A 57,451-nucleotide genomic window follows, 5' to 3' on the forward strand; every position below is an offset into this window, starting at 1 on the left:
ATCACGATCGGCAGGTTGATCAGGGTGTAGATCACGATCAGCGCCACGCGCGAATCAAGCAAGCCCAGGCTTTTGCAGATCAAATAAATCGGCATCAGGACGCCTACCGGCGGAAGCATCTTGGTCGACAGCATCCACAGCAATGTGCCCTTGGTGCGCTTGGTTTCGAAGAAGGCCATCGAGTACGCCGCAGGCACTGCAATCAGCATGCACAGTACGGTGGCGGTGAACGAGATCAGTACCGAGTTCCAGGCATAACTGAAGTAGTCGCTGCGATCATTGATGTGCAGGTAATTTTCCAGCGTTGGGGTAAAAATAAATTGTGGCGGCGTCGCAAACGCGGCGAGCTCAGTTTTAAAGCTGGTCAGCACCATCCAGAAAATGGGGAAGAAGATCAGTCCGGCAATCACCCAAGCGGCGCAGCCAACGACGAAGCTTTGCAGGCTACGTTTTTGTTTAAGAGTCAGCATGGTCAGGCCCTCACTGTTTGTCTGTGAGGCTTTTGCCGATCAGTCTGATCAGCACTAGCGCCGCAATGTTGGCAATCACAACCGCAATCAAACCGCCCGCCGACGCCATTCCGACATCAAATTGCAGCAGCGCTTGGTTGTAGATCAGGTAAGCCAGGTTGGTCGATTCGAAGCCCGGACCACCGCTGGTTGTGGTGAAGATTTCGGCGAAGATCGACAGCAGGAAGATGGTTTCAATCATCACCACCACGGCAATCGGACGCGCCAGGTGCGGCAGCGTCAGGTGCCAGAAAATCGCAATTGGCCCCGCGCCTTCGAGACGTGCGGCTTCTTTCTGTTCCTGGTCCAGCGACTGCATTGCGGTCATCAGCAGCAATATCGCGAACGGCAACCATTGCCACGAGACAATCATGATGATTGAGAACAGCGGGTGTTGCGCCAGCCAATCCACCGGCTGTGCACCGAAGAACTTCCACACTGCTGCAAGAATTCCCGAGACCGGATGAAAAATCAGATTTTTCCACAGCAGAGCGCTGACCGTTGGCATGATGAAGAACGGTGAAATCAACATGACCCGCACGATGCCGCGGCCCCAGAATTCACACGCCTCAAGCAATGCTGAAATCAATACGCCGAACACCACGCTAATCAGCAATACGCTGCCGACCAGCGTCAGGGTGTTCAAGGCCCCCGGCATGAAGCCTGGATCGGTCAGAAAGTATTCAAAGTTCTCCAGCCCAACAAAGCTTTCTTCGCCCGGATACAGCAGGTTGTAGCGGATGGTTGAAAAGTAGATGGTCATGGCCAGCGGCACGATCATCCAAAGCAGCAGCAACAGTACGGATGGGCTGACCAAGAACCAGCCCACTTTGAAGCCGCGTTTCTTGGCGTTCGATTCTGTAGGCTGCTGGGGCATGTCGAGAGCCGAAGTAGGCATGGCAACTCCAAAAGTGAGGAGGATGAACAAAGCCCTACCCGGCGCTGTTCAAGCGCCGAAGTAGGTACTGCCTAGGAGGGGGTTACTTCAGATAGCCCGCGCGTTTCATTTGCCGTTCAGTCGCGGTTTGCGCGGCTTGAAGTGCCTGCTCGACGCTCATGCCGCCAGTCAGTGCGGCGGCAAACTGTTTGCCGACCTGAGTGCCAATGGCCTGGAACTCAGGAATGGTCACCAGCTGCACGCCGACATAAGGCACCGGCTTAAGTGTTGGCTTGCTGGGGTCAATCGACTTCAACGACTCAAGCGTGACCTTGGCAAAGGGTGCTGCTGCCATGTACGCCTCTGAGTAAGTTGACGCACGCGTGCCTGGCGGTACGCTGGCAATACCGTCGGTTTTCGCAACCAGTTCGGAATAGGCCTTGGACGTCGCCCACATGCTGAAGGTTTTAGCTGCGTCTTTTTCTTTGGAGCTGGTCGGGATTGCCAGTGCCCAGGAGTACAACCAAGACGAACCTTTGCTGGTGGCTTCAATCGGCGCATAGGTGAAGCCGACATGATCGGCGACTTTGCTCTGGCTCTTGTCGGTGACAAACGAGCCCGCCACGCTAGCGTCTACCCACATCGCGCACTTGCCGCTGTTGAACAGCGCAAGGTTCTCGTTGAAACCATTGCTTGATGCGCCGGGAGGGCCGTATTTTTGCATGGTATCGACGTAGAAAGTCAGTGCGTTTTTCCACTCGCTGCCGGTGAATTCAGGCTTCCAATCTTGATCAAACCAGCGCGCGCCAAACGAGTTGGCCACGGTACTGATCAACGCCATATTCTCACCCCAACCAGCTTTACCGCGTAGGCAGATACCGTATTGATCTTTATCCGGGGCATGTAACTTGGCCGCAAAACCTGCCATTTGGCTCCACGTCGGGTGCTCAGGCATTTCCAGGCCTGCGTCTTTGAACAGGTCTGTGCGGTAATAGGTGATTGAGCTTTCAGCGTAAAACGGCAAGGCGTATAGCTGACCTTTGACGGACAGGCCTTCACGGACCGAAGGGAATACATCGTCAATGTCGTATTCGGCGCTGAGGTTGGTCATGGGTTCAAGCCAACCTTTGGCTCCCCACAATGAGGCCTCATACATACCGATGGTCAACACGTCGAACTGACCCCCCTGAGTGGCGATGTCAGTGGTCAGGCGTTGACGCAAAACGTTCTCTTCCAGCACCACCCACTTCAGCTTGATGTCGGGATGCTCAGCTTCGAAGGTCTTTGCCAGACGCTGCATGCGGATCATGTCGCTGTTGTTGACCGTGGCAATCGTCAGTGTTTCAGCCGCTTGGCTTAAACCAGACAGCGAGAAACAGGCGGTGGCAGCAAATGCCAGAGATAACTTATTCATTTATTGACTCCTCTTCTGCTCCCGTCCTGGCCACAGAAGATCGCTATTATTTTTGTCGTGCTCGTTCCGATTACACCGCTGCAAGGGCGGCATAACAAATCCTTGTCTGCACAATTACTGATACTTTTTTGCACTGGCCAAACAATTGAGTAACGAGGAGAACCCCGTGTAGGCCAGTAAATTAAGGGGGGTTAGCTGCTTTCGCAGTTTGTGTGGGGTATAAATCAGTACAGGTTTGCTTCTGAAAAGCGATGAACAACCAGCTTTCTGTAGTTCGAAGGCGTCATGCCCTTGAGCTGCTGGAAACGGCGGTTGAAGTTTGAGATGTTGTTAAAGCCAGACTCAAAACACACGTCGGTAATGGGTTTGTCGCTACGCGTCAGCAGTTCGCACGATTTACTGACCCGCAGACGATTAACAAACTCAACAAAGCCGCGCCCGGTTGCCTGCTTAAAAAAGCGCGAGAAGTAAGTCGGTGTCATACCCAGAACTTCCGCCACGCTGTCTTGGCTCAGCTCCTGTGCGTAATGGCTGAAGATGTAGTCCACCGCCAAGCTAATACGGTCGACATGACTTTCATCAGCCAGTTGCGAGGAGGTCACCCCGGATAACAACTGGTAATCCTCGGTTTCAGCCAACAGCTCAAGCAAGATCAAAAAGTGTCCGAGCCGTTTGATGCCTTGCGATTGGGCAATTGCGCTCATCAGTTGCTTGGCTTGAACAATCACCTGTGGATGATGAAATTCAATGCCAAATTGAGCTCGGGCTAATAATGGCGTCAGGGTTTTCAGCTCAGAAAAAACATTGGTTCCGCTGCCGAGCACTTCATGGGTGAAGTTCACCAGCATGTCGCGATCAGTTACCTGCTGGTCTGCTTCGTCGAGTTGGCTGATCCAGTTATGCGGCAGGTTGGGGCCGGTCAGAAATAAACTATTGGGTGCGAAGTTACCGATGTAGTCACCAATAAATACTTTGCCTGAACTGGCGGTAATCAGATGCAACTCGAACTCTTTATGGAAGTGCCAGCGCACCAAGGGGCTTGGAAAGCCATGCTGACGGTAAATCAGCGAGTGGCCTCCATGGTCGTCCATTAACTCATACGAGGGGTCTGTTACACGGGCAATTCGAGTCATAGGGGCTTGGCGATTTGCGAGTTATCCAACACTGTCCTGAGCAACTTCGCGAAGCAATAGCTAACGCACTCGTGTTTCAGGGGTATGGGTTTTGTAGCACAGTCTGGCGCTACAACCTATGACCGCGTCTATCGCTCGCAGTTGTCTACAACAGCGCCAATTGCCCACCGGGAGGGCAAAACTGTGAACAGTCCAGCTTAAAATCGTCTCGCTGGTTCAATCCAAAGCGCTTTATGGCCAGCGCAAAGCGCTTGGCTATTAACTCTGCAAATGCACCTTCGCCACGAAAGCGATGGCCAAAGCGGCTGTCGTACAATTGGCCGTCACGGCTTTGCCGAATCAAACTCAACACATGCTCGGCGCGTTGCGGGTAATGTGCGTGCAGCCACTCCTCAAACAGCGGCGCGACTTCGCGTGGTAAGCGTACAAACATGTAGGAAGCGCTTTGCGCGCCCGCCTGCTTGGCTTTATCGAGCAGGCTTTCCAGCTCCATGTCATTAATCATTGGAATCATCGGTGAGCACAACACACCGACCGCAATCCCCTGTTCACGCATGACGCTTATGGCCCTCAAGCGCGCCGCAGGTGAGGCTGCGCGGGGCTCGAGGATGCACTTCAATTGGTTGTCCAGCGTGGTCAAGCTGATCATCACTTTAACCAGGCGCCGTTTGGCCAGTTCCGTGAGGATGTCCAGGTCGCGCAGGATCATTGAGCCTTTGGTGATAATGGTCACCGGGTGACGATAGCGCAGCAGCACTTCGAGGATTTTGCGCGTCAGCATATGCTGGCGCTCAATCGGCTGATAAGGGTCGGTGTTGGCGCCCAGGTTGATCGGCGCGCAGCTATAACCCGGTTTGCTCAGTTGCTGTTCGAGCAGTGCAACGGCATTGGTTTTAGCGATTAATTTGGTTTCAAAATCGATGCCGGGTGACATATCCCAATACGCGTGGCTGGGTCTGGCGTAGCAATAAATACAGCCGTGCTCACAGCCGCGATAGGGATTTATCGAGCGGTCGAAGGGTAAGTCTGGCGACTGGTTGCGGGTAATAATGCTCTTGGCTGTTTCAAGGCGTACTTCGGTCGCAGCGGTTGGCGGTACTTCCTGGAACCAGCCGTCATCAGTGGCAATCACCTGCGTTGGTGCATAGCGGTTCAACGGATTACTGGCCGTACCACGACCGCGCGGAGGTAGAGAGACTGGCATCGCGAAGATCCATGCAAAGGAGAGACTGTATTAATTACTGTATGTTTATACAGTTAAAAGTACAATCAAGCCACGCCTCTTTATATTGCGCTGATCAGTGGTTCATATGGCTTTCCAGTCGCTGCGGCTCACCGTATCAACGGTTGCTCGCCCTCAAGGCTTTCCGTCACCTCAGGGCGCCGCGCATAGCGTTGCGCGAGAACGGCGCAAACCATGAGTTGAATCTGGTGAAAAATCATCAGCGGCAAAATCAACAAGCCAATCGTGCCGCCGGCAAACAACACCTGAGCCATCGGTACGCCGGTGGCTAAACTTTTCTTCGAGCCGCAGAAAATGATGGTGATGCGATCTTCCTGATTGAAGCCAAGCCATTTGCCCAGCAAGTGCGTACCGAGCAACGAGAATGTGAGTAATACGCAGCAGGCAAAAACCAGCCCGGCAAGTTCAACCAGCGGCACCTGGTGCCACAAGCCTTCGATTACCGCCTCGCCAAATGCGGTGTAAACCACCAGCAGAATCGAACCTTGATCGACGAATTTAAGCCAGTTTTTATTGCGTGCAACCCAATCACCTATCCAACGTCTGGCGATTTGACCGGCAACGAATGGCACCAGCAATTGCAGGGTAATCTTGCCGATTGCATCAACTGTTGAGCCACCATCACCTTGTACGTTCATCAGCAACGCGACCAGCAATGGGGTGAGGAAAATACCGAATAGGCTCGATGCTGCAGCGCTGCAAATAGCTGCGGGTATGTTGCCGCGTGCCAACGAGGTGAAAGCAATGGCTGACTGTACGGTGGCCGGTAATGCGCACAGATAGAGCATGCCCAAATACAGCTCGTTACCTACCAAAGGGGAGAGCACAGGCTTGAGCGCCAAGCCCAGCAGCGGGAACATGATGAAGGTGCAGGCGAACACCAGAAGGTGCAGGCGCCAGTGACCGGCGCCTGCAATGATTGCCTGACGTGACAACTTGGCGCCATGCAGGAAAAACAACAGGGCAATGGCCAGGTTGGTAATCCAGCCGAAGGCGACAGCCGTTTGACCGCTAGCGGGTAACAGGCTGGCGATGGCAACCACCGCAATCAGAGCGCAGGTGAAGTTATCGGGCATGAAGCGCTTGAGTGACATGTTCGAATCTCGTACTTGCAGGCAGGTTGAGGCAAACACTACTCTGTTGGTAACTTTCCGGCTAACGCCAAAGAGCCAGCGAATGTCGCCAAACAGACAAAAACCGATTGTCCATCGCATGCTACCCGAGCTGAAAGCCTTGCCCCGGCCGTTGTATGGCCGGGTTGAGTCGCTGCCGAATCGGGCGCTGACGTTTCGTCATAGCCACCCGTGGGTGCAGTTGTCATACGCCATTGCCGGGGTGCTTGAGGTGCAGACGGATAACGCCCGGTATGTCGCGCCACCTCAGCGCGCAGTTTGGCTGCCTGCGGGGTTGGAACATCAGGTTTCCAGTTCGTCGCACACGGAAATGCGCAGCCTGTATATCGACTGTTCAGCAGTTGCCTGGGCCCCTGAAACCTGTCGCGTGTTAGCGGTTAGCCCCTTGCTGCGCGAGTTGATCAACCGATTCAGTGATGTGCCGGTCGAGTATGACGAGGCGGGTGCTGATGGGCGCTTGGCGAATGTACTGCTCGATCAATTGCGCGTCGCAGCGGAGGTGGATCTGGTGCTGCCAATGCCACATGATCAGCGCTTGCAGACGTTATGCCTGAGCTTGCAGGAAAACCCTGAACAACATGCCACGCTGGCGCAGTGGAGCAAACATCTGCAGCTGTCAGAGCGCACCTTGAGTCGCTTGTTTTTACAGGATACTGGGTTGACCTTTCGCGCTTGGCGTCAACGTTTACGCCTGCTTGGCGCGTTGGCACCGTTGGAGCAGGGTGAGCGGGTGACTGATGTCGCGTTGGCCTGCGGCTATGATTCGATTTCAGCGTTTATTGCTGCCTTCAGGCAGCACTTTGGCGCCACGCCCGGCGAGTTCTTCCGTTAGCTGCGTTTAACAGTTTGCTCGTCATAAGCTGCCGTTAACGGAGCAGAGAAAACCAGTTCGCCGCTGGCGACTAATTCACGTGCGCACCACCAGAGAAAGAAGTCAGTGGCGAAAAAACCATTGCACTCAGCCATGACGCTGGCCATGACCCGGCCCAGTGGTTGCCACTGGTCTGTGCAGAAGTGCAGCAAGCGCTGGCGGATATGTTCATGGCTTTCACCGTGGAACGCACCGTCACGCCAGCGGCGAATGTCCACATTTTCAGCCACAGCTGCGCGCCATTGCGCGGCCAACTGCCGGCGTTGTGCGGTTCTGAGTAGTTTGGGTTGATGTAACGCTGCCAGTGCTTGTGGTGAATGCATGGCCACGGCTTTGCGGGTTTCTACACGGCTGTCGCCGCTACCGCAGGCTACGCGCCATAACTCGACACTGGAGCCTTGCAGTGCCGCCGCGACTCGAGCAAGCAGCAGTTGCTCCGATGCGCTGTCGCCATCCCATACGGTTACGGCGTGCGGTTGTTTGGCCAAGCCGTTGAGCCACAGAGCATCGGCGCTTAGAGACGGTCCGAAATCAGGTTGCGGCTGCACGGAAGCGGGCCATACCTGTTGCCAGAAGTCGCTGCGTGATTGACATGGTGGAGTGTCGACATCAAGCAGCGGGCCGACGGCCAAGTCATCACGCATGACTCGCAGAAACTGCTTGGCAGTCTCTGCGCCAATGATGTGAGTTACGCCTTCCACCGCGTTATCACCGCACACCAAGTGCCACATAAATGATTACTCGGGTTTTTTCAGCTTCGGATTAGGGAAAAACTGCACAGTTTGCACTTTTGCCTCAGCCGGTTTGACCGCGACTTTGTTGACTCGCGTGCCTAACTCACGGGGTACAGACTGACCCTGTGCGTTAAGCAAATCGGTAAAGCCGCAGGCCACGCACTCACGGTGCGGCACGCCATCTTCATCCCACATTTTTACCGTGTCTGTGGCGCTGCACGCCGGGCATACGGCACCGGCGATAAAGCGTTTTTTGCGGGTGTTGCTGTCAGTCATGCTGCCTCCTGACCCAGGCCAAGATGACGCAACAGCGCGTCAATACGTGGTTCACGGCCACGGAAATTAACAAACAGAACCATCGGTTCTTGTGAGCCTCCACGGGCTAGAATTGCCTCGCGGAAGGCACGGCCTGTTTCACTGTTGAACACGCCTTCTTCTTCGAATTTGGAGAAGGCATCGGCAGACAATACTTCCGCCCACTTGTAGCTGTAGTAACCGGCGGCATAACCGCCAGCGAAGATGTGCGCAAAGCCATTCGGGAAGCGGTTGTACTGCGGAGGACGCATCACCGAGACTTCGGCGCGGATGCTTTCAAGCACCTCCAGCACGCTGCGACCGTCACCGTGGGTGGCGTGCAGTTCGAAGTCGAACAGGGAGAACTCCAGTTGGCGCACCATCATCAGGCCCGACTGGAAGTTCTTCGCTGCGAGCATCTTGTTAAGCAGGTCTTGCGGCAAGGCTTCTCCCGTCTGGTAGTGGCCAGAAATCAGCGACAGACCTTCCGGCTCCCAGCACCAGTTTTCCATGAACTGGCTCGGCAACTCGACCGCATCCCACGCCACGCCATTGATACCCGAGGCACCGGCGTGTTCAACCTGAGTGAGCATGTGATGCAAACCGTGGCCAAATTCGTGGAATAGGGTCGTGACTTCATCGTGGGTCAGCAACGCAGGCTTGTCGCCTACAGCTGGGGTGAAGTTGCACACCAGATTGGCCACTGGGCTGATTAGCTCGCCAGCGATATTGCGGCGCTTATCACGCGCGCCATCCATCCATGCACCGCCACGTTTGTTGGCGCGGGCATACAGGTCGAAGAAGAAGCGGCCGACATGCTCGCCGTTTTCGCTAATCTCGAACAAGCGCACATCGGAGTGCCAAGTATCGAAGCTACTGAGTTCCTTGATCTGAATCCCATAAAGTTTTTCGACGATAGCGAACAAGCCAGTCAGTACTTTATTGATCGGGAAGTAAGGGCGCAGGATCTCTTGCGAGATGCTGTAGCGCTGCTCGCGCAGTTTTTCGCCGTAGTAACCGGCGTCCCAGCTTTGCAGGTCGCTGCAGCCTTGCTCACTGGCGAAGGCTTGCAGCTCTTTGAGGTCCTGCGCAGCAAAGGGTTTACTGCGCACCGCGAGGTCGCGCAGGAAGCTCAGGACTTGCTCATTGTTCTCGGCCATCTTGCTCGACAGGCTTAGCTCCGAGTAGTTAGCGAAACCGAGCAACTTGGCCAGTTCTAGCCGCAGGTCGAGAATCTCCTGCATCACCGGGGTGTTGTCATTTTGCCCGGCATTCGGGCCTTGATCCGAGGCACGCGTGCAGTAGGCGGCATAGACTTCTTCACGCAGCGCGCGATTGTCGGCATAGGTCATCACTGCGTAGTAGCTGGGGAACTCTAGGGTGATCAACCAGCCTTCAAGGTCCTTTGCTTTGGCTGCTGCCGCCATTTGCTGCTTGGCCGAGTCAGTGATGCCTTGCAGCTGTGCTTCGTCAGTGACGTGCTTGCTCCACGCCTGAGTGGCATCGAGCAGTTGGTTGGAGAAGTGGCTGGCCAGCTCGGAAAGCCTCATCTGAATCGCGCCATAGCGCTGTTGCTCAGCTTCTGGGAGGTCGATACCAGACAAACGGAAATCACGCAGAGCGTGCTGCAAAATAGTCTTTTGCGCGACATCATAATCCGCCGACTCAGCGCTGGTGGACAGCGCCTTGTAGGCCTCGAACAGCGTGCGGTTCTGGCCGATTTCGGTGAAATATTCGGACAGTTTCGGCAAACAGGCTTCGTACACCTGACGTAATTCGGCGTTGTTGCGCACTGCGTTGAGGTGGCTCACTGGGCCCCAGGCACGCTCAAGGCGCCCGTTCAGTTCATCAAGCGCCAGCACCAGCCCGGCCCAGCTCGGTGCGCCAGCATGTTGCTCAAGCAACTCGGCGATAGCAGCACGATTCTCAGCAAGAATGGTGTCTACCGCCGGTTCAACATGCTCAGGGCGAATGCTGGAATAAGGCGGCAGATCGAAGTTCTGGAGCAGCGGATTGCTAGCGGTCACGGGCAGGCACCTGTCATTTGAAGGCAAAATTAAAAAAACTGATGGTTCAGTTATTGGGTCACACAGGCCAATTAACAACCCATAGGCTTAGTATCTTAATTAGAATCGTGAGTATTAGCAGCTAAGAGGAATCTATCGTGTCTATTCGAACTTACCAGCAATTCACTCCGCAACTGGGCGAGCGCGTTTTTGTTGATAGCTCAGCTGTGGTGCTGGGCGACGTTGAGATTGGCGACGACAGCTCGGTCTGGCCGCTGACTGTTATCCGCGCGGACATGCACAGCATTCGCATTGGCCAGCGCAGCAGTATTCAAGATGGTTGTGTGCTGCACATTACTCACGCCGGGCCATTCAATCCCACGGGCTATCCGCTGAATATTGGCGACGATGTAACTGTGGGCCACAAGGTCACGCTGCACGGCTGCAGCATTGGCAACCGAATTCTGATTGGCATGGGCAGCATCGTCATGGATGGCGCCGTGATCGAGGATGAAGTAGTGCTTGGAGCGGGCAGTCTGGTGCCGCCGGGCAAGCGGTTACAGAGCGGTTTCCTGTATGTCGGCAGCCCCGCTAAACAGGCGCGTGCGCTGAGCGAAGAAGAGCTCAGTTACTTCCGTTATACCGCCGGTAATTATGTGCGCCTGAAGGATCAGCACTTGCTGGAAGGCTACGGGCAGTAAGCAGCCGTGCCTAGCGCAGCCCCCCATCCTTAGGTGTGCCTGATGTTGTGTTTGGGAACTGGGCTCAATCCGCTTCCTGTTGCGCAGGTTTACGCAGCGGATTATCCGGCAGCTGTTCGGCCAATAACGCTGGGCGCCTGGTTTCAATTTTGGCGCCGTAGTTGCTGCTCAGATAGGTGAGGATCGTGTCCTCGGTTTTTGCATCGAACGGCCATAAACCTTGCTTGTCCTGCATCCAGCGAATCAATGACAGCCAATGTTCGCGGCTGCCGCTGTTTTGCGTGACCAGTTTGGCCGAGTGGCAGGCCATGCAGTTATTGCGCACGGTTTCCCAGCCGGGCGCGATAATAAAGCCGCTGGCAGGGTCGACTTGCACAGCGGTTTCAGCCGCTTGGACCGAGACGGATAATAGTCCGAGTAGTAACAGACTCAGGGCAGTTTTATGGGCCATGCGTCCTCCTAGACTATTTGAACAGCGATACGGTGGCAGGCGTTATTCAGGTAACCCTTGGGGTTCCAGCCCGGCACCAGCATAGGCTGTGATTTACCCTGATTATCGACTGCGCGTGCCCAGACCTCGTAATAGCCCTTCTCGCTAAAGTTCAGTTCTGCGCTCCAGTGTTGCCATGCCAGGCGATTAACCGGTGCCTTCAGTTTGGCGGGTTGCCAGGTGATGCCGAAGTCGGTTGAAACATGCACTTCGCTCACTTCAAGATCGCCCGCCCAAGCGTGGCCGCGCACCTGCAACGCCTGCTTAAGCGGTAGGCTGATGCCTGATTTAGGGAAGGTAATCAGCGATTTGACCGGCATCGACTGAATAATCTGCATGTCTTCGACGGGAACATCACTACCCGGCGCAACCGGATACTTGGGCACACTATAAGACGGCGCTGCCATCTTGTTGCCGTCATGGACCTTGTTGCGCACAACAATCCTGTTCAGCCATTTGCCCGAGGTCGAGGCTGGCCAACCGCCACAAACCAGGCGCAAAGGCTGGCCATTTTGGTAAGGAATCGGCTGATCGTTCATGGCCCAGGCGATCAGGGTCTGATCTTCCAGTGCCTTGTCCATTGGCACGCCACGTGAGATCGCGTGCTTGGTTGGGTCGCCACTTGGGTGCGCATCGGTGCCGTAATAGCCGATGTACACGGCATCTTTTTTGATTCCACAGGCTTCAAGCACATCGCGTAATCGCACGCCGGTAAATGTTGGGCAGGCAACTGCGCCTACCGTCCATTGGTTACCGCTTGCCGCTGGCACAAACTCACTGCGGCCATTGCCGCCGCATTCGACCACCAGTTGATAGGTGTAGTGTTTGAAGCGTGATTGCAGCTCGGCAATGGAGAAAGTGGTGGGCGTAACACATGACTCACCTGCGATTTCCAGTTTCCAGTTGGCCACATCAAGCGTTTTAACGTCGGGTGGGATGCCGTTGTTGCGCACGAACATATGGCGCGCAGGCGTGACTTCATCGTCTAGTAAATGGGCGGGTGTTTCAGCGTTCAGCGGGCGGTCATTCAACACCTTGAGACCGTCTTTACCTTCAATGGTGAAGGGCCCTTCAGCGTGAGCCAGCCCCGCCGGAATAACGCCTAAAGGCAGGAATCGGGCGTATGGAATGCTGGCGCCCAGGGCAGACGCCATGGCCAGCAAACTGCTGCGTTTGAGAAATCCCCGGCGGCTCGGGTCGGTCTCACGATCCCACAGCAGCTTTTCCGCTTTGACTGGGTCTTCAGCATACAACTCATGAATGCCACGTTGGTCTTTCGACATACTCGGCCTCTCCTTGCCAACTTTTATTGTTAGGAAACCTCTGAAAAACTACTGCGCTAGGTATTACTGGGGCAGCCCGTGCTGCGTTAAAAAGCTGCTCAAAATGCTCATTTAGGACAACTAAAGTCGAGCGCGACCCCGGTCGGTTTCGCATCTTTTCGCCTTGTACTCCCGTCGCTCGCTACCTTTTTTAGAGGTTCCTTGGGGCGACCGCAAAAAAATCCGAGCGCCATAGTTGTAGTTTGACAGTAGGTGGCTTAAGCGAGTTGGGCAATGACCAGTTGCGGGTTATTCGTCGGTCCAGATGTGTATCGGCGATAATTCTCGGGAGGCTTTAAGGTTTGTTCGGCGCCTTATTTTTTGTATGGTGGGCATACTCAAATCACGGCTCGAAGCGGGCGGCTCAATGCATTATCAAAACATCCTGTTTGACCTTGATGGCACGCTCACTGATCCGCGAGAAGGCATTACCCGCTCGGTGCAATACGCGCTAGGCAAGCTGGGGATAGATGAACCCGACCTGCAAGCGCTTGAGCATTTTATCGGGCCGCCACTGCTGCAGTGCTTTATGAGCACCTATGCGTTTGATCAGGCCAAGGCCTGGCAAGCGGTAAATTTCTACCGTGAGCGCTTTGCTGATGTCGGCTTGTATGAAAACCAGATGTTTGCCGGCATCCCACAGCTGCTCAATTTGCTCAATAGCCAACAACGCACCTTGTATGTGGCCACCAGCAAGCCGCAGGTATTTGCCACGAAAATTGCCCAGCACTTTGGTTTTGCCGAGCATTTCAAGGTGATATACGGCAGTGAGTTAGACGGTACGCGGACCAACAAGGTCGAGCTGATCGCCCATCTGCTTGAGCAAGAGGGCTTAGCCCCAGACAGCTGTTTGATGATCGGTGATCGCAAGCACGACCTGATCGGCGCGCGGAGCAATGGCTTGGACGCCGCTGCGGTTGGTTATGGGTTTGGTAGCTTCGCTGAATTGAGTGATGAGCAGCCGCGCTATCACTTCCAAACGCTTGACCAGTTACATCAGGCCTTTACGCTTTGATCTAGCCCTCTTGGTTAAAGAGCTGAGCCGAACCTAGCCGTCGTTACGTTGGTAAATAATCTTCTGGGTGCCGCCATCGCAGCTGCCGACCACCATGTTCTCGTCTTCAACCTCTGAGTTGGCGACGATTTCCAAGGTGTAGCTCTGCACGCCCGAGGCTTGAATTTTGACCTCGATCTCTTGCTTGAGCTCTTCACATGGCTTAACGGCCGCCTGCGCACCAACACTACCCAGTAACCCGGCCGCGAGGGCAATAAGTGCCACAACTGTGTGGGGTTTGATTGTGTTAAGCATGAGGCACCGCCTTGGGGAGCAATTAGGTTTAATTTAGATGCCTACAGCTGGAACTAGTTCGGCGCCTGTACTGTTAATTTGCCATTAATCGCAATTCAAGCTCTGCCTTGCGTTGCTTTGCCGGTAATTCTCCGAGTTGAGCGACCTTTTGATAGAAGCTTGGCCAGTCACCGTCAGCTTCGGCAAACAGCTTGGCGAAGGCAGGCACCCATTGGTCGTAGAGTCCAAAGGGCAGCAGTTTGGCGTTATTCATCGGTGAGTTGATCCAGCCATCATAACGGCCGATGCCTCCCCAGCTACGTTGACGCAACTCGCGGTACTCAGTCCGTAAGCGTTGAAATTCGGCCTGTTTGGCCTGACGCAGTTGCTCGGGTGTTTCGCCACTGGCGTAAAGCGCCTCCAGGCGCGCACGGGTTGCCAGCACCAACTGGGTGAACTGCTCGCGCTGCTGGTCGGCTGCTGGGTTCATTGCGGGCAGGCCCCGCGCCTTTAGCCATTGGCGAAGCCCTTGTTGCTCAACAAAGGTGGCGAAGGACTCATTGAATTCAGTGTCGTCAGCGACATAGAACTGCTGATGGGCCAACTCATGAAAAATCACTGCGACCAAACGCTCATCACTCCAGCGCAGCATGGTGTTGAGCAGCGGGTCATCAAACCAGCCCAGAGTCGAATACGCCTCAACACCGCCCATATAGACATCCAGGCCCTGTTGCTTGAGTAGCGCCGCTGCCCCGCGCGCCCGTCCTTGCTGGTAATAACCGCGATACGCCACGCAACCGGCGATGGGGAAGCAATGCAGTTTGGGTTTTAGCGAGAACTCTGGGGTCGCAAACACATTCCACACCACAAATGGCCGCTGTACATCCGCGTACACCCGGTAGCTTTGGTTATCGGGTAGGGCTAACTCTTGGCTGGCGAAGTTGCGTGCCTGTTGCGACAGGGCAAGACGTTTATGCAATTGAGTATCAGTTTTGGGGTCGCTGAGCATCTGCGAAATAGCTTGGCGACGCTGCAACACATCAACCTGCCCGTCGAGCAGTTGGCTGTAGTAATCAACGCTGGAGCAACCGCTCAGCAGGGCAATGAGCAGCAACGGAACCCATGTCAGTTGGATGCGGTCGAGTAGAGAGCGATAAGTAGGCGTCATGGCAGGACATTACTGCATCCGCCGGGTCGTCCGCCAGCCCCTGTATTAGCGGCTTTTTCGTTCAAACATAGCGGCGCTATCCCAGCGTTTAATAATTAAAATCGGAGCCCTTGCATGCGTGTTTTTTTGGCTGTCACCAGTTTGGCACTTATCAGCGGTTGTTCATTGCTTATGCCGAACCATGACCCAAGCATGGCCTGGGTCGACCTGAAAACTGACGAAGATACCGAGTTACTTGCCAGCAAGGTCGATAGTAAAGACTTGGACGACGATCGCTTCTTTCAAGTTAGCCCTGGCGCTCACGAGTTGCATGCGCAGGTACGCTTTCATGTGGCTGCGACGAATATGGGCGGTAACGAGCCGCCTTTGTCACGCAGTTGCGAGATGACAGTCAAATACAATGATTTTGTCGCGGGGCAGACATACCGACTTGAGGCCGGTTATGTTGGCTTTCGGCCGTGGGCCAAACTCTTTGATACAAATGACCGACTGCTAGGCACGGCTCGCGAAGGCAGTTGCGGGCAAATATAAGATAAACAGCGCTATGCTGAATCTTCTTACCCACGCATTGACGAGGTTGTCATGCATCGAATAGCACTCACCGCCTGCACGCTTGTACTCAGCGCTTGCGCGTCCGAGCTGCCGCAACCATCACCCAATCAGGCATGGGTTGATCTTTACGCCAGTGCTGGCTATTTGCTGATGGCGAATAAACTTGATGGTAAGCGTCTCAATGATGGGCGCTACTTCCAAGTGCCTCCAGGCGCGCATGACCTGGAGGCGCGTTTCCAGTTTGAGGTGCCCGGCGGTGGCAACCTGGGAATGTCTGAGCCGGTGCAGATGACCTGCGAATTGCGATACCGCTACGACAACTTTGAAGCGGGTAAGCGCTATCAGATGCAGGCCCGCCCGTTGATGCGTCAAGCGCAAGGTTGGCTGTATGACGAGCAGCGCAATGTCGTTGCCAAAGCAGAGGTCATGCGCTGCGGTACGTTCTAGCCAGCAGTTTTCAGCGCTCTTTATCAGAGCCCTTAAGTGTCGAGCGTTGCTTCAAGGGTGATGGTTGTATTCAGCACTTTCGAAACTGGGCAGCCAGTTTTGGCGTTCTGTACCGCTTTTTCAAAGGCGGCGCGATCAGCACCCGGAACTTTTGCGTGCAAGGTCAGATGTACGGCGGTGATCGAGAAGCCATCGCCGTCTTTATCCAGCGTTACCTCCGCCTTTGTATCGATGCTTTCAGCGGTCATTCCAGCTTCACCAAGCTGCAGCGATAGCGCCATCGAAAAGCAGCCAGCATGCGCTGCGCCAATCAGCTCCTCAGGATTGGTCCCCGGCTCGTTTTCAAAGCGAGTGTTAAAGCCGTAAGGTGATTTTGACAATACGCCGCTCTCGGTAGAGATCGTGCCTTTGCCCTGTTTGATACTGCCCTGCCAATGGGCCGATGCGGTCTTTTTCATCAAACGTCTCCTGCTTTAGGGGTACCTAATTGAGAGTGCCGCCGCGCCAACAAGTTCGCCTGTGGCGCGGCGTCAGGGGTTAGGGTTTTGCAACAAACCGATACGGCTCACACCTCAACGCAGGCTCGCGAGTATCTCGAAGGAGCGCTTGCGGTCACTGAAGTCATAGAGGTCGCTGGTGAACATCAGCTCATCGGCACCCGTTTGTTCAAGCAATACTTCAAGCTTAGCGCGGATTTTTTCCGGGCCGCCGACCATGGCCAAACCAAAGAACTCGCCCACCGCGTTGCGCTCATGCGGCAGCCATAAGCCATCCATGCTCGCCACTGGCGGACGCTGGACCAGGCTCTGCCCGCGAATGAGTGAGAGAATCCGCTGATAGGCCGAGGTCACCAGGTATTCAGCTTGCTCGTCAGTGTCTGCAGCAACCAGCGGTACGCCGAGCATTACATAAGGTTTGTCGAGTACATCCGAGGGGGTGAAGTGGTCACGATAGATACGAATCGCTTCATGCATCATGCGCGGTGCAAAGTGCGAGGCGAACGCATACGGCAGCCCTTTCTGGCCCGCGAGCTGCGCGCTGAACAGGCTAGAGCCGAGCAGCCAGATTGGCACATTGGTGTCGCTGCCGGGCATGGCCACGACCCGCTGATTGGGCGTGCGCGGGCCGAGATAGTGCTGTAATTCCTCTACATCCTGCGGGAAGTCATCAGCGCTACCGCTGCGGTCACGACGCAGCGCGCGCGCAGTGTATTGATCAGCGCCGGGCGCGCGGCCCAAACCCAGGTCAATGCGTTCAGGATAGAGCGTTGCCAGCGTACCGAATTGTTCTGCAATGACCAGCGGTGCGTGGTTGGGCAGCATTACGCCGCCAGAACCGAGGCGTATGCTTTGGGTGTTGGCCGCTAGATAACCGATCAAGACCGAGGTCGCTGAACTGGCGATGCCGTCCATGTTGTGGTGTTCAGCCACCCAGAAACGGTTAAACCCCAGTTGCTCGGCATGTTTTGCCAAGTCCAACGAATTGCTTAAAGCCTGCTTGGCGTCGCCGTCATCGCGGATTGGGGCTAGATCGAGGATAGAAATTTTAGTGTTTGCTAAAGCACTCATCTGCTTGGCCTTTTAAATACTCAAATGTGCGACGCAACTTATTGCGTCAATACTTGAGTTGAATAGTGGGGATTAATTTGTCGATTCCAAGCCCTGTAATCGATTTGGCCAGCAACCCCGGCGTGAATACAGACTAAAAACTAACCGCTAGGCCTAGTGACAAGCCCGATACGTTGTCCCCGACCATTTGTCGTAGCACCAGGCGGGTGCGGGTGATAAACACGTCATATGCGCTGGAGTCGAATTCGACGCCGAGACCAAAAGTCGACAATCGGTCAAAGCCCAAGGCGCCGCGTTGCTCGCCCAGGTATTCAGAGTGGGAAAACTCCAGTACATAGCGCAGTGGTCGCTGCATCACCACCCAGCCAGTCGGTGCTCGCCAGCGTGACCATAAGTTAGCTGTTTCGGCAGTAACTTCGCCGTTGATGGCTTCATCACCGCCGATCTGCTGCAAGTTCATATAGCTGTAGCGCAGTTCGATATCAGCTTCGTAGTCGGGGCGTACACGTTCCCAGTCGAGCATCATGGCGCCGCCCAGCCCCAGTGCACTCATCTGGCCGTCGTCGAGGAATTCGATTTGTTTATTGGTCTTGCGGTTGATAAATATCCGCGCCGCGTTGATGTCGCTGGTCATGTAGCCCAGACCCACGCTGGCGATTGGGCGCACTACCACTTCATCGCTGATGGGGAAGTCCCAGCCGACACCGCCGGTTGCAGAGACTGAGTTCCATTTGACCGGAATCGAGCGGCGCTCGGCGCCATCAGTTGCGACAAAGCGTGGGTCGTAACGGCTGTAGGCTGCGGCGCCTTCGAGATACAACGGGAATGATTTGCTCATGGTCGCCCCACCACCGAGCTGCGTCATCTTGATGCTCGGGTTGCCTGTGGAGTTGTCTTGTATCTGCAGAGAGCTTGAGGCCAGGTCGAGCGTCATTGAGTAAGACATCAATGACAGCACACCATTAACCCGATCTTCGACATCGCTGGCGTCGAGCATCAGTTCGGCATGAGCAGTGGGTGCAGCAATAAGCGCGAAGAGCGTAAACCGGGTAGCAAGTTTGGCCATGATCAAGGTGTCTGTAATCCGTTCGCCTGAATTCTAGACGTTAAACCAAGCACGCACTGACTAATTAACCATCCGCTAAGCACCTTGCTAGAGCGATGCGTCTACAGTTACCAGCAAACTTGCACATGCCTTGAACTGCGCAGGCGAGGCCATGTTTTCACTTATGCTCGCCTGCCCGGTTCAGGCGATTTAGCTACTGCTCAGGCGGAACCCGACTTTGAGGGTTACTTGATAGTGACAAACCTTGCCGTCCTTGATGTGTCCGCGGGTTTCGACCACCTCAAACCAATCGAGGTTACGGATCGACTTGGCGCATTCGGCAATGGCATTGTTGATGGCGTCGTCGATGCTGGTTTTAGATGAGCCAACGACTTCGACTTTTTTGTAGATATGGTCTGACATGCTGCGCTCCTTAGTGAAATCACTTTTGGATAGGGGCTTGTAGCGCCGACTTAATCAGGCACTTATCAATACTGATGCCACCATCCATGCAACGTTCACTCTAAGCCTAGGCAAGAACCGCGTTGTCAGCGCGATAATTCGCGTTCTAGCCATCGCGCCAGGCGCTCTGCGCGCTTATCCAGCTGGCGCTTCGGTACCCATAATGCCAGCCGTGCCGAGGTTTCAACAAAACCCCAGGGGGCCACTAAGCGCCCGCCCGCCAAGTCGTCAGCAACCAGTTGTTGCGGGGCGATGGCGACACCGAGCCCGGCCGCAGCGGCTTCCAGCAAATAATACAAATGCTCGAAACCTTGGCCTAGGCGCAACTTTGCTGGGGTGATGGCATTGCTCTGTGCCCAGCTGGGCCACGCTTGCGGGCGTGAGGTCGTGTGCAGCAGCGGCTCGTTGAGTAAACCTTCGGCAGAACCCTGCGCCAGCGCATTAAAGTGGCTATAGCGCGGGCTTACGACCGGGCCGATACGCTCCGCTGCCAACTCGAATACACGCATGTCCGCAGGCCACGGCGGCTCGGCAAACCATAGCGTGGCATCGACACCCGCGCCGCGCGGGTCCAGGTCGCCTTCGCTGGCAGACAGCTGTAAGCGTAGGTCGGGCAGTTCGCGGTTCAGCCGGTCGAGCCGAGGGATAAACCAGCGGGCGAGCAAGCTGCCGGGACAGGCCAGAACAAAGGGTGATTCAGCTTGCCCTTGTTTGAGCTCCGCGCAGGTTTGCCGCAATCGTTGGAAAACCTCTGAGCTGGTATCGCGCAAACGCACGCCTGAATCTGTGAGTTTAAGACCGCGACCGTCCTTGTTGAACAGCGTCAGGCCGAGCTGCTCTTCCAGCACTTTGATCTGTCTGCTGACGGCGCCATGCGTGACGTTTAGCTCGTCTGCCGCAGCGCTGACGCTGTTTAGGCGGGCTGCGGCTTCGAATGCACGTAATGCATTCAAGGGCGGAAGGTCTTGGCTCATATGTGAGTTTTCCTGACAGGTTGTCGCAATCTTATCGCTTTTCCCCTAGATCACACAGTCTTATCCTGTGTCCATTGTTTGAGGGTTAAGCATTTGCTCGTGGCCCATGCCCATGACCCAGCCGTTTAGATTAGATTGAGGAGCAAATCATGACTTCATTTCGCAATGGTCCTGACACCAACGGCCTGTTTGGCGCGTTTGGCGGTCAGTACGTCGCCGAAACCCTGATGCCGTTGATTCACGATTTGGCTGACGAATACGAAAAAGCCAAGCAAGATCCTGAGTTTGCTAAGGAGCTGGCTTACTTTCAGCGCGATTATGTGGGCCGTCCAAGCCCACTTTATTTCGCTGAGCGACTGACCGAGCATTGCGGCGGGGCGAAGATTTACTTCAAGCGTGAAGAGCTCAACCACACTGGCGCGCACAAAATTAACAACTGCATCGGTCAGATCCTGCTGGCGCGGCGCATGGGTAAAAAACGCATCATCGCTGAGACTGGCGCAGGCATGCATGGCGTTGCCACTGCAACTGTTGCGGCACGCTTTGGCCTCGAATGTGTGATTTACATGGGCACCACTGACATTGATCGTCAGCAGGCCAACGTCTTCCGCATGAAGTTGCTGGGCGCCACCGTGATTCCGGTGGTTGCTGGCACTGGCACCCTGAAAGATGCGATGAACGAAGCGCTGCGCGACTGGGTTACCAACGTCGATAGCACCTTCTACCTGATCGGTACTGTTGCCGGGCCGCACCCGTATCCAGCGATGGTGCGTGACTTCCAGGCAGTGATCGGCAAAGAAACCCGCGACCAAATGCAGGCGCAAGAAGGCCGTCTGCCAGACAGCCTGGTGGCTTGCATCGGCGGTGGTTCTAACGCCATGGGCCTGTTCCATCCGTTTCTTGATGACCAATCAATTGAAATCATCGGTGTTGAAGCGGCCGGTCACGGTATTGAAACCGGCAAGCACGCAGCCAGCCTTAACGGTGGCGTTCCTGGCGTGCTGCACGGCAATCGCACGTTCTTGCTGCAAGATGACGACGGCCAGATCATTGATGCGCACTCAATTTCAGCCGGGCTTGATTATCCGGGTATTGGCCCGGAGCACGCATGGTTGCATGAGATTGGCCGCGTGCAATACACCTCGATCACCGACAACGAAGCGCTCGATGCCTTCCATAAATGCTGCCGCCTTGAAGGCATCATTCCGGCACTGGAAAGCGCCCACGCATTGGCTGAAGTATTCAAGCGTGCACCGAGCCTGCCAAGCGACCACTTGATGGTTATCAACTTGTCAGGTCGCGGTGACAAAGACATGCAAACCGTTATGCATCACATGGCTGATGCCGTAAATCAGCAGGAGAACCACTGATGAGCCGCCTGCACGCTCGTTTTGCCGAACTCAAGCAACAAAATCGCGCCGCGCTGGTGACCTTCGTCACCGCAGGCGATCCCGGTTATGACGCCTCATTGGCGATTCTCAAAGGCTTGCCGAAGGCGGGCGCTGATGTCATCGAACTGGGTATGCCGTTTACCGATCCAATGGCTGATGGCCCGGCGATCCAGCTGGCCAATATTCGCGCCTTGGCCGCCAAGCAAGACCTGGCCAAGACCCTGAAGATGGTGCGTGAGTTTCGCCAGGACGACCAAAGCACTCCGCTGGTATTGATGGGTTACTTCAACCCGATTCACAAATACGGAGTTGAGCGCTTTATCGCCGAGGCCAAAGAGTCTGGTGTTGATGGTTTGATCGTGGTCGATCTGCCGCCAGAGCATAACGTTGATTTGTGTGATCCGGCGCAAGCGGCGGGGCTCGACTTTATCCGCCTGACCACCCCAACCACTGACGACAAGCGTTTGCCGAAAGTGCTCAACGGCAGCTCGGGTTTTGTTTACTACGTCTCGGTTGCGGGTGTGACTGGTGCTGGTGCGGCCACGCTGGAGCACGTCGAGCAGGCGGTTGCGCGCCTGCGTCGCCACACGGATCTGCCAATTAGCATCGGCTTTGGTATCCGCACCCCTGAACACGCTGCAACCATCGCCCGTTTGGCTGATGGTGTTGTGGTGGGTTCGGCGCTGATCGATCAAATCGAAAAAGCCGACAGCAGCGATGCCGCCATTAAAGGTGTGCTCGACCTGTGCAGCCAGTTGGCTGAAGGGGTACGCGGCGCGCGTAAGTAACGCTGTTGCAGTTGGGGCGGACGATTGGCTCAAGCCCGAGGATTTGAGGGGTTGAGCCATGGTGGACAAGCTTCGCGTTGTCGCACCCTACGCAGATGAACGTTTTTCTGTAGGGAGGACAGCGCTTTTCTGTCCGCCATATGCGGCCCGGAGCTTGGCAATTGTTGTGGACAAGCTTCGCGTTGTCACACCCTACGCCCGATAGCGGTTTTTGATCCGCCTCACGGGTCTTGTATCCCGTGAAAGATTGCGGCCCCGGAGTCTGTTGTCACCTTGCTGAACTGTTAATCTAAACAGATTGCCCGGATGTGATGTGACCCATGCTGACTCTGTATCACGCGCCAGACTTGGAAACCCTTGGTGAGCTTGCGACCACGCTGCTCGCCCAACCGCTGCGTGACCCGTTCGCGGCAATCAAAGTGGTGGTGCCGAGTCAGGGCATGGGGCGCTGGTTGACGCTTGAGTTGGCGCGTAAGCAAGGCATCGCCATGCAGTTGGATGTGCAACTGCCCGCTAAATTTGTCTGGGATTTATCACGCTTGGCGCTCGGCCAGTTGCCTGAGCAGTCGGCGTTCTCACCGACCACGCTGAGCTGGCGTCTGTATGACTGGCTTTGCGAAGTCGACAATCTCGCGCAAACCCCACGATTGGCACATTACCTTGAAGGCGGTGATGAGCGCCGCCGGTTGTCGCTGGCGGCGAAAATCGCTGACGTCTTTGACCAATATCTGCTCTACCGCGATGACTGGCTGGCCGCGTGGGAACGTGACGAGTTGCTGGACCTGGGCCCGGATGAAGCCTGGCAAGCCTTGCTCTGGCGTGAACTGACCAAAGATGGTCACCCGCACCGCGCGCGCTTGCTCGATGATTTGCTCAGTCGCTTGTACAGCGGTGACGCAATTGCCGATATGCCGGAGCGGCTGCTGGTGTTTGGCATCAGCAGCTTGCCGCCGCACCACATGCGTGTGCTCGATGGTTTGGCCAAACACACTGAGGTGATCATCTTCGCGCTCAACCCGTGTCGCGAGGCGTGGGGTGAAATTCGTGATATCCGCGAGCTGGCACGCCAGCCAGAATTGAGCCCGGATGACTGGTATCTGGATGTCGGTCACCCATTATTGGCAAGCCTGGGCAAACAGGGGCGCGACTTCTTTGACAGCTTGTTCTCTCTCGCCAGCAGTGAAGGCAGCCAAGAGATTGGCTTGTATTCAGAAGACGATGCATTGCACGACGACAGTCTGCTGCAAGCCCTGCAGAACGATATTTTGCGCTTGCAAACGCGTACGCCCGAGCAGCGTTTGCTACTGCGTGAAGATGATCGTTCGCTAGAAGTTCACGTCGCTCACTCGCCGCTGCGCGAGGTCGAAATCCTCCACGACCAATTACTCGCACGCTTCAAAGCAGACCCAGAGCTGACGCCCGATCAGGTGGTCGTGCTGACCCCGGATATTGAGCGCTATGCGCCTTACATCGAAGCGGTATTTGCGCCGCGTGAAGGCGTGCCGCGTATACCGTTCAGCCTTGCCGACCGCAGCATGCGCGCTGAAATACCGTTGATTGAAGCGTTTATCAGCCTGCTCGGTTTACCCGACAGCCGCTTTGCTGCAGAGGAAGTACTGACCTGGCTTGAACAGCCCGCGATCGCCAGAAAGGCCGGGATTGAAGCCGAAGATTTACCGCTGATACGCGATTGGCTGCACGACGCTGGCGTGCGCTGGGGACGCGACAGCAGCCACCGCCAGCAATTGGGTTTACCGGCCGATGCAGCATTCACCTGGCGTCAGGGACTTGATCGCCTGTTGCTGGGGTTTGCCGCGCCGCCGCAATTAGCCGGTTTGGCTGCGCCGCTGCTGGGTGAAAGCTGGCCGCTGGATGCGCTCGAAGGTGCGCGCGGCCAATTGCTCGGGCGCTTGGCCGGGTTTGTTGAACGACTTGCCGGATTAGCGCAAAACATGCAGCGCTCGCGTTCATTGAGTGAGTGGGCGCAGACCTTACTTGAGCTGGTCGATAACCTGTTTGATGAGCGCGAGGCGGGCGACACTTTATTGTTGCTGTCCAAGGCTTGCGCGGCATTGCAGGAGCAGGCGCTGGCATCCGGTATCGAACGACCGCTTGAGTTAGCGCTGATTCGTCAGCAACTCAGCGCCGCACTTGAGCAGGGCAGCGGTGCCTCCGGGTTTTTAACTGGCGCAGTGACCTTTTGCACCATGGTGCCGATGCGCAGCTTGCCCTTCAAACAGGTTTGCCTGCTCGGGCTGGATGACGGCGCGCTGCCACGCAGAACACCAGCGGCTGGCTTCGATTTGATCGGCCAGAAACCACGCCGTGGTGATCGGGCGCGGCGTTTGGATGATCGTTATTTGCTGCTCGAAACCCTGCTTAGCGCTCGCGGTGGTCTGTACCTCAGCTATGTCGGGCGTGACCCGCGCAGTAACGCTGAGTTGCCGCCTTCGGTGTTGATCAGTGAACTGCTCGAAGTGGTCGATCTGACTGCCGTGTGCGCCGGTGCGGAACATGCCTACGCGCAAACTGCGAGCAAGCACATCGTCCTCCAGCATCCGTTGCAGCCGTTTGCCCCGGCTAACTTTCAGGGCGAGCGCCATGCCGGCTTTGCCGCGCCCTGGTTTCGCGCGGCGCAGCGTCTCGCTGAACCGGTGAATATGCTTGCCCAGCCTTTTGTCGAGCGCTTGCCGGAGCCGGATGAAGAGTGGCTGACACTTGAGCCGAGCCAATTGATTCATTGCTTCAAACACCCTGCGCGTTATCTGCTTGAGCAGCGTTTGGGCCTGCGCCTGGCGCAAACCGAGGACGCATTGGCGGGTGACGAACCCTTTAGCGTTGAGTGGACATCGACCCACGGTTTGCGTCAGTTAGCTCTACAGGCGATTGAGCGCAACTGGAGTGAAGCCGAGGAGCGTGCAGTCGCGGCGGCATCGGGTTGGCTGCCGGTCGGTGAGTTGGGGCAGGCGTATTGGGGGCAAATTCGCGGGCCGATTAGAGCCTTTGCGCCGAGCCTGTTTGCCGAGCGTCCGGACGATGCACCGCAGCCGGTATTGGTCGATATCAAACTCGCGGGTGTGCGCATTCATGGTTGGCTGGAAGGTGTTTGCGAGAGTGGCCTGTTCGATTACCGCTTGCGTGACTTGGGCGCGTGGGAGCTGGCGCCATTCTGGTTGCGTCACTTGCTGCTCAACTGCAGCGATAACCCAGCTGTTTGTCGTGAGAGCAGATTGTTGTCACCCAAAAGCGAGTGGCGTCTTGGCGCACTGAGCAATGCCCGTGAGCTACTCGAGCCGTGGCTGTTGGCTTACCGCTCGGCCTTGTGTGAGCCGTTACCTGTGTTGGCCAAATGCAGTTATGGCTTCGCTAAAAAGTGGCGCAAACCGGGGCGCAAAGAACCGATTGATGCCGCGCGCAGTGAAGCGCGCATTCTGTGGCTGGGAAATGACTTTATGATCGGCGAAAGTCAGGACCCATGGAACGCGCTGGCTTTTCGTGACCGTGAACCGCTGAATGAGCGCTTTGAGACATTGGCTGAGCAATTGTATGGCCCCGCGCTGGACGCCCTGCAAGGCGATGAGGAAGAGCAATGAGTGGCGCCAAGTTAGACCTGCTGCACGACAGCTTCAGTGGCCGCTCGCTGATCGAGGCCAGCGCTGGCACGGGTAAAACCTTCACCTTGACCTTGCTTTATGCGCGCCTGCTGCTCGAAAAACAGCTGTCCGTTTCCCAGATTCTGGTGGTGACTTACACCACCGCGGCCACGGCTGAACTGCGTGAGCGCGTGCGCAAGCGACTGGCGGAGTTGCTGGTGGTTTACGAGCAAGGCCATGGCACTGATACCTTGCTTAATGCCTTGCATGACCAGTTCCCTGATTCGGCGAGTCACCGGCGCTTGTTGCTTGCTGTGCATGGTTTTGACCAGGCGGCGATCTTCACCATTCACGGCTTCTGTCAGCGCGCACTGCAAGATGCTGCGTTTGAAGCCGGCGGCGATTTTGATAACGAGCTGACCCAGGATGATCGCGAACTATTGGATGCGTTGATCGCGGATCTCTGGCGTATCGAATTGGCCAGCGCAGAGCCTGAATGGGCGGCGTTTCTGGTTCAGCAGAAAATCACTCCGCAAGTGTTGCGCCAGCGTTTGCGCAGCCACTTGGGCAAACCCTATTTGCGCATTGAGCCGACACCAAGCGCCCCTGCGCAGTTAGCTGAGCTGCGTAACGCCTGGCAGCACGCCAAAGACTTCTGGTTGCGTCAGGGAACGGGTTGGATTGAGCAGCTTAAAGCCTTTGACGGCTTCAATAAGCGCAGCTTCAGCGCCGAGAAATTTGCTTTATGGCAGCTTGAGCTGGACGGCTATTTCAGCGATGCAGCTGGGCTGTTTGGCAAGGTTGACGGCCTGCGTAAATTAGCCCGCGAAACGCTGATCAAAGGCACCAACAAAGGCTTTGATGCACCATTGGAAGCGGTCGCCGATGCTTTGCAGGGCTTGTGTGACGCACTGGATGCGGCGCAGCCTGAAGCTGAACAACGCTTGATCGACCTGCAAGTTCGGATGATTGGCCAGCTCAATGAACAACTGCCTGCACGCAAAGCGGCGCAACGCATGCTGGCGTTTGATGATCTGCTCAACCGTTTGCAACAAGCGCTGTATGGCGAAGGCGGTGAGCATCTAGCCGCGACGTTGCGCGAGCAGTATCCGCTGGCACTGATTGATGAGTTTCAGGACACCGATCCGATTCAGTATCAGATATTCCGGCGTATCTACAGCGACAGCGGGCGTGAGCCATCGCTGGTCATCGATGAGCCTGCTAATAGTGCGGATCTGTGTTTTGTTGGCGATCCCAAGCAGGCGATTTATGCATTTCGTGGCGCGGACTTGGCGACCTATTTCACTGCGCGCAGTGAGGCTGCCCGGCAATACAGTTTGGCCACCAACCATCGCTCGACACCGCAACTGATCAGCGCGCTTAACCAGGTTTTTGCCCGGCCGATGCCATTTGCTGTCGAGGGCCTGGATTATCCAACCGTAGGTGCCAGCGACAAGGCGCGAGCCAAGCTGGTGCTGCCAACGCTGGAGGGGCAAAGCGATGCCTCATTAGCGTTGGTGTGGTTGGCGGATGACTATTTGAGCAAAGGCGAGGCGGGCAGTCTGGTCGCTATCGACACCGCTCGGCGTATCGCCTGCTTGCTGGCGGCGAGCGCTAAAGGCCAAGCCTATTTCGACGATGATGGTGTGCACGCACCGCTCAAGGGCGGAGATATTGCGGTATTGGTTGCCAGCCACCGGCAAGCCGCTGAAGTCGCCGCGCAGTTGTCTGTGCGAGGTGTGCCGAGTGTGCGCCGAGGTAAAGAAAGTGTGTGGCACAGCGAAGAGGCCGAGGCGTTAGCCGCGGTGCTGGCGGCCTACGCTGAGCCGGGCCGCGAAGGTGCGTTGCGTTATGCTTTGGCCACACGCTTGCTGGGGCGCAGCGCTGCGGATTTGGCGGCCTGCCAGGATGATGCGCGGGCTTGGGATCAGGAGCGAGAGGCGGCTGAGCGGTATCATCAGCTGTGGCAACAGCAAGGTTTTATGCGCGCCTTCCGCGCTTGGTTGGATGAGCAAGGTGTTGCCCAGCGTTTGCTTGCGGTGGTCGATGGCGAACGGCGCTTGACCAACTTGCTGCATCTGGCCGAGCTGCTGCAAACCGAAAGCCTGCAGCGTCCGGGCATGGAGCAGTTACTGGCGTGGTTCAACGCGCAGCGCACTGTGGATAACCACGGCGAAGAGGCGCTGCTGCGTCTTGAGAGCGATGCCGAACGGGTACAGATTGTCACCATCCACACTTCAAAAGGTCTGGAATACCCCTTGGTGTTTTGCCCCTATCTGTGGGATGGCGCGTTGCTGCGCAAGAGCGAAGACATCACCTGTCATGCCGAAGACGGCACGCCGTTGCTTGATCTTGGTGGCGAGCAGTTGGAGCAACACCGGCAACTGGCGCGGCAGGAACGTTTTGCCGAACGTTTGCGCCTGACTTATGTAGCGATGACCCGCGCTGCCGTACGCCTTTGGCTGCATTGGGGCGCGGTCGATTGCAAGCCGAAAAAAGACGGCACGCTGAGTGATGAAGGCCTGCACAGCAGTGCCTTGGCGTGGCTGCTACAGGGCCGTGACTTGCCGGGCAATGATCCACTCGTCGAACTGGCCACACACATGCAAAGCCTGACGCCACAGGGCATACATGCAGAGCTTGAGACGCTGGCCAATAACAGTCAGCAGCATATTGGCCTGACGCCGCTGCTTGAAGCCGAAGCCAGTGCCGCTGGCGAGCATCGCGCTCCCGCTCCAGAACAATTGACGCAGTTGCAACGCAGCCTGCACAGCAGTTGGCGCATTGGCAGTTTCTCTGGCTTATCGGCCGGTATGCACATGGAGGCGCCAGATCGCGATGGTTTGGTGATTCCAGACGCCAGCGAGCCAGGCTCAGGTTTTTATGGCTTCCCCCGTGGCGCCCGCGCCGGTACGTGCTTGCATGCGATTCTTGAAGACTGGGCCTGTAACAAAGCGCCGCTGGCGGAGTTGGTTGAGCCAGCCTTGAGCGGCCACGGAATTTCCAGCGACTGGACTGAAATCGCCCGCAACCACCTGCAACAAGTGCTCGATACTGATTTGGACGGCGCGGGCCTGACGTTGACCACCCTTGCTGGCGCGCGTCGCTTGCCTGAGTTGGGGTTTACCTTCCCGGTGACACGTTTGGATGTGCAACGCTTGCGCGCCATTCTGACTGACCCGGCATATGGTCTGCCAGAGCCCATGCGTGAAGCGGCAGCACGCCTTGAGTTCGACAGCTTGCAGGGCTTTCTGAAAGGTTTTATCGACCTGACATTTGAATATCAGGGGCGTTGGTATATCGCTGACTACAAATCCAACTGGCTCGGTCCTGACGCCAGTTTCTACGGCGGTGAGCGGCTCGTTCAAGCCTTGGCCAGAGAACATTATTATTTGCAGTACCTGATTTATCTGGTCGCTCTGCGGCGCTTTCTGCGTCAGCGTTTGAGCGACTTTGATAACGAGAAAATCGGTGGCGCGTATTACTTGTTCCTACGCGGTATGCCGAGCGCCGGCGTGTATTTCTCACGGCCCAGTGATGAGTTGCTGGATGCGCTTGACCTGTTATTCAGCGCCGAGGTGCCGGCATGATTGATCTTGCTCAGTTGTCACTCGGCGCCTTGGAGCGTGCGTTGGTACAGAGCCTGCAACGGTTGCAGCCGGACGCAGATGCGTGGGTATTGGCGTCCGCTGCATTGACTTGCGCCGCGCTGGAAAAAGGTGACGTTTGCCTGGATTTATCGCGCACGGCAGGCCAACGTCCGTGGCCAGAAAACACGGCTCAATTACCTGCGCTGACTGAGTGGTTGAGTATTCTGCACGCCTCGCCATTGGTGGGTAAGGCTGGTGATTTCACACCTTTGATAATCGATGGTCAGCGTTTATATCTGGCGCGTTATCAGGCGTATGAACAGCAACTTGCTGAGCAATTGTTGGCCCGTTCAGCCGCTCTGCCAACGGTTGATGAAACTGTCCTTGGGCAAACCCTAACGCGTTTGTTTGCTTTTAATACGCAGCAACCCGACTGGCAATGTCTCGCTGCGGCGCAAGCGGTGCGGCGTAATCTAGCGGTGATTTCCGGCGGCCCCGGCACCGGTAAAACCACCACCGTGGTGCGTTTGCTCGCGGCGTTACTTGAGCAACCGGGCGGCGAGCAATTAGCGATTGGCCTTGGTGCGCCGACGGGCAAGGCTGCGGCGCGCATGGCCGAAGCAATCCGCAACGCTAAAGCCACATTGCCGGTCAGCGATGCGGTCAAGCAGATGCTTCCGGAAGAGGCGCGTACTTTGCACCGCCTACTCGGTAGCCGAGGCGATAGCCCACAAGTACGCCACACTGCGGCCAATCCTCTACCGCTCGATGTGCTGGTGGTCGATGAAGCGTCAATGGTTGATCTGGCATTAATGGCCAAGTTGGTCGATGCCTTACCGCCCAAAGCGCGGCTGATTTTGCTCGGTGATAAAGATCAACTGGCAGCGGTTGAAGCCGGTGCCGTGTTTGCTGAGCTGTGTGAAGGCCGTGGTTTTGATGCGCAAGCGGTGAGCGACCTGCAGCGCCTCACCGGGCAAAAGCTCGAGGTCGAGTCGCCGCGCTCGGCGCTCGGCGATGCCGTGGTGTTACTTACACACAGCCACCGATTCGCCGGTGATAGCGGGATTGGCGAATTGGCCCGACGAATTAACAGCGGTGACGTGCCGGGTACCTTGAGTTTGCTCAGGGAATCGCGGGCAGACCTTGCGTGGCAGGCCGAACCGAACGCAACCGACCTGCTTGAGCGTTTGACTGAGGGCTACGCCGGTTATTTCCAAGCGGTTAAACACGCCGACCCAGAAGCCGTATTCAGTGCCTTCAATGATTTTCGTGTACTCACCGCTCAGCGTGAAGGGTCATGGGGTGTCGCGGGCATCAACGAAGCGTTGGAGGCGCGCATCAGGCGGCGCCAGCAAGTCGCCAGTCGTGAACGTTGGTATGCCGGGCGAGCGGTGATGGTCCGGCAAAACGACTATGCGCTGGGCTTGTTCAACGGTGACATTGGTATCTGCTTGCCGACAGAACATGGCTTGCGGGTGTTCTTCGAGGGCGAGCAGGGTTTTAGACCCTTCGCCCCGGCGCGGCTGCCGAGTCACGACAGTGCATTTGCCATGACCGTGCATAAAAGTCAGGGCTCGGAGTTCAGCGAAGTCTTGCTGGCGTTGCCTGAGCAACCAAGCCCGCTGCTGACCAGAAGCTTGTTCTACACCGGTATTACCCGAGCCAAACACAAGGTCGAGATTTGGGGCTTGCCCCAGCGCCTGGCCGAAGCCGTGACGACGCGTGCCGAGCGCGCTGCTGGATTGGCTGAGCGGTTGGCGAAGGTGCCGACTGATCAGGTTCAGCAGGCGCCCAGTGATGAGTTGGCTGAACCTCGGAGTCAGGGCCAGCTGGATCTATTTTGAGCCTAGGAACCTCTGAAAAACTACTGCGCTACATTTTTCAGAGGTTCCCTTAGCCCAGCAGCATCAAAATAACCGGCAGGCTTGCGGCGGCGAGCAAGGTTTGCAGGGTGATTGAGCCTGCCATCAACTGGCTGTCACCGCCTAGATGACGAGTCAGCACGTAGGCGGTGGGCGCTGTTGGCAGGGCAAAGAACAATACCAGTACCGTGGTTTCCATTGCTGGCAGTCCTAGAACCTGTGCAATCGCCCATGCAAGCAGTGGCATGCCGATCAAGCGTGCCAGGCTGCTCCAAGCCAGTGCCGGAATTTCCCCGCCCAGTTCTTCAGGTTTCAACGCCGCGCCAACGCAAAGCAGGCCCAGTGGCAGGCTGGCGGCGGCTAGCAGACTGAGCAACCGATCCGTACCGCCGGGTAAGCCAATGCCACAGAGATTGATTAGCGCGCCACCGACGCAGGCGAGAATGAGCGGGTTTTTGGCGATCGGCAACAGCAGGCTGCGCACACTGACGCCGCGTTCAGCGGTTAACGACCACACCGACAACACGTTAACCGTCGGCACCATCAACGCTAGCATCAGCGCGGCCAATGTCAGCCCCGGTTGACCAAATAAACTGCCGACAGCCGCCAGGCCAAGATAGGTGTTGAAGCGCAGAGTGCCTTGGGTAAACACTCCAAAGCGAGCCGCGGGCCAACCACGTACACGGCGCATTAGCAGCAACGCCAGCCAACCGATACCCAGCCCAAGCATGACGGCCAGTGCCAGTTGCTTGAGTGTCGGATTGTCCAGTGGCGCGCGGGCTAAACTGCTGAACAGCAGTGCAGGGAATAGCACGAAATAGTTGAGGCGTTCGGCTCCGGGCCAAAAGGCTTCATTGGGAAAATTCCAGCGACGCAGATAGAAACCGGCAACAATCAGGGCAAATAACGGCCATAAGGCCAGTAGAAGCTCAAGCACGGCAACCTCCTGCGATAGATAGGCAGCTATCTTGCTCAGTGGCGTGCTGGAGCGCAACACTGAAGTTGCCTACAGCCGCTGTAATTTAATCGGTGTGTTGCACAATTGCAGGGAGTGACCATGACAAATCTACAGAGCGGCGGTTGTCAGTGCGGCGCTATGCGCTACCAGTTCGATGCGCCACTGCATGACATCGCGCATTGTCATTGCTCGGTTTGCAGGCGCAGCAGCGGAGGGATTGTCACCACGTGGGTTACCGTGCCGCTGGCGAGTTTTACTTGGCTCAAGGGCGAAGCCAAGCAGTACGCGTCTTCATCCAGTTGCACACGGTCTTTCTGTGCGCAATGCGGCGCGCAGCTGACGCTGTTTACCTCACTCAGCCCCGATACGCTGGACGTTACCATTGCCACGCTGGATCATCCTGAACTGGCACCTGCCGACCGCCATATCTGGGTGCAAAACCGCTTGCCATGGCTGCGGCTTAACCCTGAACTGCCAGACGAGCAGCAGGAGATTATTGCCTAAGGCAGCATCAGACCGCCGCTGGCTTTATGCATCTCTCGCAAGTGTGTGCCGAGTTGCTTGAGGTTATCTTCAATCGTCTCCAGCTCAGCCAGCCGTTCGGGCTCAAGCAGGCTGCGGACTTCGCTATCGAGCGAGTCGCGTAGTTTCAGCAGATTCTTTTGACGGCTGCTGCTTTCCGTCTCCAGACGCTGCCATTCGGCTTCCTGGGGCAAGCCATAACCGCCTTCGAGCAGCTCGGCGGGTCTGCTCAAAAAACCGCTGCTAGCGAGGATTTGTTCGAGCGCGTTCCCGGCTTTATCGAGCCCCTTGTCAGGTACTTTGCGACCACTTAGATAACGCTCTTTGAGTTCCTGTTGGGCGACCAGTATTTGCTTACGCTGCGCGGCTTTTTCCAAGAGCATCATCGCCGCTGTGGTGCGAATATCGGCTTGGGCAAACCACTGCTGGCGCTCTTTTGCTGGCAGCTCCAGCCAGTCCTCCACGGACTCTTGTTTGATCGGTAAGTGGCTGCGCAATACATCGAACATGGCTTGGTAACGGTCGCGGTACGAATCAAACAAGTAGCCCAGACGCATGGCCTCTTTACGGTTTTTGAGCATGCTTGAATCGGCGAGGCCGCGCGCTTCAAGGACTTCCAACAAACCGTTAGGCATGATGCTGTCGAGTGTTTGCAGTTTTGGGTTGTTGGTGCCCGTGCGTAGCAGCTTTAGGTTCTCGACTGCGCAGTTGTTCGACAGGAAGTAGTAGTTACCGTCGTAACTCCAGTGCTGCTCAATCGAGCGGGTGACAAAGTCATTGATCTGCTGACGATTGAGGTTCATTGGCACCGAAATCAGACTACGCAGCTCGGTCTTGGTGTATTCATCGACTACCTGCGCCAGCGGCAACACGAACAGTCGGGATGGATACGCACCAATCATTGCGCCCCAGCTAGAGAGTTGCACGTCGCCGATGAATGCGCGGTAGGACAGCACTAAACTCTGATCCAGGTCGAGCCTGCAAGCTGGGCCGCGTGGTCGTCCCGGCGCGCAGATAACCAGGCGTATCATGCTGTGGCCCCAGCGGCTGGCGAGCTGATCATTGGCTTCTGCGAGCAGGTAATCAACCTCGTAAACGCGTTCAGGATCTATCTTGCCCAAAGGCTCCTTGGCGAAATCATTGCCAGCATTGAGATAGGCCAGGCTGGTGTCGCAGTTGTCCTGGTTTGGTGGCGTCCAGGCAAATTGTTCGCGGTAATAAGCGGCCAATGTTGGGCGGCGGCAGGCGAAGCTTGGGTCAAGCAGGAAGTACTCCATGTTGACCGCAACAAATTCGCGCGGGTTTTCAAGTTCGTACAAGTCAGGGCTGCGGGCGACCTGATGATTCTCTTGTTCGCGCTCTCCACGGCGACCCACGTACTGCGGCCAGCCAGCAATATCCAGCAGGCGCGGGTCGTCGCTGAGGGTAAAGCGCCGCGCGGTTTCGCCCCGACAGTTATCGGGCAGGCCAACCAAGCCACTGGAGCTGGCGCGGTTTTGGCAGCGGTGCAGGCGTATTTTCTCGGCCGAGGACCACAGTTGTGCACGGTCGTAGAGGTGCGTCAGCTCGTGAATCACCGTCGCCAGCAGCTCTTTACGCACCGTGCCGTGGGGGCGTGCTGTCTGTTCGGTCTGCGCACTGCCATCAACCAGTGCTGGTAGCAGCCGGCGGTTGAGCAAGATTTGCTCAGTCTTTACTGTACGTCCGTAGACCTTGTCTGGCAGCGCTTGCCAACTGAAATTGACCTCGCGATCCAGCCGCTGGCGAAATCTGGGTGGCAGTACCTGCAATGCGTCATCAAGCAGCGCTTGGCTGGCAGCGTGTTCTGCAGCGCTTAAATCTTCGCCGCCAACCTTTAGACGCAGCTCGGCATAGCTTCCAGTCGAGACCAGTAGCGCGCAAAGGATCAGGCAGGTACGCGCCAGACTCACAGAGCGAGAATGGCTTTTGCTAGCGTCAGGTCTGAGGCGTTTTCGGCTTCTGGTACACGGCTACGAATTGTCGTGATTGCGGCTTCAAGGTTGGCGCCGCGGATTTCGCCTTGAGTGGCGACAAAGCTGGCAGCGTCATCATGCGCTTCGCGAACCACTTTTGAGTCGCGAATCGAAGTGGTGGTGTCTGAAGTGAAATCGAGCGTGCGATCGAGCGCGCGGACGATGATATTACTGGTCGCAACCAGTGTTTGAGCCTGGACGGTGCCAACCAGAAGTGCAGCACTGGCGACAGAGGTGAGCAAAATGCGACGCATAAAAAATCTCCGTAAAACAATTCAATAGCGATTGGACGGGCAATATTTGGCCCAGTTCCGCTACACAAGTAGCAGCGTGGTATGCGGATTTTGACTCACACAGCAGGCGGATAGCCAGAGGCGCACGGGTAAATGCATAACGCCACGAACAAGTCGTGGCGTTATTTGGCGTGCAGCAGCGTAATTACAGGCTGATGATTGCTTGAGCCAGTTGCATGTCATTGGCTTGCAGGCTAGGAACAGTCGTGCGGATGTGGTCCAGAGCTGCTTCCAGGTGCACACCACGGATATCGCCCTGGCTGGCGACAAAGCTTGCTGCGTCATCATGCGCAGCCAAGACCACTTTGTCGTCCTTGAATGACGAGCTGACATCAGAAGTCGCATCGGTTGTCGCCGCAACAGCGCCAACAATGGCATCGGTCGTTACAACAAAACTGGTGGCCGAGGCATTTGCAGCTAGAGCCATAAGGGCTGCGAAGCTAAGTGTGCGTAATGGTTTCATCCTGAAAACTCCAAGCTGAGAATAGGGATACGGCGTAGTGCGCGTAGGCTGAGTATAAGCCTAGCCCGCTGATTGTGCTGTGTTGGGCGCTGCTCGCTAATAAATTGTTAAGTGACCTGAAAGGTGCAGGTATAGCCCGTGATTGTGCATAGTGCCAAGCTATGAGTTTGTGCTGCAGCGAAAGTTGCATACACCTCGGTCTTCAGTACCGGCTTTTTAACAATTTCACAGCGGTTTCAGCGCAAGCCCTGCAAATACTGGGCCGGCGCAAGGCGTCTAGATTGCGCCTTACGCGGGTTACAAAAAATTTCACATATCGAGGGTTTGCCTATTGCAAGCCTAACTAAATACTGGTGGTATTGAGGGGTGGTCAAAAAATAGCTGCTTGACTAAAAGTGTCGCCATATTTCACGAAACGCCTCTAAAAAATGACGAATTAATCGATTTTTAGAGGTTTGATGTATCGGCGTCGAGTCAAGTCAGACTCAAAAATAATAACAATTAAGCTTGGCTGTTTTCAGCTAAGTATCTGACGCTAAAGGCTTGCAAGCCCGCAAATGATTATTCTTATCAGCTCAAAAATAACCCAGTCAAATATCCAGGCATCTTTGGGCAAGGCTGAGTACAGCTATTACTTTTTGTTGAAAGAATTTATGCCTGCTTTGCAGCAGATTGCTGAGGTTATTGGCGTGGAGTCGGCCGATCAGGTCGATCGCCTGTACCAGCAATATCGCGAAGCTGGCGAGCAGGTTGTTTTTATTAGCGTGAGCCCTCCTCAGCAAACCTCCACGGACCTTGCTTGCCCAACTGTGTGCTTGTTCGCTTGGGAATTTGACAATGTGCCTGATGAGCCCTGGGAAGGTGAGCCCCGTAATGATTGGCGTTATGTCATGCAGCGTATCGCAGGGGCAATCGCTTGCAGCCAAGAGTCTGCCGAGGCAGTTCGTAAAGCGATGGGGGGTAACTATCCTGTCGTAGCCATACCGGCACCTCTCTGGCCACGATTCCAGACGCTGATGCCTGAAAGTGGTTGGCTGCCACGCCAGCCAGAACGCTCAATTGAGTTTACTGGCCACGTCATCGACAGCCCGGTACTGGGTCTTTCTGCCGATGGCTTGGTACAGCACATGCCTCGCCCACCGCTACCACTGCTAACAACTGCGGCAAATACAGGTGTGAATTGGGTTGGGCACACGCGAGCGTTATATCGTGCTTGGCGCGAGGCATTACATAATCGTCCCTCAGCGAGAGCCAGACGCGAAAAACCAACAGCGCCTCAACACAATGAAATCGGTGCGAAACCTCAGGAATGTCGTATCGAGGTGTCTGGAGTAGTCTTCACCAGCGTGCTTAATCCGCGTGATGGCCGTAAAAACTGGATCGATATCGTTACTGCCTTTTGCTGGGCATTTGCGGATACCACCGACGCGACCCTGATTCTGAAAATGACACATCATGATCTGGAGTATTACCGGATCCCTTTGCTGACCTTATTGTCACGGTTAGCGCCATTTAAGTGTCGAGTGTTGGTGCTGCACGGATTTCTCGATGATCAACAGTATCGCGAGCTAATCCAAATCAGTGACTTTTACGTAAACGCCTCAACCTGTGAAGGCTTATGCCTGCCGTTGATGGAATTTCTTGCCAGCGGCAAGCCCGCTCTGGCTCCACGGCACACAGCGATGCTCGATTATTTGGATGAGCAGATTGCATACGTGGTTAAGGCAACTGTCGAACCATCCTGCTGGGCGCATGACCCTTGCGGCATTTTCCGCACACGCAAATACCGCCTGAACTGGCAGTCGTTGATGGAGGGTTATCGAGAGTGCTATCGAATTGCCAGTGATGATGTTGAGAGTTATCAGCGTATGTCGCGGCATGCTTGGCAACGGATGTGTGAGTTCGCTGATACCCCGGTGGTCGCTGAGCAATTGCAAGATTTTCTGCAAGGGCTGACACAAAGTCTTGATCGGCGTTTGGCTGGAGCGCAGGCATGAAGTTTTTGCTCTACAGCGCAATGAATGCCGAAACCGTGGTGCATAACTTGGGGGAGCCTGAGTACAGTTATTTTTTTGTGTTGCGCGAGTTTTTACCGCTGCTGAAAACGCTCGGCGAAGTCGTTTTGATTGCTAACCCAGCGCTCGAAGTTGATCAACATTATGCTGAGGCTCAAGCTAAGGGAGAGGGCTGTGTATTCTTCAGCTTCACCCCGCCGCACCTGACCTGTTGCAACTTGGCTTGCCCAACTATTCCTGTGTTTGCATGGGAGTTTAGTAGCATGCCCGACGAAACATGGTGGGCAGATCGCCCTGAGAATGATTGGCGTAATTGCCTCACTCAGTGTGGTGCAGCCATTGTTCATTCCGAGCAAAGTGTGTGTGCAGTTCGCCAGATCATGGGTGAAGATTTCCCGGTGATTTCTATTCCTGCACCGGTGTGGGATCGCTTGGAGAGCGTGCGTACTTTTCTGCAAACCGCCCCCGTGTCTCGATCACAGCTGTTGGCGATTGACCGGGGCGTAGTATTCGATACCCATGCTCCTGGCTTTGATCGCTTGCTGCCGACGGCTGAAGAAATTACCCGGGAGGTTGCTGAATCGCGCGGCTTGATTCCGATCGAGAGCCATATCGGTTATCGACGCGGGCCAGGAACTATTGTCGGCATCACTCAGCACTACCTGTTGCACTGGTATCAGCAGGTAGTGGCGCCGAGCCTACCTGCATCGCTGCTAGGTGTGTTCGACCGTTTTCTTGAGCGGAGTGATCCTTGGCTAGCCAGCGCCCGTCAGCTTGAGTTGAGCGGGGTGGTATTTACTAGCCTGTTTAATCCCCAGGATGGGCGCAAGAACTGGGTCGATATGCTGACCGCGTTTTGCGCTGCATTCAAAGATGAGCCTAATGCCACCCTAGTTTTCAAGCTGGGGCACCATCGCTACGAGGATGCGATTAGAGGCATCTTGATGGCAATGTCGCGCCTTGATCCATTTCAGTGTCGGGTGGTGCTGCTGCATGGCTATTTAAGTGGTGATGCTTACACCCAACTGATCGAGGCAACGCATTACATCGTTAATGCGTCCTATGGCGAAGGCCAATGTCTGCCGTTGATGGAGTACTTGTCGTGTGGGAAGCCAGCCATTGCACCCCGGCATTCGGCGATGATCGACTACATCGATGAAAGCGTAGGCTTTGTCGTTGATAGTTGGGCAGATGTGACGGCATGGCCGCATGACCCGCGCATTGCCTATCGAACACTACGTCAACAGATAGATTGGCAGTCGCTAAAAGAGGCGTATAGAGCGGCTTACAGGTGTGTAAATGAGCAGCCTGAGCATTATCAGCAGTTGGCGCAAAATGCGATCAAACGCATGAAAAAACATTGTTCCCGTGCTGTCGCCACCGAGCGCTTACTCGGCTTTCTTCAGGCTGAACAACGGGTGGCGGGATGAAGATCCTCGATAAACTTTTTCAGCGTCTACGCAGGGCTGACGTACCTACTGTCACTGCGTTAGTGCCTGATGCGAAGGAATACGTCGACGCTCGCGATTGTGGTCTGGTTGATGCAGTGCAAAGCGGCTGGTTCCAGAATGCTACGGATGAACTGTTCAGCGGTTTTGCTATATCCGCAGAGGATGTAGTGCTTGATATAGGCTGCGGAGCCGGTGGCGCCACTCTGTTTTGTGCCAATCGCGGTGCGCACGTGGTTTTCACTGATGTTGTCGCCGAGAAGATTGACGCGCTGAAACAAAAGCTTAGAGATACTCCGGCGCGTGCGATTGAGGGCATTGTTTCTGACAGCGTGCCGCTGCCGTTGGCCGATGAATACGCCTCTCGGGTCATCGCCCTTGAGGTGCTCGAACATGTCGAAGACCCTGCCCAAGTTTTGCGCGAATTGGTACGAGTCGCGCGTCCGGGCGCGCAGTTTCTATTGGCGGTGCCAGATCCCGTTGGCGAGCATATTCAAAAAGACTGCGCCGAGCCGCATTACTTTAGCCATCCCAATCACATCCATATTTTCGAGCGCGAAGCCTTTGCCGGATTGGTTGAGGGGGCAGGGCTGATTATCGAGCGCCGCTCTTCATATGGCTTCTTTTGGACCATGTGGATGCTGATGTACTGGACGCAGCAAAAGCACAGTGGTGAGCCGAACTCAGGCGAAACCCATGATGTCGTGCATCCGCCATACAGCCCGTTAGTTGAGGATTGGTCCAGCTTGTGGCGACGGTTGATTGATATGCCGGAATTCCTTCCGGTTAAGCAAAGCCTGGACACCTTGATGCCAAAAAGTCAGGTAATCGTTGCCCGAAAACCAGGCTGAAATTAGTTCGCGAGCCAATAATAGGAATAAAAATGCTCAGCAAAATTAAACGGTTTTTTAACACCGCGCCCGCCGTCAATGACGAACCTGCGGCTAATAGCCCAACCCTTGCTGCTGTGGCTGAAACGGTAGAAGTCACGTCCCCCGTTCCAGAGCAAGCACCGGAGTTAGATATTGCCTTGACCGATAGCTACCTGAGCGGGTGGTTGCGCAGCGATACGGGTGAGCTGATAGAAGGATTTGCCATTACAGAAGCCGACACACTCCTGGATATCGGCTGTGGTGATGGCGGGTATGCGGGCTTTAGTGCTCGGCAAGGGGCAGCCATTATTCTTGCCGATGTCGATGCCGAAAAAATCGAACTCGCGCGACAGCATGTTGAAGCCTCTGGGGCAAAGAGTGTGCAAGCGCTGGTGACCGATGCAAACCCGTTGCCCTTGCCTGATGCACACGTGACGCGGGTTGTTGCCATGGAGGTGCTTGAGCACGTAGATGACCCCGCACAGTTTATGGCGGAGTTGGTTCGGGTTGCGGCGCCAGGTGCTTTGTTTCTATTGACCGTTCCTGACGAGTTAATTGAAACGATACAAACGCATATTGCGCCTCCCATTTATTTTGAAAAGCCCAATCATATTCGTATTTTCAAGCGCGGCGAGTTGGCACAGCTTGCCCTGGACGCAGGTCTTACGATTGAGCGCACGACTCAATACGGTTTTTACCATTCGGTTTGGTGGTCGCTGTATTGGGCCTGTGAGAACCAGTCGCTATCCCCACCGTGGCATCCACTAATCGAAAACTGGAGACAAACCTGGTCAACGCTATTGGCTCTGCCGCAAGGCAAGCAAATTAAGCAGGCGCTGGATGCCGCAATGCCTAAAAGCCAAGTCGTCATTGCGCGCAAGCCGCTGTGAGTTGAGATCGACATGAAAGCAGACGTGAAAAAAATTGCTGAAATTGAAGTGCTGCGAGGACTAGCGGTCCTTGGCGTGCTGTTTCACCACGTCTCTGGGAATCTAATCAGCAGCAACGTTGAGTGGCTTGATAGGTTGATGTCGACGCTGCAGTTTTGGTTCGGCGTTGACCTGTTTTTTGTGGTTTCAGGTTTTGTGATTGCCCGGCAGTTATTGCCAGCATTGCAGCAATCTCTGGTGAGTAAAAACGCTAAAGCAGTGATAGCGGGCTTCTGGATTCGCAGGGCGTTTCGACTATTACCGTCCGCTTGGTTGTGGCTGCTTTTACCCTTGCCACTGGTTCTGGTCTTCAATCAAACAGGCGTGTTTGGCTCTCTGTCGACAAATATCGAGGCCACCGTTGCGGGCTTGTTTAATTTCGCCAATTTCCGTTTTGCAGACAGCTTCTTTAAGTATGACTACGGCTTTAGTTTTGTTTACTGGAGTCTCTCCCTAGAGGAACAGTTTTACTTGCTGCTGCCACTTTTGGCGCTGTGTTTCAGGCAGAAGTTGTTGTGGCTGATGTTGCTCGTTGTGCTTGTGCAGTTCTTTCAAGTTCGCAGCGTACTGATGATGTCTTTTCGTACTGATGCGTTAGCACTTGGTGTACTGCTCGCTATTTGGTCGGCAAAACCCAGCTATCAACAGTTTGAGCCACGCTTTTTGAAAGCATTGCCAATCTCAGGTGGTTTGATTCTGGTCTCGCTACTGCTGGCCATGTCATTTTTAGCGGCGAACAACGATTTTCTACCGACGGTACGAATTGGTTTGATAGCCGTCATGGCGACAGTCTTGGTTTGGCTCGCTTCCTATGGACGAGACTATTTATGGCCAACAGGTCTGGTTCAGCGCCTGATGATGTGGCTGGGAGCTCGTTCATACGCCATTTACCTCATCCATATTCCCGTCTATTTCTTTACCCGTGAGCTGCTCTATCGCGTGCTAGAAGTTTCAGATATTTCTGCAGGTCAGCATGTCCTTCTTAGTTTTGCCATTGCGGCAGGGCTGATTTTATTGCTTAGCCAACTCAATTACCGCTGGGTAGAAATGCCGATGCGTCAATTCGGTAACCGGGTAGCCCAGCGTATTGAATCTAAGAAGCAAGCTGTCACGGGCTATCAGCAACCAATGCTTGCACAGCTTAATAGTCCTATTAACCCACGGGAGCCTGCATGAGCCGTCTTTTTGTCACTGGCCGCAGTGGCTTTGTTGGTCAGCATTTGGAGGCGACGCTGGCTGCGTTGCCGACTGCTGATTGGCAGTTGATTGAGTCTGCACGGTTCGACTTGCTGGTTCCTGAGTCACTTGATGCCGCGCTTGCTGAAACGTGCCCTGATGCTGTCATCCACCTTGCTGGTCAGACATTTGTACCCGAGGCATTTCGCGACCCACAATGCACGTTTGAAGTGAATTTGCTGGGCACGCTGAACCTGCTGCAGGCACTCAAGCGTCGTGGGTTTAGCGGCACATTTTTGTATGTCAGCTCGGGTGATGTCTATGGGCGTGTTGATGAGGCGGACATGCCAATAGCCGAGAACTTGATGGTTAAACCGCGAAACCCTTATGCCGTGAGCAAGGTTTCTGCAGAGCTGCTGTGCTTGCAGTGGGCTTATACCGAGTCTTGGCGAGTGATGATTGCCCGTCCGTTTAACCATATTGGTAGTGGCCAGAGTGAGAGCTTTTTGGTGGCCGATATGGCGCGCCAATTGATCCGTATTAAGCAGGGTCTGCAAGCGCCAGTTTTGAATGTGGGCGATGTGGATGTAACGCGTGATTTTCTCGATGTTGGCGATGTGGTTGCGGCGTATTTGCTGCTGCTTGAAAAAGGCCAAAGTGGGGAGGTTTACAACCTGTGTTCGGGGATGGAGCGGAAAGTTCGCGACGTGATCATGGAGATGGCGCACTTGGTGGGCGTAAAGGTGGTGCTTGAGCAAGATCCGGCCCGCTTGCGTCGTGCCGAGCAGCGCCGTGTTGTGGGCTGCGCCAGAAAATTACAAACCCAGACTGGGTGGAAACCTTGTGCTGCGTTTTCGCAGACGCTGCTCAGCGTCCTTAGTGATTGGGAGGGACGCGAACAAAACTGAATATCACGCTTGGTTAGGTTTGATTGGCGAGTCAAATCAAGGGCTGTTGATAGCTCTAAAAGAAGATGAAGAGACCGGGTGTAAACCTGGCGAAAACTTTCGGCCCTGCTCAGATTTGTCTCTGAGAGAAGTAAGAGAATAATAATGTATAAAAAAGCGCTTATTACAGGTTTAACCGGTCAAGACGGTGCGTACTTGGCCAAACTACTTCTAGATAAAGGCTATGAGGTCCATGGCCTTGTTGCCCGGCGTAGTACCGATACCCGCTGGCGCCTGCGTGAGCTTGGTGTTGGGTCACGTATCGTCTACCACGACGGCGACTTGGCTGATGCCTCTTCAGTGCAACGTGCAGTGCTTAAAGCACGCCCTGATGAGGTGTATAACCTCGGCGCGCAAAGCTTCGTTGGTAGCTCCTGGGATCAGCCGATCACCACAGGCATAGTGGATGGTTTGGGTGTTACCCACATACTTGAAGCCATACGTCAGTTCAGCCCTGAGACGCGTTTCTACCAGGCATCAACCAGCGAAATGTTCGGTTTGATCCAGGCTGAGCGTCAGGATGAGAGCACGCCATTTTATCCGCGCAGTCCTTACGGTGTTGCCAAGCTGTATGGCCACTGGATCACTGTGAACTACCGCGAAAGCTTTGCTTTACACGCTTCGAGCGGGATCTTGTTCAACCATGAATCGCCACTGCGCGGCATTGAGTTTGTTACCCGCAAAGTGACTGACGCTGTCGCACGCATTAAGCAGGGCAAGCAACGTGAGTTGCGCTTGGGCAATATCGACGCTCAGCGCGACTGGGGTTTTGCCGGTGACTATGTTGAAGCCATGTGGCTGATGTTGCAGCAGGACAAACCCGATGACTATGTCATCGCGACCGGCATTACCACGACGGTGCGCGAGATGTGTCGCATCGCGTTTTCATATGTGGAGCTGGATTATCAGGATCACGTCGTGATTGATCCTGAGTTCTTCCGCCCGGCAGAAGTCGAAGTCTTGCTGGGAAATCCAGCTAAAGCTGAGCGTGTACTCGGCTGGACGCCCAAGACCAATTTGGAAACCCTGATTCAATCGATGGTGGATGCTGATCTTAAGCGCGTAGCCAAGGAGTGATCTGATGATAGTTCCTGTAATTTTGTCCGGCGGTGCCGGAACACGCTTATGGCCAGTGTCGCGTGAAGGACAGCCTAAACCCTTCATGCTTATGCCAGATGGTGAGTCGTTGTTGGCCAAGACCTATCGCCGCGCCGCTGAGTTGACCGCCGATGGTGGTGAAGTGGTCACGGTGACCAACCGTGATTACTACTTTCAAAGTAAGGATCACTTTTTAACCGCCAATACTCGGCCGCGGCGCCCGCACTTTATTCTTGAACCGGTCGGGCGCAATACGGCACCTGCGATTGCCATTGCTGCGCTGACTTTGGCGCAAACCCATGGTGACGATGTGGTGATGGTCGTGATGCCTGCCGACCACCTGATCTGTGACGGCGCTGGTTTTGTTGCATCGGTGAAACATGCAGAGTCGCTTGCGTTAGAGGGGCACCTGGTTACGTTCGGTATTCCCCCTACCGCGCCTGAAACTGGTTTTGGCTATATCGAAACGGGTAGCGCACTGAACACGGATGGCGCCACAAAGGTGGCACGATTCGTCGAGAAACCAGATGCGAGCACCGCGCAAACCTATCTGGATAGTGGCAAGTTTCTCTGGAATTCCGGCATGTTTTGCTTCACCGCCGGCACTTTTATTGAGGAGCTAGAGCGTTATGCGCCGCAATTGCTCGAGCAAGTGCGTCAATGTGTGGAGCAAAGCCCTGCCCAGGATGTTCCGACACTGGTTCAGCGTGAACTGGACACTAAGACCTTTTCTGAAATGCCGGATATTTCCATCGATTACGCCTTGATGGAGGTCTCGGAGCGAGTGGCGGTGATACCGGCGACATTTGACTGGAGCGATATTGGCTCGTGGAACGCCATGAGCCAATTGGTCGAGCCAGATGCACATAATAACCGTGCAACTAGCAACGCCTTGTTTATCGATAGCCACAACAATTATGTGCAGAGCGACAGCCGTCTGGTGGCGACTGTTGGCCTTGATAACCTGATAGTGATTGATACCGATGACGCGTTGTTGGTAGCCCATGCTGACCGTGCTCAAGATGTCCGGCTTGTGGTCAAGCAGCTCAAGGATAACAACCACGATGCCTATCGTTTACACCGCACCGTAAGCCGGCCATGGGGCACATTTACTGTTCTCGAAGAAGGGCCGCGTTTCAAGATCAAGCGCATCGTGGTCAAGCCGGGTGCTTCCCTGTCGTTGCAAATGCATCACCACCGCAGCGAACACTGGATTGTGGTTAAGGGGATGGCCAAGGTCACCAACGGTGATGGCGCGCGTTTGGTTAACAGCGACCAATCAACTTACATCGCTGCTGGCCACAAGCATCGCTTGGAAAACCCAGGGGTGATTGAGTTGGTGATGATCGAAGTGCAGAGCGGCGAGTATCTTGGAGAAGATGACATCGTGCGCTTTGAAGATCAGTACGGCAGGGTGGTCTGATGGCTTTGGGTATGGCTCGCGCCGTTTGGAGTTATCGCGGTTTTGTTTTCGGCAGTGTCAAGCGGGAGTTCCAAACGCGCTATCAGAATTCACTTTTAGGCGCAGCCTGGGCCGTGCTTAACCCGCTGTCGATGATCATTGTTTACACGGTGATTTTTTCGCAGTTGATGAAAGCCCGGTTACCAGGTGTTGAGAACGGCTTGGCATATGGGATCTACCTGTGCGCGGGGATTCTCACCTGGGGCTTTTTTGCCGAGGTGATCGGGCGCAGCCAGTCAGTGTTTCTTGAGCATGCAAACCTGATCAAGAAACTCAGCTTCCCACGGATCTGTCTGCCGTTGATTGTGGTGCTCAATGCCGGGGTCAACTTTGCGATTATCTTTGCTTTGTTCCTTGGCTTTTTACTCGCCACGCAGAATTTCCCGGGCTGGGCTGTTCTAGCGGTAATCCCGGTATTGGTGATTCAGATCGTTTTCTCTGTAGGTCTTGGCATCATGCTGGGTGTGCTCAATGTGTTCTTTCGCGATGTGGGCCAGTTTGTCGGCATTTTTCTGCAGTTCTGGTTCTGGTTCACACCCATTGTGTACCCGGCATCAATCCTTCCTGATTGGGTCAAACCCTTGTTGAGTGTAAATCCGATGGCGCCATTGATTAGCGCTTACCAAGGCATCTTTGTGTATGGACGGTGGCCTGATTGGTCGTCGTTACTGCCAACATTTATCGTCGCCGGGGTTTTGTGCGTGTTGGCGATGCGCTTGTTTCGCAAGCGTTCGGGCGAAATGGTGGATGAACTCTAATGGGTAGCATTCAGGTCAGCCAACTGGGCAAAGCATACAAACAGTATCCATCACGCTGGGCACGTCTTGCAGAATGGTTTATCCCGTTTTCGGCGCCTAGACATCAACTCAAGTGGGTGCTTCAGGATCTGTCCTTCACGGTTAATCCAGGTGAGGCGCTGGGGATTATTGGTGTTAACGGTGCAGGTAAAAGCACCTTGTTGAAAATGATTACCGGGACTACGCAACCCAACGCTGGGCATATTCATTTGCAAGGGCGAGTCGCTGCTTTATTGGAACTCGGTATGGGTTTTCATCCGGATTTTAGTGGTCGGCAAAATGTATTTATGGCTGGGCAACTCTTGGGTCTGGGTGTGGATGAGTTGCATGAGTTGATGCCAGAGATTGAGGCATTCGCTGAAATTGGTGAATACATTGATCACCCGGTCCGCACCTATTCCAGTGGTATGCAAATGCGCTTGGCATTCAGCGTAGCCACTGCTCGCCGACCGGATGTATTGATTGTCGATGAAGCATTATCGGTGGGTGATGCGTATTTTCAGCATAAAAGCTTTGCGCGAATTCGTGAGTTCCGTAAGGCTGGCACTACTTTACTGATCGTGTCGCACGACCGTCAGGCAATACAGAATCTGTGTGATCGTGCAATTTTGCTGGCAAATGGCAAGCTGGCACTTGAAGGCTCGCCTGAAGAGGTGATGGATTTTTACAGTGCGATGCTTGCTGAGAAAGAGCAGCAAACCGTTCGCCAAGAGCGTCTTCAAAGCGGGCAAGTCAGAACCATCTCCGGCACCGGTGAAGCAGGCTTTGCCGATATCGCCTTGATCAATGATCAGGGCCAGCGGGTGGAAGTCATTTCTGTCGGGGCCATGGTTACCCTTGAAGTTACCGTAGATGTGCGGGCTGATGTGCCGAGACTGATTCTGGGCTTTATGATTAAAGACCGCATGGGGCAAGCCATGTATGGCATCAACACCCATCGTCTTAATCAGCCTGTAGAAAACCTGAAAGCCGGTGAGCAAGTGGTTTATCGCTTCAAGTTTCCTGCGCGCCTGGGTAAGGGCAATTATTCAATCGCCCTGTCATTGTCTCGCTTCGATTCTCACCTCGACACTAACTATGAGTGGCGTGATTTCGCGCTGGTGTTCCATGTGATCAACATCAAACAGGCGGATTTTGTTGGCTGTGCCTGGTTGGATTCTGATGTATCTATCGAACGCAGCGAAGCTGGCGTTGCGACTTCTGTCGAGGGTTAAGGATGACTATGCGACTTTTGGTTGAATGTACTTATGTATTTGAACACCCGAACGACAACTCGGGTATTCAGCGTGTTGTGCGCAACGTGATCAAACAGTTGGCTGAAATTAACGCTTCTGTTGAGTGCATTCCGGTGATGATGCAGGCCGGTGAAGTGCATCAAGTACTGAGTCTGGCGCCGTTACCCACTCAAAAACTGTCATGGACACATAAGCTTCGGGTCAAGCTTGAGCATTGGCGTAATCGCTTCTGGTATTTGCATGCACGGGTCGAGCGCCATGCGCCTCTGCGTTATTCACATGCATTGCGTCGAGTCTTCTATGTACTCTGCCGGTTGGCCGGGCTGGGTTTCAGTATTCCTATCCGTCTGCTTGATCGCTTCACCGATGACACGCCTGCACCAGAGCGTGCGGTGGTTTTGGAGTGTCGCAAGGGCGATCAGTTATTGCTGCTCGACTCATCGTGGCATGCCGATTTCTTCCCGCTGGCTGAGCGTTTGAAGCGTGAGGGTGTAGGTATCATTTCGGTAGTCTATGACCTGATCCCGCTCACGCACCCGCAGTTTTGTGATGCCGGGTTGGTGAAAGTCTTTGATCGCTGGTTTGACTGGATTGCGCAAACCGCCGATGGTTATATCGCAATCTCTTCGACCATCAGTAAGCAGGTTCAGGCTGAGGTAACTCGCAGAATTGGTGACGCCCGCGCCGACAGCCGTTGGTTTGACCATTTTCATCTGGGCTCTGAACTTGACCTGGTTGTCGCTAATAAAAAGCTTGAGAGCAAACTGCTCAAACTATTCGACGGCGATGCCCCTGTTTACTTAATGGTCAGCACAATCGAGCCGCGTAAGAATCACGCCTACCTGCTTGATGCATTTGAACGGCTCTGGCAAAAAGACTCGCCTGCCTGCCTGTGCATCATCGGTAAGGTTGGCTGGAAGTGTGATGCGTTAATCGAGCGCATTGAGTCGCACCCTGAGTTAAACCAGCGTTTATTCATGTTTAACGATCTTGACGATGCCGGGCTCGAATACGCCTATAACCATTCGCGGGCGCTGGTGTTCCCTTCATACGTTGAGGGCTTTGGTTTGCCATTGGTTGAAGCAATGCAACGAGGCTTGCCTGCCATGGCGAGTGCTATTCCAGTGTTTGAGGAAATTGGTGGTGGTTACATGGCTTACTTCGAACTTGATCGCCCCGAGTCTCTTGTTGAATTAGTCGAGACCTTCGAGCAAACGGGCCGCTTTCCAGCTGCTCAGGATTTGCAGCAATGGTCTTGGTTGAGCTGGAATGACTCAACTCGCCAACTTATTGAACGCACCGCGGCTCATGTTATTCGGGCGAATTCGAGCGACACTTCACTGGATGAGTTTGATGCCAAAACGCATAGCGCTTAACGCTAGCATTTTGCGCGCGCCACGGACTGGCATAGGTCAGTATTTGGCCGAGCTTGCCAATGCGTTAGCCAAGCAAGATGACCTGCAGCTGCAGTTCTTTAATGGTTTGAATTGGAACCAGCAATTACCCGATACGGCTATGCCCGGGTATTCACGGTTGAGCGCGTTGATCAAGCGCTGGGTCCCGGCTGCCTATCCGTTGCGCAGAGCATTGGAGCAGCAGCGTTTTACCCAAGGTTTGCGCAAGCAGCCTGCTGGCTTATATCACGACCCCAGTCTCTGTCCGTTCGAGTTTGATGGTCCCATGGTGATGACGTTGCATGATCTCGCGCACGTGCATCACCCGGAAACACAACCGGCAGATCGAATTGCTGAGATAGACCGCCATGCAGCAAAAGCGGTGCAGCGCGCGACACGAGTTATGGTCGACTCCGAGTACATCGCCGCTGAAGCCGCACACTATTACGGGTTTGCTAAGGATAAGTTTGTGGTCGCCCCGCTGGGCTGTGCTGAGCGCTTCCAGCCTAGGGAACCTGAGGATTTACGTGAGCCCCTGCAACAGTTTGGATTAGTACCTGGGCAGTACCTGCTGTGTGTTGGCACGCTGGAGCCACGTAAAAACTTACAACTGGCACTGAATGCCCATCAACGCTTATCTGAGTCGCTACGCAGGCAATATCCCCTGGTGATCGTTGGCATGGCCGGTTGGCTGCCTGAAAGCTACTCGCAACAATTGCAGCAGGCACTCGCCGCTGGCTTTGCCCGGGTGCTGGGTTATCAGCCGGATGCCCTGCTTGCGCAAATTGTCTCGGGCGCGCGGCTGTTGATATTCCCTTCACTGTACGAAGGTTTCGGGTTGCCTGTGCTGGAGGCGATGAGCAGTGGTGTGCCTGTTGTGCTCAGCCGTCGGGCTTCACTGCCAGAGGTTGCAGGCGGTGCCGGAAGCTACATTGATGTGGACGATGATATGGGGTGTGCGCAAGTGATTACTCAACTGCTTGAGGATCAGCAGCTTTGGCAGGCCAAGCGTGCGGCAGGCCTAACCCGCGCCCAACAGTTTTCTTGGCAGCGCTGCGCAGCAGTTACTGCTGATGTATATCGACAGGTAATGGTGAGCTAATGCGTGTATTGCACTTTTATAAGGCCTACCTGCCTGAGTCTATGGGTGGTATTGAACAGGTTATCTATCAACTCTGCCAAGGTAGCGCTGCGCAAGGGATTGATAGCCATGTACTCACGCTCAGCGCCGAAGATGGGGCCAAGGATTTCGCATTAGGTTCGCATCAGGTACACCGTGCAAATCTGGACTTTTATCTGGCTTCCACGGGCTTTTCCTATAGCGCGTTTAAGCGTTTCCGTGAGCTGGCCGCCGAAGCAGACATTATTAACTATCACTTTCCATGGCCCTTCATGGATGTAGTGCACTTTGCCTCTTCGGTGAAAAAACCAACGGTGGTGACTTATCACTCCGACATTGTTCGTCAGCAAAGGTTACTGCAACTGTATAAGCCGGTCATGAACCGCTTTCTTGGCAGTGTCGATAGGATAATTGCGGCGTCGCCCAATTACATGCACACCAGTGAAGTGCTGACGCGCTTCGCAAGCAAGACCCGTGTGATTCCTTATGGGCTCGATAAAACAACTTATCCGGTACCTGACGCTGAGCGTTTAAGTCATTGGCAGCAGCAATTTGGTTCGCGATTTTTCCTGTTTGTTGGGGTTATGCGTTACTACAAGGGGCTGCATATTCTGCTGGATGCCTTGCAGGGTACGAGTTACCCGGTGGTTATTCTAGGCGCTGGCCCGCTGGAGCTGGAGCTTCGTGCACAGGCTCAGCGGCTTGGCTTGAGCCATGTGCACTTTGTTGGCCGCTTGGGCGATGAGGATAAGGTCGCCTTGCTGCAGTTATGCAGTGCGATTGTATTTCCGTCGCACCTACGCTCTGAAGCTTTTGGTATTTCTTTGCTTGAGGGCGCCATGTATGGCAAACCGATGATCTCCAGTGAAATCGGCACGGGTACCAGTTATATCAACATTCATGGCGAGACAGGCTTGGTGGTTCCACCCAGTAATCCTCAGGCCTTCCGTGAGGCAATGCGTGTGCTTTGGGATGACCCTGAGCTTGCTGCGCAAATGGGTGTTCGCGCACAGGAGCGGTATAAGCGAGTGTTTTCTGCTCAGCGCATGTGCGAGCAAACCGCTGCGCTATATCAAGAGCTGCTTGATGCCCCTCACCAGCGAGCCGAGCCCTGTGCTTGAGTGATAATTTAAGTCACGCCAAGGGGCCAATCACGTTTCACCAGCCAATAAAAAACCGCCAAGCTCACGCGTTGGCGGTTTTTTATTGGGGCTGAAGTTAGCGCCAGAAAGGCTTATTCAGCTCTGAGTAACGCTGGCTTTCCGTGATACCGGCGTCAGCCAGAAGGCGCGCATCAAGTCGGGCCAGTTGACGACGGCTGACGATGCGGCGCTGCCACAGCATTACGGTGGCAAATATATTCAGTGCAAGACTGCTGGTAACAGGAGTCGATTTGGTTTCAAACGACAAGTCGGAACTGAGGGTACGTTCCATGGTGGCATCCTTCCGCTTGTGGCGGTGTGAGAGAGTGTTTTGCTTGGTACTAATGATGCGGTTTTTGCAAATAACGCAGTAGTCACAGCTGATAGAAATTCTTGCGTTAATAGATAGGATGCTTTGTAACTGTTTCTATGGTTTTTGACAAAACTGTACTGCACATAAGTTATTTGGCCGAATAAAATGAGTTTTGGCAGTTAATTATGCTGCAATGTGTATGTTTTGCAGGTTAAGTGCTCAGGTACAGTTGTAAATTGATTGGAATTTATAACTGACCTGTTTTTCAGGTTATAAGGATATTCAGACCTGTTCTAGCTTATCTGTACTGGTGGCCAGGTTTGGCTAAGGAGTACAGCTATACGCCTTGACCTTCACCGCTCAGCGCTGCTGGCTCAGCAGGTTTCGAGGGTGGGCAGATCTTTGTCTAGTCAGGCAAATGCGCATGCCACGCTAAAAGTTAGCGGGTAGCTGTAATGGCTCGGCTTTGTCAGCGTCTTTATTTGCAGGTGCCCGATGTGTTCCCGGCTGGATCGACTGCCAAGTGCACTCAGGCAAGGTAAGAAAAGCAAATTAAGGAACAGTCGTGAATACTATCGCTAAGTTTACTGGCGCTGCTTTAATCGCGTCGTGTACTGCGCTATCGGTGCAGGCTGATGACAAGTTTTCAACGCAGGTTGACGCCACGGGCACAATTAGCCTGCCTAAGGATTTTCGCGCAACGATGTCGCATCTGGGTTCTTGGTTTGTGCCTAGCGGCGAAGCCAGTGGCTTTCATGATGTTTATCTGGATTCAGACGCCGTCACCGCTTTTCGTAAGACCGGCAAATTCCCGGATGGCGCGGTTATGGTCAAAGAGTTGCGTCACGCCAACGTGGGCAATTACACCACCGGTGCAGGCGTTAACCACGCGGGCGATATCAAGCAAACCTTCGTCATGGTCAAAGACAGTACCAACCGCTTTGCCGGGAAAAATCCTGCGTGGGGCGACGGCTGGGGTTGGGCGCTGTTTAAACCTGACAGTGCGGGTAAGAGCGTGGTTACCGATTACAGGGTTGACTGCTTAGGCTGCCACGCACCGGCCAAAGCTAAAGACTGGATATACACTGAAGGCTATCCAACGTTGAGTGCTAAATAAGCCTTTGATGGACTGCGGCTAACGGCCAGCAGGCGCAATTAAAAAGGCCCAGCTTGAAACCAAGCTGGGCCTGTTTATGCCTCTGAATAAGCCTTTAGTGCTTACTCAACTGCCTTGACCATGTCTTCAATGACTTTCTTGGCATCGCCAAATACCATCATGGTTTTGTCGAGATAGAACAGTTCATTGTCGAGACCGGCATAGCCGCTGGCCATCGAGCGCTTGTTGACGATGACGGTCTTGGCTTTGTAAGCCTCAAGAATCGGCATGCCCGCAATCGGCGACTTTGGATCGTTCTTGGCCGCAGGGTTGACCACGTCGTTGGCGCCCAGCACCAATACCACGTCGGTCTGGCCGAACTCGGAGTTGATGTCTTCCATTTCGAACACTTGCTCGTAAGGCACTTCTGCCTCAGCCAGCAATACGTTCATGTGCCCAGGCATACGACCGGCAACCGGGTGGATTGCGTACTTAACGGTGACGCCGCGATGGGTCAGCTTTTCAGCCAGTTCCATCAGCGCATGTTGCGCGCGGGCAACTGCCAGGCCGTAACCCGGCACGATCACAACGGTGTCGGCGTTGGTCAGCAAGAAGGCGGCATCGTCGCTTGAGCCTGACTTAACCGGCCGCTGTTCTTTGCTGCCAGTTGCAGGGCCCGCGTCCGCTTCGGCGCCGAAGCCACCGAGGATCACGTTGAAGAACGAGCGGTTCATTGCCTTACACATGATGTAAGACAGAATCGCGCCGCTTGAGCCGACCAGGGAACCGGCAATAATCAGCATCGAGTTGTTCAGCGAGAAACCGATACCGGCTGCCGCCCAACCTGAATAGCTATTGAGCATCGACACCACAACTGGCATGTCTGCACCGCCAATCGGGATGATGATCAATACGCCGATGATGAACGCCAGAATCAGCAGCAGAACGAAAGCAGTCAAGCTGCCGGTAAAGGTGAAGTACAGGCCCAACACCAGGATTGCGATGCCAACAATAAGGTTGATCTTGTGCTGGCCGCTGAACGATACCGGTGCGCCTTGGAACAGGCGGAACTTGTACTTGCCTGACAGCTTGCCGAAGGCGATCACCGAGCCCGAGAAGGTCACGGCGCCAATGGCTGCACCGAGGAACAACTCCAGGCGGTTGCCAGCAGGAATGGCGTCGCCCAATGCCGCAACAATACCCAGTGATTGCGGTTCGACTACTGCCGCAATGGCAATGAACACTGCAGCCAGACCAATCATGCTGTGCATGAAGGCAACCAGCTCAGGCATCTTGGTCATTTCAACGCGCTTGGCCATGATCGAGCCGGCCGTGCCGCCCACCAGTAAGCCGAGGATCACGTAGCCAATGCCGGGTGAGTCAGCTTCGGCGCTGAGCTTATACATCAGGCCAACGGTGGTGATGACAGCCAGACCCATACCGATCATGCCGAACAGATTGCCGCGGCGTGAGGTGGTCGGATGTGACAGGCCTTTAAGTGCCTGAATGAAACAGACCGAGGCGATCAAGTAGAGAACAGTGATTAAATTCATGCTCATGATCAGTGCTTCTCCGTCGGCGCGGCAGCTTTAGGCGCCTTCTTCTTGAACATTTCGAGCATGCGTCGGGTGACTAAAAAGCCGCCGAATACATTCACCGCCGCCAAGGCGACGGCCATCGTGCCCATAAACTTGCCAAACGGGGTTACGGTCAATGCGGCAGCCAGCATGGCGCCGACAATTACGATTGCCGAAATAGCGTTGGTCACGGCCATCAACGGCGTGTGCAGCGCCGGGGTGACGTTCCAGACCACGTGGTAGCCGACATAAATAGCCAGCACAAAGATGATCAGGTTGTAGATACCGTCGGAAATTTCCATGTCTCTACTCCTTTAGCCGTTGCTGCGTACGATCTCACCGTCGCGGCACATCAGGCATGCGGCGACGATATCGTCTTCGAGGTTGACGTTGAACTGGCCGTCCTTGTCGAGGACCAGTTTGAGGAAGTCGAGCAGGTTGCGGGCATACAGTGCCGAGGCATCCGCGGGTACCAATGCCGCCAGGTTGCTATGGCCGACGATAGTCACGCCGTGCTTGACCACCACTTGCTCAGCTTCGGTCAGCGGGCAGTTGCCACCCTGAGCTGCTGCGAGGTCGATGATCACCGAGCCCGGTTTCATCTCTTGTACGGTCGCTTCATGCAGCAAGGTGGGTGCCTTGCGGCCTGGAATCAGTGCTGTGGTAATTACGATGTCGGCCTGCTTGGCGCGCTCGTGTACCGCTTTTGCCTGACGCTCCATCCACGAGGCTGGCATTGGTCGGGCGTAACCGCCAACACCTTGTGCAGCATCGCGCTCTTCATCGGTTTCGAACGGCACATCCACGAACTTGCCGCCCAGCGACTCGATTTGCTCTTTAACTGCAGGGCGCACATCCGATGCTTCAATCACCGCACCCAGGCGCTTGGCTGTTGCGATGGCCTGCAAGCCCGCAACACCTGCGCCGAGAACGAGAATCCGCGCAGCCTTAACGGTACCGGCAGCGGTCATCAGCATCGGCATAAAGCGTGGGTAATGATGGGCGGCCAGCAACACGGCTTTATAACCGGCAATGTTGGCTTGTGATGAAAGCACATCGAGGCTTTGCGCGCGTGAGGTGCGCGGCGCCGCTTCGAGGGCAAAGGCGGTAATGCCGCGAGCATTGATCAGTGCGATGGTTTCGTTGCTGAACGGGTTGAGCATGCCAACCAGAACGGCACCGGATTTCATTAGCGCAAGTTCAGCTTCAGATGGGGCGACCACTTTCAGTACAAGTTCAGCGCCAAAGGCATCGCTATCGCTGCCAATGGTTGCGCCTGCAGCTTCATAAGCTGAATCAGTCACGCTGGCACTAATGCCCGCGCCACTTTGCACTGTTACCTGATGGCCTTGGCCAATCAGTTTCTTAATGGTCTCGGGAGTCGCAGCTACGCGCGTCTCTCCGGCATGGGTTTCGAGAGGAACACCGATGTGCACTTCAAATCTCCTGCGTGATCTTTTTTTGTGAACCCAGACGCTACGTTGGCATGTGGGCGAGGGGAGGATCAGCACAATCCCGCTTACGCATGGTTCTAAGTATTGAGCGGGGTCGGCATTTTGCAGGTGAAGCGCGGCCCCTTCAAGACGTTCTGAAGTAAAACATTGCAGTAACTACAGGTCATCCAGTGACTATTGGTTCATGGCAAGCAGTCAAGGCCTTGTGTTTAGCGGCTTTGTGGCAATTTATAGGCAGCTTTCAGGATTCAGAGGTCGGCTAAATAATTTGCGATTCAGCAGATCAATGGTTATCAGTGTAATTACAGTCCGCAGCCCTGAACTAGCGCGTTAGCGACCTCTACTGTGCAAAAAACGCAACACTTTGGGGGTTACGCTTCGATGCGATCTGTAGCCATTATTAATGTTGACTACGGGGTCAACTTGCCAGTGCTGCACGCTGATTTTAAAGGCTTTGGCTTGATGTGAGTAGGCTAGCGAAGCTGATGGAATGACGATAATCGTTCGGTTGCTGTCATTTATTCCAGTCCACATCGTTGCGCGTACTCTTGTGTTTGCTCAATCAGCCAGTCACGCAGAGCCTGTAGGGCGGCGGATTCGGCCTTGCGCTCGGGGATGATCAGATAATACGCCTTGTCACTTGGGTAGCTGTGTGGGGACGCGATGACCAAGCGACCTTCGCTCAACTCGCGCTCAATCAGGAAGGGCGGTATGAGCGCGATGCCCATCTCATGGATAGCCGCTTGTGCAAGCATCGAAAAAAGCTCGTAGCGAGGCCCGCTCAAGTCGCGGGCCACTGTTATGCCTTGGGCGTTGAACCATTGTCGCCAGCCATAGGGGCGGGTGGTTTGTTGGAGCAGTGGCAGGTTCGCCAGTTCATCGGCAGCCAACTCTGAGCGGCTGTTAAGTAGCGTCGGGCTGCAGACGGGCATCGAGTTTTCACGCATCAGTCGATAGGACGCGGTGCCGGACCAATCACCATCGCCAAAATAGATCGCTGCATCGAAGTCGGTATCGGCAAACAAGAATGGTCGCGTGCGGTTTGTCAGATTGACCGTCACTTGTGGGTGCAGGCGCTGAAAATCTTTGAGTCGTGGCAATAGCCACTGAGTGCCAAATGTTGGCACAACGGCCAGCTCAATCGTCATCGCGCCTTGCTGGCCAATCACCGCCAGCGTATCGCGCTCGACAGCATCCAGCTGGCTGGCTACGCGACGTGAGTAGGATGCGCCAGCCTCGGTTAGTACAACCCCGCGTCTTGAGCGGCGAAACAGCTCGACGTTAAGAAATTCCTCAAGCCCAGCAATCTGCCGACAGATTGCGCTCTGTGTCAGTGCCAGCTCTTGCGCGGCTTTGGTAAAGCTCTGATGGCGTGCGGCTGATTCAAAGGCGATCAGTGCAGCGGTGCTGGGGATTTTTCGGCGCATGGTCGGCTATCCGGTGGTGATCAGGTCTGGGCATTTATCGGGGCGTATGCCTTGGAAATATGCCAGAAAGTTATTCTGTGCAGTGCGGGCCCGGTTTGATTTTTGCCGCATTACTACTAATTCAGCTTACTCGTAGCCTGCATCAGTGTGCTGAGTGATGGATTTACGAAGTGAGTATTATGCACAGGTTAGTGCTAAATACTCGTTTGTCTCCTGTGCTTAGCGCGTCTAGGATCAATCCACACGATCATTTGTGGAGCGCTT

The 57,451-nt window shown here is 54.9% G+C and carries 52 protein-coding genes (1 of these 52 cut by a window edge); 25 read left to right on the plus strand and 27 right to left on the minus strand.

The features are described from left to right. From B9K09_RS00510 to B9K09_RS00535, 6 genes are all read right to left on the minus strand, one after another. Positions 1-470: the 5' portion of a carbohydrate ABC transporter permease gene (locus tag B9K09_RS00510; RefSeq protein ID WP_087514965.1), read on the minus strand. Its footprint begins 364 nt before the window's first position; 470 of the gene's 834 nt are visible here — the first part of the coding sequence; its start codon is at positions 468-470; its stop codon lies off the left edge, out of view. 10 nt (positions 471-480) lie between these two features. Continuing rightward, positions 481-1,407: a carbohydrate ABC transporter permease gene (locus B9K09_RS00515; protein ID WP_157699310.1), complete on the minus strand. Its 927-nt coding sequence runs from the start codon at positions 1,405-1,407 to the stop codon at positions 481-483. A gap of 82 nt (positions 1,408-1,489) precedes the next feature. After that, positions 1,490-2,800, minus strand: coding sequence for a sugar ABC transporter substrate-binding protein (locus B9K09_RS00520; protein ID WP_087514966.1), 1,311 nt, complete (start codon positions 2,798-2,800; stop codon positions 1,490-1,492). A 224-nt stretch (positions 2,801-3,024) separates the two neighbouring features. Then, entirely contained in the window at positions 3,025-3,933 is a 909-nt protein-coding gene (locus tag B9K09_RS00525; protein ID WP_087514968.1) for an AraC family transcriptional regulator, read from the minus strand. Positions 3,934-4,078: 145 nt separating this feature from the next. Further along, entirely contained in the window at positions 4,079-5,137 is a 1,059-nt protein-coding gene (locus tag B9K09_RS00530) for a PA0069 family radical SAM protein (RefSeq protein ID WP_087514971.1), read from the minus strand. A gap of 128 nt (positions 5,138-5,265) precedes the next feature. Beyond that, entirely contained in the window at positions 5,266-6,270 is a 1,005-nt protein-coding gene (locus tag B9K09_RS00535; protein ID WP_087514974.1) for a bile acid:sodium symporter family protein, read from the minus strand. An 82-nt stretch (positions 6,271-6,352) separates the two neighbouring features. Here B9K09_RS00535 and B9K09_RS00540 point away from each other — a divergent pair, with 82 nt between their 5' ends. Next, positions 6,353-7,141, plus strand: a complete 789-nt coding sequence (locus B9K09_RS00540) for a helix-turn-helix transcriptional regulator (RefSeq protein WP_087514976.1) — start codon at positions 6,353-6,355, stop codon at positions 7,139-7,141. Here B9K09_RS00540 and B9K09_RS00545 read toward each other — a convergent pair. From B9K09_RS00545 to prlC, 3 genes are read right to left on the minus strand one after another with little or no spacing between them, the layout of a single operon-like run. Beyond that, positions 7,138-7,911 (minus strand): DUF3658 domain-containing protein, encoded by a 774-nt coding sequence (locus B9K09_RS00545; RefSeq protein WP_087514978.1) that lies wholly within the window; start codon positions 7,909-7,911, stop codon positions 7,138-7,140. The two genes, B9K09_RS00540 and B9K09_RS00545, sit on opposite strands and share 4 nt — an antisense overlap. A 6-nt stretch (positions 7,912-7,917) precedes the next feature. Continuing rightward, positions 7,918-8,190: a YheV family putative zinc ribbon protein gene (locus B9K09_RS00550; protein WP_087514980.1), complete on the minus strand. Its 273-nt coding sequence runs from the start codon at positions 8,188-8,190 to the stop codon at positions 7,918-7,920. Beyond that, positions 8,187-10,235, minus strand: a complete 2,049-nt coding sequence (gene prlC / locus B9K09_RS00555; protein ID WP_087514982.1) for an oligopeptidase A — start codon at positions 10,233-10,235, stop codon at positions 8,187-8,189. The genes B9K09_RS00550 and prlC overlap by 4 nt, the downstream gene beginning before the upstream one ends. A gap of 137 nt (positions 10,236-10,372) precedes the next feature. Between prlC and B9K09_RS00560 the strand changes: the two genes are divergently transcribed. Beyond that, positions 10,373-10,915 (plus strand): gamma carbonic anhydrase family protein, encoded by a 543-nt coding sequence (locus B9K09_RS00560; protein WP_087514983.1) that lies wholly within the window; start codon positions 10,373-10,375, stop codon positions 10,913-10,915. Between the two features lie 64 nt (positions 10,916-10,979). Here B9K09_RS00560 and B9K09_RS00565 read toward each other — a convergent pair whose 3' ends face one another. Together B9K09_RS00565 and B9K09_RS00570 are read right to left on the minus strand one after the other, a co-directional pair. Then, positions 10,980-11,366, minus strand: a complete 387-nt coding sequence (locus B9K09_RS00565; protein ID WP_087514985.1) for a hypothetical protein — start codon at positions 11,364-11,366, stop codon at positions 10,980-10,982. 8 nt (positions 11,367-11,374) lie between these two features. Further along, positions 11,375-12,688: a sulfite oxidase gene (locus B9K09_RS00570; protein ID WP_087514986.1), complete on the minus strand. Its 1,314-nt coding sequence runs from the start codon at positions 12,686-12,688 to the stop codon at positions 11,375-11,377. A gap of 406 nt (positions 12,689-13,094) precedes the next feature. Between B9K09_RS00570 and B9K09_RS00575 the strand changes: the two genes are divergently transcribed. Then, positions 13,095-13,742 carry an HAD family hydrolase gene (locus B9K09_RS00575; protein WP_087518918.1) on the plus strand — a complete coding sequence of 216 codons (648 nt, stop codon included), beginning with the start codon at positions 13,095-13,097 and terminating at the stop codon, positions 13,740-13,742. A 33-nt stretch (positions 13,743-13,775) separates the two neighbouring features. Here B9K09_RS00575 and B9K09_RS00580 read toward each other — a convergent pair whose 3' ends face one another. Together B9K09_RS00580 and B9K09_RS00585 are read right to left on the minus strand one after the other, a co-directional pair. Further along, complete coding sequence (locus B9K09_RS00580; RefSeq protein WP_087514987.1) at positions 13,776-14,036, minus strand: DUF1161 domain-containing protein; 261 nt, start codon at positions 14,034-14,036, stop codon at positions 13,776-13,778. Positions 14,037-14,109: 73 nt separating this feature from the next. Next, positions 14,110-15,183, minus strand: a complete 1,074-nt coding sequence (locus B9K09_RS00585; RefSeq protein ID WP_087514988.1) for an aminopeptidase — start codon at positions 15,181-15,183, stop codon at positions 14,110-14,112. A gap of 114 nt (positions 15,184-15,297) precedes the next feature. Here B9K09_RS00585 and B9K09_RS00590 point away from each other — a divergent pair, with 114 nt between their 5' ends. Next, complete coding sequence (locus tag B9K09_RS00590; protein ID WP_087514989.1) at positions 15,298-15,714, plus strand: hypothetical protein; 417 nt, start codon at positions 15,298-15,300, stop codon at positions 15,712-15,714. 51 nt (positions 15,715-15,765) lie between these two features. Continuing rightward, on the plus strand, positions 15,766-16,182 hold the full coding sequence (locus B9K09_RS00595; RefSeq protein ID WP_087514990.1) for a hypothetical protein: 417 nt from the start codon (positions 15,766-15,768) through the stop codon (positions 16,180-16,182). A gap of 32 nt (positions 16,183-16,214) precedes the next feature. Here the strand turns inward: B9K09_RS00595 and B9K09_RS00600 are convergent, their stop codons facing one another. The 5 genes from B9K09_RS00600 to B9K09_RS00620 all read right to left on the minus strand — a co-directional run bounded on the left by B9K09_RS00600 (position 16,215) and on the right by B9K09_RS00620 (position 20,231). Further along, the gene (locus B9K09_RS00600) at positions 16,215-16,640 is read right to left on the minus strand and encodes an OsmC family protein (RefSeq protein ID WP_087514991.1); all 426 of its coding nucleotides are present in this window, start codon (positions 16,638-16,640) and stop codon (positions 16,215-16,217) included. A gap of 114 nt (positions 16,641-16,754) precedes the next feature. Then, positions 16,755-17,750, minus strand: coding sequence for an LLM class flavin-dependent oxidoreductase (locus B9K09_RS00605; RefSeq protein WP_087514992.1), 996 nt, complete (start codon positions 17,748-17,750; stop codon positions 16,755-16,757). Positions 17,751-17,883: 133 nt separating this feature from the next. After that, the gene (locus B9K09_RS00610) at positions 17,884-18,816 is read right to left on the minus strand and encodes an autotransporter domain-containing protein (RefSeq protein ID WP_087514993.1); all 933 of its coding nucleotides are present in this window, start codon (positions 18,814-18,816) and stop codon (positions 17,884-17,886) included. A 189-nt stretch (positions 18,817-19,005) separates the two neighbouring features. Further along, complete coding sequence (locus B9K09_RS00615; protein WP_087514994.1) at positions 19,006-19,218, minus strand: dodecin; 213 nt, start codon at positions 19,216-19,218, stop codon at positions 19,006-19,008. Positions 19,219-19,343: 125 nt separating this feature from the next. Next, complete coding sequence (locus tag B9K09_RS00620) at positions 19,344-20,231, minus strand: LysR family transcriptional regulator (RefSeq protein ID WP_087514995.1); 888 nt, start codon at positions 20,229-20,231, stop codon at positions 19,344-19,346. Between the two features lie 149 nt (positions 20,232-20,380). On the opposite strand from B9K09_RS00620, the gene trpB reads away from it, so the two are divergent. The 5 genes from trpB (at position 20,381) to recD (ending at position 31,437) form a co-directional block, all read left to right on the plus strand. After that, positions 20,381-21,601, plus strand: a complete 1,221-nt coding sequence (gene trpB, locus B9K09_RS00625) for a tryptophan synthase subunit beta (RefSeq protein WP_087514996.1) — start codon at positions 20,381-20,383, stop codon at positions 21,599-21,601. Beyond that, complete coding sequence (gene trpA / locus B9K09_RS00630; RefSeq protein ID WP_087514997.1) at positions 21,601-22,410, plus strand: tryptophan synthase subunit alpha; 810 nt, start codon at positions 21,601-21,603, stop codon at positions 22,408-22,410. The genes trpB and trpA overlap by 1 nt, the downstream gene beginning before the upstream one ends. A 320-nt stretch (positions 22,411-22,730) precedes the next feature. Beyond that, positions 22,731-26,003, plus strand: coding sequence for an exodeoxyribonuclease V subunit gamma (gene recC, locus B9K09_RS00635; RefSeq protein ID WP_087514998.1), 3,273 nt, complete (start codon positions 22,731-22,733; stop codon positions 26,001-26,003). Next, positions 26,000-29,593, plus strand: coding sequence for an exodeoxyribonuclease V subunit beta (gene recB, locus B9K09_RS00640; RefSeq protein WP_087514999.1), 3,594 nt, complete (start codon positions 26,000-26,002; stop codon positions 29,591-29,593). The genes recC and recB overlap by 4 nt, the downstream gene beginning before the upstream one ends. Continuing rightward, the gene (gene recD / locus B9K09_RS00645; protein ID WP_087518919.1) at positions 29,593-31,437 is read left to right on the plus strand and encodes an exodeoxyribonuclease V subunit alpha; all 1,845 of its coding nucleotides are present in this window, start codon (positions 29,593-29,595) and stop codon (positions 31,435-31,437) included. Before recB ends, recD begins: the two co-directional genes overlap by 1 nt. Before the next feature lie 49 nt (positions 31,438-31,486). On the opposite strand, the gene B9K09_RS00650 is transcribed toward recD, so the two are convergent. Then, a complete protein-coding gene (locus B9K09_RS00650) occupies positions 31,487-32,422 on the minus strand; it encodes an AEC family transporter (RefSeq protein WP_177408691.1) in 936 nt (311 codons plus the stop codon). Positions 32,423-32,512: 90 nt separating this feature from the next. On the opposite strand from B9K09_RS00650, the gene B9K09_RS00655 reads away from it, so the two are divergent. Then, positions 32,513-32,917, plus strand: a complete 405-nt coding sequence (locus B9K09_RS00655; RefSeq protein ID WP_087515000.1) for a GFA family protein — start codon at positions 32,513-32,515, stop codon at positions 32,915-32,917. On the opposite strand, the gene B9K09_RS00660 is transcribed toward B9K09_RS00655, so the two are convergent. The 3 genes from B9K09_RS00660 to B9K09_RS00670 form a co-directional block, all read right to left on the minus strand. Further along, a complete protein-coding gene (locus tag B9K09_RS00660; RefSeq protein ID WP_371917477.1) occupies positions 32,914-34,827 on the minus strand; it encodes a DUF4105 domain-containing protein in 1,914 nt (637 codons plus the stop codon). The two genes, B9K09_RS00655 and B9K09_RS00660, sit on opposite strands and share 4 nt — an antisense overlap. A gap of 35 nt (positions 34,828-34,862) precedes the next feature. After that, positions 34,863-35,183, minus strand: coding sequence for a DUF2388 domain-containing protein (locus B9K09_RS00665; RefSeq protein ID WP_087515002.1), 321 nt, complete (start codon positions 35,181-35,183; stop codon positions 34,863-34,865). 184 nt (positions 35,184-35,367) lie between these two features. Continuing rightward, complete coding sequence (locus B9K09_RS00670) at positions 35,368-35,685, minus strand: DUF2388 domain-containing protein (RefSeq protein WP_087515003.1); 318 nt, start codon at positions 35,683-35,685, stop codon at positions 35,368-35,370. Between the two features lie 557 nt (positions 35,686-36,242). On the opposite strand from B9K09_RS00670, the gene B9K09_RS00675 reads away from it, so the two are divergent. The 13 genes from B9K09_RS00675 to B9K09_RS00735 all read left to right on the plus strand — a co-directional run bounded on the left by B9K09_RS00675 (position 36,243) and on the right by B9K09_RS00735 (position 51,299). After that, positions 36,243-37,682 (plus strand): glycosyltransferase, encoded by a 1,440-nt coding sequence (locus tag B9K09_RS00675; RefSeq protein ID WP_087515004.1) that lies wholly within the window; start codon positions 36,243-36,245, stop codon positions 37,680-37,682. Next, positions 37,679-39,130, plus strand: a complete 1,452-nt coding sequence (locus tag B9K09_RS00680) for a glycosyltransferase (RefSeq protein WP_087515005.1) — start codon at positions 37,679-37,681, stop codon at positions 39,128-39,130. Before B9K09_RS00675 ends, B9K09_RS00680 begins: the two co-directional genes overlap by 4 nt. Then, on the plus strand, positions 39,127-39,999 hold the full coding sequence (locus tag B9K09_RS00685) for a class I SAM-dependent methyltransferase (RefSeq protein ID WP_087515006.1): 873 nt from the start codon (positions 39,127-39,129) through the stop codon (positions 39,997-39,999). The genes B9K09_RS00680 and B9K09_RS00685 overlap by 4 nt, the downstream gene beginning before the upstream one ends. Positions 40,000-40,031: 32 nt before the next feature. After that, the gene (locus tag B9K09_RS00690) at positions 40,032-40,910 is read left to right on the plus strand and encodes a class I SAM-dependent methyltransferase (protein WP_087515007.1); all 879 of its coding nucleotides are present in this window, start codon (positions 40,032-40,034) and stop codon (positions 40,908-40,910) included. A 12-nt stretch (positions 40,911-40,922) separates the two neighbouring features. Continuing rightward, positions 40,923-42,125 carry an acyltransferase gene (locus tag B9K09_RS00695; RefSeq protein ID WP_087515008.1) on the plus strand — a complete coding sequence of 401 codons (1,203 nt, stop codon included), beginning with the start codon at positions 40,923-40,925 and terminating at the stop codon, positions 42,123-42,125. After that, positions 42,122-43,033 carry a GDP-mannose 4,6-dehydratase gene (locus B9K09_RS00700; RefSeq protein WP_087515009.1) on the plus strand — a complete coding sequence of 304 codons (912 nt, stop codon included), beginning with the start codon at positions 42,122-42,124 and terminating at the stop codon, positions 43,031-43,033. Before B9K09_RS00695 ends, B9K09_RS00700 begins: the two co-directional genes overlap by 4 nt. Before the next feature lie 144 nt (positions 43,034-43,177). Continuing rightward, a complete protein-coding gene (gmd, locus tag B9K09_RS00705; RefSeq protein ID WP_087515010.1) occupies positions 43,178-44,149 on the plus strand; it encodes a GDP-mannose 4,6-dehydratase in 972 nt (323 codons plus the stop codon). A gap of 4 nt (positions 44,150-44,153) precedes the next feature. After that, the gene (locus tag B9K09_RS00710; protein ID WP_087515011.1) at positions 44,154-45,593 is read left to right on the plus strand and encodes a mannose-1-phosphate guanylyltransferase/mannose-6-phosphate isomerase; all 1,440 of its coding nucleotides are present in this window, start codon (positions 44,154-44,156) and stop codon (positions 45,591-45,593) included. Continuing rightward, entirely contained in the window at positions 45,593-46,390 is a 798-nt protein-coding gene (locus B9K09_RS00715; RefSeq protein ID WP_087515012.1) for an ABC transporter permease, read from the plus strand. The genes B9K09_RS00710 and B9K09_RS00715 overlap by 1 nt, the downstream gene beginning before the upstream one ends. After that, on the plus strand, positions 46,390-47,643 hold the full coding sequence (locus B9K09_RS00720) for an ABC transporter ATP-binding protein (RefSeq protein ID WP_087515013.1): 1,254 nt from the start codon (positions 46,390-46,392) through the stop codon (positions 47,641-47,643). The genes B9K09_RS00715 and B9K09_RS00720 overlap by 1 nt, the downstream gene beginning before the upstream one ends. 8 nt (positions 47,644-47,651) lie before the next feature. Beyond that, positions 47,652-49,040, plus strand: a complete 1,389-nt coding sequence (locus tag B9K09_RS00725; protein ID WP_087515014.1) for a glycosyltransferase family 1 protein — start codon at positions 47,652-47,654, stop codon at positions 49,038-49,040. Then, on the plus strand, positions 49,018-50,160 hold the full coding sequence (locus tag B9K09_RS00730) for a glycosyltransferase family 1 protein (RefSeq protein WP_087515015.1): 1,143 nt from the start codon (positions 49,018-49,020) through the stop codon (positions 50,158-50,160). The genes B9K09_RS00725 and B9K09_RS00730 overlap by 23 nt, the downstream gene beginning before the upstream one ends. Next, a complete protein-coding gene (locus B9K09_RS00735; protein ID WP_087515016.1) occupies positions 50,160-51,299 on the plus strand; it encodes a glycosyltransferase family 4 protein in 1,140 nt (379 codons plus the stop codon). Before B9K09_RS00730 ends, B9K09_RS00735 begins: the two co-directional genes overlap by 1 nt. A gap of 97 nt (positions 51,300-51,396) precedes the next feature. Here the strand turns inward: B9K09_RS00735 and B9K09_RS00740 are convergent, their stop codons facing one another. After that, positions 51,397-51,612: a DUF1127 domain-containing protein gene (locus B9K09_RS00740; RefSeq protein ID WP_087515017.1), complete on the minus strand. Its 216-nt coding sequence runs from the start codon at positions 51,610-51,612 to the stop codon at positions 51,397-51,399. 586 nt (positions 51,613-52,198) lie between these two features. On the opposite strand from B9K09_RS00740, the gene B9K09_RS00745 reads away from it, so the two are divergent. Further along, complete coding sequence (locus tag B9K09_RS00745) at positions 52,199-52,750, plus strand: cytochrome P460 family protein (RefSeq protein ID WP_087515018.1); 552 nt, start codon at positions 52,199-52,201, stop codon at positions 52,748-52,750. Positions 52,751-52,851: 101 nt separating this feature from the next. On the opposite strand, the gene B9K09_RS00750 is transcribed toward B9K09_RS00745, so the two are convergent. The 4 genes from B9K09_RS00750 to B9K09_RS00765 all read right to left on the minus strand — a co-directional run bounded on the left by B9K09_RS00750 (position 52,852) and on the right by B9K09_RS00765 (position 57,187). Continuing rightward, complete coding sequence (locus B9K09_RS00750; protein ID WP_087515019.1) at positions 52,852-54,288, minus strand: NAD(P)(+) transhydrogenase (Re/Si-specific) subunit beta; 1,437 nt, start codon at positions 54,286-54,288, stop codon at positions 52,852-52,854. Positions 54,289-54,290: 2 nt separating this feature from the next. Continuing rightward, the gene (locus B9K09_RS00755) at positions 54,291-54,608 is read right to left on the minus strand and encodes an NAD(P) transhydrogenase subunit alpha (protein ID WP_087515020.1); all 318 of its coding nucleotides are present in this window, start codon (positions 54,606-54,608) and stop codon (positions 54,291-54,293) included. Positions 54,609-54,620: 12 nt separating this feature from the next. Next, complete coding sequence (locus B9K09_RS00760) at positions 54,621-55,742, minus strand: Re/Si-specific NAD(P)(+) transhydrogenase subunit alpha (protein WP_087515021.1); 1,122 nt, start codon at positions 55,740-55,742, stop codon at positions 54,621-54,623. Between the two features lie 536 nt (positions 55,743-56,278). Next, a complete protein-coding gene (locus tag B9K09_RS00765) occupies positions 56,279-57,187 on the minus strand; it encodes a LysR family transcriptional regulator (RefSeq protein ID WP_087515022.1) in 909 nt (302 codons plus the stop codon). Positions 57,188-57,451: the final 264 nt, after the last annotated feature.

The sequence above is a fragment of the Pseudomonas sp. M30-35 genome (assembly GCF_002163625.1).
GTDB lineage: Bacteria > Pseudomonadota > Gammaproteobacteria > Pseudomonadales > Pseudomonadaceae > Aquipseudomonas.

Bases quoted from the DNA above. Each gene is read 5' to 3' on its own strand.
- B9K09_RS00540 (WP_087514976.1), top strand. From the start codon at position 6,353: ATGTCGCCAAACAGACAAAAACCGATTGTCCATCGCATGCTACCCGAG.
- B9K09_RS00545 (WP_087514978.1), bottom strand. From the start codon at position 7,911: ATGTGGCACTTGGTGTGCGGTGATAACGCGGTGGAAGGCGTAACTCAC.
- B9K09_RS00610 (WP_087514993.1), bottom strand. From the start codon at position 18,816: ATGGCCAAACTTGCTACCCGGTTTACGCTCTTCGCGCTTATTGCTGCA.
- B9K09_RS00740 (WP_087515017.1), bottom strand. From the start codon at position 51,612: ATGGAACGTACCCTCAGTTCCGACTTGTCGTTTGAAACCAAATCGACT.
- trpA (WP_087514997.1), top strand. From the start codon at position 21,601: ATGAGCCGCCTGCACGCTCGTTTTGCCGAACTCAAGCAACAAAATCGC.
- B9K09_RS00595 (WP_087514990.1), top strand. From the start codon at position 15,766: ATGCATCGAATAGCACTCACCGCCTGCACGCTTGTACTCAGCGCTTGC.
- B9K09_RS00690 (WP_087515007.1), top strand. From the start codon at position 40,032: ATGCTCAGCAAAATTAAACGGTTTTTTAACACCGCGCCCGCCGTCAAT.
- B9K09_RS00575 (WP_087518918.1), top strand. From the start codon at position 13,095: ATGCATTATCAAAACATCCTGTTTGACCTTGATGGCACGCTCACTGAT.
- B9K09_RS00710 (WP_087515011.1), top strand. From the start codon at position 44,154: ATGATAGTTCCTGTAATTTTGTCCGGCGGTGCCGGAACACGCTTATGG.
- trpB (WP_087514996.1), top strand. From the start codon at position 20,381: ATGACTTCATTTCGCAATGGTCCTGACACCAACGGCCTGTTTGGCGCG.
- B9K09_RS00675 (WP_087515004.1), top strand. From the start codon at position 36,243: ATGATTATTCTTATCAGCTCAAAAATAACCCAGTCAAATATCCAGGCA.
- B9K09_RS00605 (WP_087514992.1), bottom strand. From the start codon at position 17,750: ATGAGTGCTTTAGCAAACACTAAAATTTCTATCCTCGATCTAGCCCCA.
- B9K09_RS00570 (WP_087514986.1), bottom strand. From the start codon at position 12,688: ATGTCGAAAGACCAACGTGGCATTCATGAGTTGTATGCTGAAGACCCA.
- B9K09_RS00735 (WP_087515016.1), top strand. From the start codon at position 50,160: ATGCGTGTATTGCACTTTTATAAGGCCTACCTGCCTGAGTCTATGGGT.
- B9K09_RS00765 (WP_087515022.1), bottom strand. From the start codon at position 57,187: ATGCGCCGAAAAATCCCCAGCACCGCTGCACTGATCGCCTTTGAATCA.
- gmd (WP_087515010.1), top strand. From the start codon at position 43,178: ATGTATAAAAAAGCGCTTATTACAGGTTTAACCGGTCAAGACGGTGCG.
- B9K09_RS00700 (WP_087515009.1), top strand. From the start codon at position 42,122: ATGAGCCGTCTTTTTGTCACTGGCCGCAGTGGCTTTGTTGGTCAGCAT.
- B9K09_RS00620 (WP_087514995.1), bottom strand. From the start codon at position 20,231: ATGAGCCAAGACCTTCCGCCCTTGAATGCATTACGTGCATTCGAAGCC.
- B9K09_RS00535 (WP_087514974.1), bottom strand. From the start codon at position 6,270: ATGTCACTCAAGCGCTTCATGCCCGATAACTTCACCTGCGCTCTGATT.
- B9K09_RS00695 (WP_087515008.1), top strand. From the start codon at position 40,923: ATGAAAGCAGACGTGAAAAAAATTGCTGAAATTGAAGTGCTGCGAGGA.
- recC (WP_087514998.1), top strand. From the start codon at position 22,731: ATGCTGACTCTGTATCACGCGCCAGACTTGGAAACCCTTGGTGAGCTT.
- B9K09_RS00590 (WP_087514989.1), top strand. From the start codon at position 15,298: ATGCGTGTTTTTTTGGCTGTCACCAGTTTGGCACTTATCAGCGGTTGT.
- B9K09_RS00565 (WP_087514985.1), bottom strand. From the start codon at position 11,366: ATGGCCCATAAAACTGCCCTGAGTCTGTTACTACTCGGACTATTATCC.
- B9K09_RS00615 (WP_087514994.1), bottom strand. From the start codon at position 19,218: ATGTCAGACCATATCTACAAAAAAGTCGAAGTCGTTGGCTCATCTAAA.
- B9K09_RS00530 (WP_087514971.1), bottom strand. From the start codon at position 5,137: ATGCCAGTCTCTCTACCTCCGCGCGGTCGTGGTACGGCCAGTAATCCG.
- B9K09_RS00680 (WP_087515005.1), top strand. From the start codon at position 37,679: ATGAAGTTTTTGCTCTACAGCGCAATGAATGCCGAAACCGTGGTGCAT.
- B9K09_RS00750 (WP_087515019.1), bottom strand. From the start codon at position 54,288: ATGAGCATGAATTTAATCACTGTTCTCTACTTGATCGCCTCGGTCTGT.
- B9K09_RS00525 (WP_087514968.1), bottom strand. From the start codon at position 3,933: ATGACTCGAATTGCCCGTGTAACAGACCCCTCGTATGAGTTAATGGAC.
- B9K09_RS00520 (WP_087514966.1), bottom strand. From the start codon at position 2,800: ATGAATAAGTTATCTCTGGCATTTGCTGCCACCGCCTGTTTCTCGCTG.
- B9K09_RS00550 (WP_087514980.1), bottom strand. From the start codon at position 8,190: ATGACTGACAGCAACACCCGCAAAAAACGCTTTATCGCCGGTGCCGTA.
- B9K09_RS00755 (WP_087515020.1), bottom strand. From the start codon at position 54,608: ATGGAAATTTCCGACGGTATCTACAACCTGATCATCTTTGTGCTGGCT.
- B9K09_RS00730 (WP_087515015.1), top strand. From the start codon at position 49,018: ATGCCAAAACGCATAGCGCTTAACGCTAGCATTTTGCGCGCGCCACGG.
- B9K09_RS00685 (WP_087515006.1), top strand. From the start codon at position 39,127: ATGAAGATCCTCGATAAACTTTTTCAGCGTCTACGCAGGGCTGACGTA.
- B9K09_RS00720 (WP_087515013.1), top strand. From the start codon at position 46,390: ATGGGTAGCATTCAGGTCAGCCAACTGGGCAAAGCATACAAACAGTAT.
- B9K09_RS00670 (WP_087515003.1), bottom strand. From the start codon at position 35,685: ATGAAACCATTACGCACACTTAGCTTCGCAGCCCTTATGGCTCTAGCT.
- B9K09_RS00725 (WP_087515014.1), top strand. From the start codon at position 47,652: ATGCGACTTTTGGTTGAATGTACTTATGTATTTGAACACCCGAACGAC.
- B9K09_RS00580 (WP_087514987.1), bottom strand. From the start codon at position 14,036: ATGCTTAACACAATCAAACCCCACACAGTTGTGGCACTTATTGCCCTC.
- B9K09_RS00665 (WP_087515002.1), bottom strand. From the start codon at position 35,183: ATGCGTCGCATTTTGCTCACCTCTGTCGCCAGTGCTGCACTTCTGGTT.
- B9K09_RS00515 (WP_157699310.1), bottom strand. From the start codon at position 1,407: ATGCCTACTTCGGCTCTCGACATGCCCCAGCAGCCTACAGAATCGAAC.
- B9K09_RS00585 (WP_087514988.1), bottom strand. From the start codon at position 15,183: ATGACGCCTACTTATCGCTCTCTACTCGACCGCATCCAACTGACATGG.
- B9K09_RS00655 (WP_087515000.1), top strand. From the start codon at position 32,513: ATGACAAATCTACAGAGCGGCGGTTGTCAGTGCGGCGCTATGCGCTAC.
- B9K09_RS00600 (WP_087514991.1), bottom strand. From the start codon at position 16,640: ATGAAAAAGACCGCATCGGCCCATTGGCAGGGCAGTATCAAACAGGGC.
- recB (WP_087514999.1), top strand. From the start codon at position 26,000: ATGAGTGGCGCCAAGTTAGACCTGCTGCACGACAGCTTCAGTGGCCGC.
- B9K09_RS00715 (WP_087515012.1), top strand. From the start codon at position 45,593: ATGGCTTTGGGTATGGCTCGCGCCGTTTGGAGTTATCGCGGTTTTGTT.